Source organism: Pseudorhizobium halotolerans (assembly GCF_902153235.2).
In the GTDB taxonomy this organism is placed as follows: Bacteria; Pseudomonadota; Alphaproteobacteria; order Rhizobiales; family Rhizobiaceae; genus Neorhizobium; species Neorhizobium flavum.
This window is the reverse complement of the sequence record NZ_CABFWE030000005.1, coordinates 1389866-1437136: the sequence shown is the minus strand read 5'-3', so window position 1 is coordinate 1437136 and position 47271 is coordinate 1389866. Positions and strand designations below refer to the sequence as shown.

General features: G+C 63.3%; 39 protein-coding genes. 15 read left to right on the top strand and 24 right to left on the bottom strand.

Going from position 1 to position 47271, the window contains the following annotated elements; all coding sequences use genetic code 11:
• The 4 genes from FN060_RS11985 to mscL all read right to left on the bottom strand — a co-directional run.
• Positions 1 to 853 (bottom strand): FecR domain-containing protein (locus FN060_RS11985; protein ID WP_142588483.1); only part of this gene is annotated, 853 nt, incomplete at its 3' end.
• Between the two features lie 115 nt (positions 854 to 968).
• Positions 969 to 2003: a UDP-glucose 4-epimerase GalE gene (galE, locus tag FN060_RS11980; protein WP_142588215.1), complete on the bottom strand. Its 1035-nt coding sequence runs from the start codon at positions 2001 to 2003 to the stop codon at positions 969 to 971.
• A 155-nt stretch (positions 2004 to 2158) separates the two neighbouring features.
• Positions 2159 to 3328: a pyridoxal phosphate-dependent aminotransferase gene (locus tag FN060_RS11975; RefSeq protein ID WP_142588214.1), complete on the bottom strand. Its 1170-nt coding sequence runs from the start codon at positions 3326 to 3328 to the stop codon at positions 2159 to 2161.
• 95 nt (positions 3329 to 3423) lie between these two features.
• Positions 3424 to 3852 carry a large conductance mechanosensitive channel protein MscL gene (gene mscL, locus FN060_RS11970; protein WP_142588213.1) on the bottom strand — a complete coding sequence of 143 codons (429 nt, stop codon included), beginning with the start codon at positions 3850 to 3852 and terminating at the stop codon, positions 3424 to 3426.
• A gap of 183 nt (positions 3853 to 4035) precedes the next feature.
• Here mscL and FN060_RS11965 point away from each other — a divergent pair, with 183 nt between their 5' ends.
• Positions 4036 to 7545, top strand: a complete 3510-nt coding sequence (locus FN060_RS11965; protein ID WP_142588212.1) for a PAS domain-containing hybrid sensor histidine kinase/response regulator — start codon at positions 4036 to 4038, stop codon at positions 7543 to 7545.
• A 178-nt stretch (positions 7546 to 7723) separates the two neighbouring features.
• A complete protein-coding gene (locus FN060_RS11960; protein ID WP_142588211.1) occupies positions 7724 to 8932 on the top strand; it encodes an OpgC family protein in 1209 nt (402 codons plus the stop codon).
• 22 nt (positions 8933 to 8954) lie between these two features.
• Here the strand turns inward: FN060_RS11960 and FN060_RS11955 are convergent, their stop codons facing one another.
• Together FN060_RS11955 and FN060_RS11950 are read right to left on the bottom strand one after the other, a co-directional pair.
• Positions 8955 to 10487 (bottom strand): UxaA family hydrolase, encoded by a 1533-nt coding sequence (locus tag FN060_RS11955; RefSeq protein ID WP_142588210.1) that lies wholly within the window; start codon positions 10485 to 10487, stop codon positions 8955 to 8957.
• A gap of 49 nt (positions 10488 to 10536) precedes the next feature.
• Positions 10537 to 11238: a FadR/GntR family transcriptional regulator gene (locus tag FN060_RS11950; RefSeq protein ID WP_052636824.1), complete on the bottom strand. Its 702-nt coding sequence runs from the start codon at positions 11236 to 11238 to the stop codon at positions 10537 to 10539.
• A 244-nt stretch (positions 11239 to 11482) separates the two neighbouring features.
• Here FN060_RS11950 and FN060_RS11945 point away from each other — a divergent pair, with 244 nt between their 5' ends.
• The 3 genes from FN060_RS11945 (at position 11483) to FN060_RS11935 (ending at position 14636) form a co-directional block, all read left to right on the top strand.
• Positions 11483 to 12490, top strand: a complete 1008-nt coding sequence (locus FN060_RS11945) for a zinc-binding alcohol dehydrogenase family protein (RefSeq protein ID WP_142588209.1) — start codon at positions 11483 to 11485, stop codon at positions 12488 to 12490.
• Between the two features lie 107 nt (positions 12491 to 12597).
• Positions 12598 to 13332 (top strand): SDR family oxidoreductase, encoded by a 735-nt coding sequence (locus FN060_RS11940; RefSeq protein ID WP_142588208.1) that lies wholly within the window; start codon positions 12598 to 12600, stop codon positions 13330 to 13332.
• A gap of 26 nt (positions 13333 to 13358) precedes the next feature.
• Positions 13359 to 14636 (top strand): L-fuconate dehydratase, encoded by a 1278-nt coding sequence (locus FN060_RS11935; protein WP_142588207.1) that lies wholly within the window; start codon positions 13359 to 13361, stop codon positions 14634 to 14636.
• 108 nt (positions 14637 to 14744) lie between these two features.
• Here FN060_RS11935 and FN060_RS11930 read toward each other — a convergent pair whose 3' ends face one another.
• From FN060_RS11930 to FN060_RS11885, 10 genes are all read right to left on the bottom strand, one after another.
• Positions 14745 to 16163 carry a mannitol dehydrogenase family protein gene (locus FN060_RS11930; RefSeq protein WP_425312165.1) on the bottom strand — a complete coding sequence of 473 codons (1419 nt, stop codon included), beginning with the start codon at positions 16161 to 16163 and terminating at the stop codon, positions 14745 to 14747.
• Complete coding sequence (uxuA, locus tag FN060_RS11925) at positions 16163 to 17359, bottom strand: mannonate dehydratase (protein WP_142588205.1); 1197 nt, start codon at positions 17357 to 17359, stop codon at positions 16163 to 16165. Before uxuA ends, FN060_RS11930 begins: the two co-directional genes overlap by 1 nt.
• A 9-nt stretch (positions 17360 to 17368) precedes the next feature.
• On the bottom strand, positions 17369 to 18409 hold the full coding sequence (locus FN060_RS11920; RefSeq protein ID WP_142588204.1) for an L-idonate 5-dehydrogenase: 1041 nt from the start codon (positions 18407 to 18409) through the stop codon (positions 17369 to 17371).
• A gap of 12 nt (positions 18410 to 18421) precedes the next feature.
• On the bottom strand, positions 18422 to 19828 hold the full coding sequence (locus FN060_RS11915; RefSeq protein WP_142588203.1) for a TRAP transporter large permease: 1407 nt from the start codon (positions 19826 to 19828) through the stop codon (positions 18422 to 18424).
• A gap of 3 nt (positions 19829 to 19831) precedes the next feature.
• Entirely contained in the window at positions 19832 to 20404 is a 573-nt protein-coding gene (locus FN060_RS11910; RefSeq protein ID WP_077547536.1) for a TRAP transporter small permease, read from the bottom strand.
• A 69-nt stretch (positions 20405 to 20473) separates the two neighbouring features.
• Positions 20474 to 21451 carry a sialic acid TRAP transporter substrate-binding protein SiaP gene (locus FN060_RS11905; protein WP_142588202.1) on the bottom strand — a complete coding sequence of 326 codons (978 nt, stop codon included), beginning with the start codon at positions 21449 to 21451 and terminating at the stop codon, positions 20474 to 20476.
• A 31-nt stretch (positions 21452 to 21482) separates the two neighbouring features.
• On the bottom strand, positions 21483 to 22226 hold the full coding sequence (locus tag FN060_RS11900; protein WP_142588201.1) for a FadR/GntR family transcriptional regulator: 744 nt from the start codon (positions 22224 to 22226) through the stop codon (positions 21483 to 21485).
• A gap of 156 nt (positions 22227 to 22382) precedes the next feature.
• Positions 22383 to 23315: a hypothetical protein gene (locus tag FN060_RS11895; RefSeq protein WP_142588200.1), complete on the bottom strand. Its 933-nt coding sequence runs from the start codon at positions 23313 to 23315 to the stop codon at positions 22383 to 22385.
• Positions 23316 to 23383: 68 nt separating this feature from the next.
• Positions 23384 to 23788: a hypothetical protein gene (locus tag FN060_RS11890; protein ID WP_142588199.1), complete on the bottom strand. Its 405-nt coding sequence runs from the start codon at positions 23786 to 23788 to the stop codon at positions 23384 to 23386.
• A gap of 723 nt (positions 23789 to 24511) precedes the next feature.
• Positions 24512 to 25126, bottom strand: a complete 615-nt coding sequence (locus FN060_RS11885; protein ID WP_142588198.1) for an SOS response-associated peptidase — start codon at positions 25124 to 25126, stop codon at positions 24512 to 24514.
• Positions 25127 to 25631: 505 nt separating this feature from the next.
• Between FN060_RS11885 and FN060_RS11880 the strand changes: the two genes are divergently transcribed.
• A complete protein-coding gene (locus FN060_RS11880; protein WP_142588482.1) occupies positions 25632 to 25916 on the top strand; it encodes a GIY-YIG nuclease family protein in 285 nt (94 codons plus the stop codon).
• A gap of 191 nt (positions 25917 to 26107) precedes the next feature.
• Positions 26108 to 26860, top strand: coding sequence for a hypothetical protein (locus tag FN060_RS11875; protein ID WP_142588197.1), 753 nt, complete (start codon positions 26108 to 26110; stop codon positions 26858 to 26860).
• Positions 26861 to 26877: 17 nt separating this feature from the next.
• On the opposite strand, the gene FN060_RS11870 is transcribed toward FN060_RS11875, so the two are convergent.
• The 3 genes from FN060_RS11870 to FN060_RS11860 form a co-directional block, all read right to left on the bottom strand.
• Positions 26878 to 29094 (bottom strand): FAD-dependent oxidoreductase, encoded by a 2217-nt coding sequence (locus tag FN060_RS11870; protein ID WP_142588196.1) that lies wholly within the window; start codon positions 29092 to 29094, stop codon positions 26878 to 26880.
• A gap of 423 nt (positions 29095 to 29517) precedes the next feature.
• On the bottom strand, positions 29518 to 30726 hold the full coding sequence (locus FN060_RS11865) for an acetyl-CoA C-acetyltransferase (RefSeq protein ID WP_142588195.1): 1209 nt from the start codon (positions 30724 to 30726) through the stop codon (positions 29518 to 29520).
• 245 nt (positions 30727 to 30971) lie between these two features.
• Positions 30972 to 32765 carry an acyl-CoA dehydrogenase C-terminal domain-containing protein gene (locus tag FN060_RS11860; protein WP_142588194.1) on the bottom strand — a complete coding sequence of 598 codons (1794 nt, stop codon included), beginning with the start codon at positions 32763 to 32765 and terminating at the stop codon, positions 30972 to 30974.
• A gap of 314 nt (positions 32766 to 33079) precedes the next feature.
• Between FN060_RS11860 and FN060_RS11855 the strand changes: the two genes are divergently transcribed.
• From FN060_RS11855 to FN060_RS11845, 3 genes are all read left to right on the top strand, one after another.
• Positions 33080 to 36847 (top strand): peptidoglycan-binding protein, encoded by a 3768-nt coding sequence (locus FN060_RS11855; RefSeq protein ID WP_142588193.1) that lies wholly within the window; start codon positions 33080 to 33082, stop codon positions 36845 to 36847.
• Positions 36848 to 37074: 227 nt separating this feature from the next.
• Positions 37075 to 38001, top strand: coding sequence for a sulfite exporter TauE/SafE family protein (locus FN060_RS11850; protein ID WP_142588192.1), 927 nt, complete (start codon positions 37075 to 37077; stop codon positions 37999 to 38001).
• Positions 38001 to 38804: a TIGR02186 family protein gene (locus FN060_RS11845; protein WP_142588191.1), complete on the top strand. Its 804-nt coding sequence runs from the start codon at positions 38001 to 38003 to the stop codon at positions 38802 to 38804. Before FN060_RS11850 ends, FN060_RS11845 begins: the two co-directional genes overlap by 1 nt.
• Before the next feature lie 3 nt (positions 38805 to 38807).
• Here the strand turns inward: FN060_RS11845 and pdeM are convergent, their stop codons facing one another.
• A complete protein-coding gene (pdeM, locus tag FN060_RS11840) occupies positions 38808 to 39539 on the bottom strand; it encodes a ligase-associated DNA damage response endonuclease PdeM (protein WP_142588481.1) in 732 nt (243 codons plus the stop codon).
• 32 nt (positions 39540 to 39571) lie between these two features.
• Positions 39572 to 42169 carry a ligase-associated DNA damage response DEXH box helicase gene (locus FN060_RS11835; RefSeq protein WP_142588190.1) on the bottom strand — a complete coding sequence of 866 codons (2598 nt, stop codon included), beginning with the start codon at positions 42167 to 42169 and terminating at the stop codon, positions 39572 to 39574.
• Between the two features lie 31 nt (positions 42170 to 42200).
• Here FN060_RS11835 and FN060_RS11830 point away from each other — a divergent pair, with 31 nt between their 5' ends.
• Both FN060_RS11830 and FN060_RS11825 read left to right on the top strand, forming a co-directional pair.
• Positions 42201 to 42701, top strand: coding sequence for an RrF2 family transcriptional regulator (locus FN060_RS11830; protein ID WP_142588189.1), 501 nt, complete (start codon positions 42201 to 42203; stop codon positions 42699 to 42701).
• Positions 42702 to 42727: 26 nt separating this feature from the next.
• Positions 42728 to 43189 carry a carboxymuconolactone decarboxylase family protein gene (locus tag FN060_RS11825; RefSeq protein WP_142588188.1) on the top strand — a complete coding sequence of 154 codons (462 nt, stop codon included), beginning with the start codon at positions 42728 to 42730 and terminating at the stop codon, positions 43187 to 43189.
• 12 nt (positions 43190 to 43201) lie between these two features.
• On the opposite strand, the gene FN060_RS11820 is transcribed toward FN060_RS11825, so the two are convergent.
• From FN060_RS11820 to sppA, 3 genes are all read right to left on the bottom strand, one after another.
• Positions 43202 to 43549, bottom strand: a complete 348-nt coding sequence (locus FN060_RS11820) for a LapA family protein (RefSeq protein WP_142588187.1) — start codon at positions 43547 to 43549, stop codon at positions 43202 to 43204.
• A gap of 100 nt (positions 43550 to 43649) precedes the next feature.
• The gene (locus tag FN060_RS11815) at positions 43650 to 43949 is read right to left on the bottom strand and encodes an integration host factor subunit beta (RefSeq protein ID WP_052636772.1); all 300 of its coding nucleotides are present in this window, start codon (positions 43947 to 43949) and stop codon (positions 43650 to 43652) included.
• A gap of 24 nt (positions 43950 to 43973) precedes the next feature.
• Complete coding sequence (gene sppA / locus FN060_RS11810) at positions 43974 to 44927, bottom strand: signal peptide peptidase SppA (RefSeq protein ID WP_142588186.1); 954 nt, start codon at positions 44925 to 44927, stop codon at positions 43974 to 43976.
• 183 nt (positions 44928 to 45110) lie between these two features.
• Between sppA and lptC the strand changes: the two genes are divergently transcribed.
• The 3 genes from lptC to lptB are packed head-to-tail and all read left to right on the top strand — an operon-like array spanning position 45111 to position 47167.
• A complete protein-coding gene (gene lptC, locus FN060_RS11805) occupies positions 45111 to 45779 on the top strand; it encodes an LPS export ABC transporter periplasmic protein LptC (RefSeq protein ID WP_142588185.1) in 669 nt (222 codons plus the stop codon).
• A gap of 46 nt (positions 45780 to 45825) precedes the next feature.
• Complete coding sequence (locus tag FN060_RS11800; protein WP_244665799.1) at positions 45826 to 46347, top strand: LptA/OstA family protein; 522 nt, start codon at positions 45826 to 45828, stop codon at positions 46345 to 46347.
• Complete coding sequence (gene lptB / locus FN060_RS11795; protein WP_342345182.1) at positions 46229 to 47167, top strand: LPS export ABC transporter ATP-binding protein; 939 nt, start codon at positions 46229 to 46231, stop codon at positions 47165 to 47167. The genes FN060_RS11800 and lptB overlap by 119 nt, the downstream gene beginning before the upstream one ends.
• Positions 47168 to 47271 lie beyond the last annotated feature (104 nt).

Below are 47271 nucleotides of genomic sequence, written 5' to 3'. Positions count from 1 at the left end.
CGTTGTTGCCGTTGCCGCCACCGTTTCCGTTGCCGTTCCCGTTGCCGTTGTTGCCGTTCCCGTTGTTGCCGTTGCCGCCACCGTTCCCGTTGTTGCCGTTGCCGTTGCCGACCGCAAACATCTTGCCGCTGTTTCCGCTGCCGGAACCACCAGAGCTTTCAAAGCCTCCGGAGGGTCCACCGTTGTCGCCACCCCGGCCATTGCCGCGCGATTGATCCGCACCGATGGGGGTAGGCGCGCCAACGGCTGGTACGCTTGCCGCACTCGGCGATGCCGCGGTCACTGAGGGAGCGCCGGAGACACCCGCAACGCTCATCGATTGCGATTGGTCGACACGTGCGCTTTGGCCGGGACCGAGGTCGGTGGTCTGTCCGCCAGTGAAGGACGACACCTGGACCAGGCCACGCTCGACGCTAACAGAGGCGTCCTTCTCCGTGACCGTGACATCGAAGCTCGTTCCCTTCACCACAGCGGCGAGGAACGGCGTATGGACGTAGGTGTGCGGGCTGCTGCGCTTTTCGATATCGAGCGCCAGCTTGCCGTGCTGCTGCACGACCTCCGTCTTGCGGTTGAAAAGGCTCTCCGTCGTGATGATGGCCGCCAGGGTCTGCGGCTGCACCGCGATGGTTTCAACACCCCGGGTCAGCACCGCCCGACCTCGCGGGCCCGTGGAGATCCATGCCTTGTTGGGGATGTTCATCCCCGCCTTGACGGGCTGCCAGGTCTGCTTGTCGGTCGTGTACTGAACCTGCTGGTTCGCTTTCTCGACAAGCCATTCCTCGGCGAGTGCCGAGGTAACGCCGGTAAAGAAGATGGCCGCGAGGATGAGAAGGTTACGTATCAAGGTCGGCATGTGGAAATCCCCCATTCGCCAACACCACAGCACCGCCTAATTAAGAAATCCTTCAACTAGCAGCTACATTTGGAGACAAGCGGCGTATTTTCGCCATTTCCAAGCGAATTCCACATCAAAAGGCGGCGGTAGCCAGACGCTGCCGCAGTTCCCGAAGATCACCGATCTTCCGCTCCATCAGGTGTCGTTCCCAAGCCAGCGCCGTCTGGACGATTACGTCTAGGTCGTCGTGGCGAGGAGTCCAGTCGAGAAGACGTCGCGCCAGCGTGGCATTCGCGACCACGCTGGCCGCATCTCCGGGCCGCCGCGGCCCGTATCTGAGGTCGAACCTCTCGCCGCTCACCCGCATGACCGTTTGCAGCACTTCGAGCACGGAATAGCCCCGGCCGTAGCCGCAGTTGGCGATGAGCGCTTCTCCGCCGCGACGCAGATAGCTCAACGCCCGCAGATGCGCCTCCACCAGATCGCTGACGTGGATGTAGTCGCGGATACCGGTCCCGTCGGGAGTCGGGTAGTCGGTGCCGAAGATATCGACGCCGGATCTCTGGGCGAGAGCCGCCTCGACGGCGATCTTGATCAGGTGGGTAGCGCCTACCGTCGAGAGTCCCGTCCGGCCCTGCGGATCGGCGCCAGCGACGTTGAAGTAGCGCAACGCCACGAAACGGAAGTCATGGGCTGAGGCAGCGTCGCGCAGCATGATTTCCGCCATCAGCTTCGACTGCCCGTAGGGGTTCTTGGGCTGAAGAGGGGCGCTTTCCAGAACCGGCGTGTCGTCCGGCTGGTCGCCATATACGGCAGCGGTTGACGAGAACACGAAATGCTTGATCCCCGCAGCAATGGTCGCTTCGGCCAGGAGCCGGGTCTTGCTGGTGTTGTTGTCGTAGTACTCCAGCGGATGTGCAACCGATTGCGGGACAACGATCGAGCCGGCGAAATGCATCACGGCGTCGATGCGATTTTCGGCAAACACCTGCGCCAGCAGATCCTGGTTGCCGACATCGCCGAGGTAGAAGCGCGCAGCGGGAGGAACGGCCCAGCGGAAGCCGGTGGACAGGCGATCGAGAACCACGACCTCCTCCCCGGCATCCAGTAATGCCCACGCCATGTGACTGCCAATATATCCGGCACCACCGGTCACCAGAACGGCCATTTCGAGGCTCCCTGCCTTTGCTGTTGGCAGGAAGCGAAACACCGTCCGTCTTCAATATTGCTTACTTGTGGACCCCTGCGCCGGGTTTATCTCCACCCATGGCTAAGACTGTGCTGATCGTTTTCCTCAAACTTTATCGATCGCCCCTCACGGCATCAAAGCCCGAGGATGTAGTCCGCCAGCCGATCGGCCGCGACGCGCACCTGTCTCGGGTCCCGCAGGAAACAGGCTCTGAGGAACTCCGCGCCACCCGGCCCGAAGGCGGAGCCGGGGGCGAGCGCAACCTGGACCCGGTCGACAATGTCGAGCGCCGCTTGCCGGCTATCGGTGATGCCGTCGACCTTCAGAAAGGCATAGAGAGCCCCCTGCGGCTTCAAGGTCTCCACCCTGTTCGTTGCAATCAGCGTATCGCACAGGATATCGCGCGATTCCCTCGCCCGGACGAAGTTCTCCCTGAAGAAGTCGTCCCCTTGGTCGAGAGCCGCAACGCATCCGCGCTGCAGGAATTGCGCGACGCCCGAATTGGAATACTGGACGAGGTTCTCGATGACCTGGCCCATTTCCGGCGGAGCCACCAGCCAGCCCACGCGCCAGCCGGTCATCGACCAGTTCTTGGAGAAGGAGTTGGCGAAGATCACACGCTCACCCGGCTCCATGACATCCAGGAAGGACGGTGCGCGTGTTCCTTCCCCGTAGTGGTAGAGTGCATAGATCTCGTCGGCAATGATCCAGATGCCGTGCCGGCGGGCAATGGCGAGGATTGCCGCCAGTTCCTCCCGGCTTGCCGTCCAGCCTGTCGGGTTGGACGGCGTATTCACGAAAATTGCCCGGGTCTTTGGCGATACCAGGGATTCAAGCTTCTGGAGATCCAGCGACCAGGCTCCGTTCGCGAAGTCCAGTGGAAGAGCAACGGCCCTTGCCCCGCCAAGCTCGGTGGCGGCTACGATGTTCGGCCAGGCCGGAGAAAGATAGACAAGCTCGTCGCCCGGTGAGGTCAGCGCCTGCGCCGCCAGCATGATGGCATGCATCCCCGACCCGGTGACGTAGAAATGGTCGCTGGAAAGCGAAACCGAGAAATGCCGGGCGTAGTAGCGCGACAGGGCCTCCCGCAGTTCCGGTATCCCCCGCTGCCAGGTGTAGAAGGTTTCGCCGGCGAGGAGGGCGTCACTTGCCGCCCTGTTGATGAAATCCGGCGAGGGCAGGTCGCCCTCCCCCGCCCAGAGCGGAATGAGCCCCTCCTGGCCCCGCGCATAGGTGATGACCTCGACAATACCGCTTTCCGGCGCGGCAAGTGCGCGGGGGCTGAGACTTTCCAAGACCGACATACGATCCCTCTCCGTTTGTCGGTCCCTCATAGCGCAGCCGGCCGCAGGAATCCCATGACAATCGGTGAGGCTGAGATCGATTTGTGTGATGATTATCAGCGGGCCTTGAGCAGGTCGCGGATCTCCGCCAGCAGCAGCACATCGGCCGGCGGCGGGGCTGGAGCCTCTTCCACCGGTTTCTTTTCCTCGGCAAGGCGGATGCGATTCACGACCCTGACCATCAGGAAGATGATCCAGGCAAGGATCAGGAAATTCAGGATGACCGTGACGAAGCTGCCATAGGCGAAGACTGCCCCCTGCTCCCGTGCTGCCGCCAGCGTCGGAGCAGTTACGGTGGAGGAGAGTGGAATGAAGTAGTCGGAGAAGTCGATACCTCCGATGATTGCGCCGACGATGGGCATGATGATGTCGTTGACGAGCGAATTGACGATCCCCGTGAAGGCACCGCCGATGATGATCCCGACGGCGAGATCGATGACATTCCCCTTGGCGATAAAAGAGCGGAACTCAGAGACAACGGACATGACGACCCCTTCCTGTACCATTCAGGGCCAACCGAGGCACGATGCCCGGCAACAACCCTTGCGGAGGTGTTGTGTCGGCGATTGCCGACAAGTAGGACTTTATGCCAAGACCCGCGCGATTTCCAAGCATCCTGTTTTCACTTATCCTGCCCGACTTGAGCAAGCGTCCCGAGCGGAGGAGACATGCTTCCAGCCTGGCTGATCTTCCTGTCGGCATTCGTCTATATCCTGCTGCTTTTCGCGGTCGCGAGCTATGGTGATCGCCGGAGCCGGTTGATCGGCGTGCCCGCTCGCGGCCGTCCGGTGGTCTATGCGCTCAGCCTCGCCATCTACTGCACGTCCTGGACCTATTTCGGCGGCGTCGGGCTCGCCTCCCAGCGGGGTTTGGAATTCACCGGCATCTACATCGGCCCCATCCTCGCCTTCACGATTGGCATGCCGATCATCCGACGGATCGTCGAACTGGCGAAGGCGGAGAAGCTCACCTCAGTCGCCGACTTCATCGCTGCCCGCTACGGCAAGAACCCGGCGGTCGCCATGATCGTAGCTTTCATCTCGCTGATCGGAGCGATCCCCTATATCGCCCTGCAGTTGAAAGCCGTTTCCAGCTCCGTTGCCGCCATGGTGGACGCCTCTGCCTACGGCATTGGCAGCGGCAACCTCTATTTCATCGACCTCGCGCTGATCGTCACGATCCTGATGGCATGTTTCGCCGTGGTGTTCGGGACCCGCCACACGGATGCCACGGAACACCAGGACGGCCTGATCCTTGCAGTGGCGATGGAGTCCGTCGTCAAGCTGCTGGCCTTCGCCACGGTCGGTATTGCCGTTGTATTCTTCCTCTTCGACGGGCCGGCGGATCTGTGGCAGCGCTCCACGGAGAACCTGCTCGTCGCCTCGGCCATGTCCTATGAGACGCCCATCAGCCGCTGGATTCTGCTGATCGTGCTGTCGGCCTTCGCCATCATCATGCTGCCGCGGCAATTCCACGTCACGGTCGTCGAGAACCGCACCGAGCTGGAACTGAAGACAGCGGGCTACTTCCTGCCGCTCTACCTCGTGGCGATCAACCTCTTCGTGCTGCCGATCGCAATGGCAGGCCTCATCCAGTTCGGCGGCACGGGCAATGCCGACCTCTACGTACTGCTCCTGCCGCTCGCCAACGAAATGCCGGTCGTCTCGCTGATCGCCTTCATCGGTGGCTTCTCGGCCGCGACGGCGATGGTCATCGTCGCGTCCGTCGCGCTGTCGATCATGGTGTCGAACGACATCGTCATGCCGGTGCTTCTCCGCCGCAAGCTCATGCGGCGTTCGGTGCATCGGGCCGATTTCACCAAGACCCTGCTGCGGGTCCGGCGGACCTCGATCATCGCCGTCCTGATGCTCGGCTATGCCTATTATCGCGGCGCCGACAGCGAATCGGGGCTGGCATCCATCGGCCTCCTCGCCTTCGCTGCCATTGCCCAGATGGCCCCTAGCCTTTTCGGAGGCCTCATCTGGCGGCGTGCGAACGCCCGGGGCGCCATCCTCGGAATGACCCTGGGCTTCCTCGTCTGGGCCTACCTGCTCTTCGTGCCAAGCCTCGGCGGCCCGAACAATTCCCATGTGGCGACAGCCATCCTCGATTTCCTGCTGCCGGGTACAGGGCTCTTCTCCGGGGCCGAAACCGATGCCCTGGTGACGGTGACGCTGTTCAGCCTGATCATCAACACGGCCGCCTTCGTGCTCGGCTCGTTGTCGCGCAATCCGAGCCCGGTCGAACGCATCCAGTCCGGCATCTTCGTCCGCAGGCATCGCCGTACCCAGTTCGCGACCCGGGGCTGGAAGACGCGTGTCAGTGTCGGCGACCTGAAGACCACGATCGCCCGCTATCTCGGCGAAGAGCGGATGGAGCGCTCCTTCGCCAACTATGCGAATGCAGGCGGACGTCGGCTCGAGGACAGCCAGCCTGCGGACATGGCCCTGGTCCACTTCTCCGAGCAACTGCTCGGAAGCGCTATCGGCTCGTCATCGGCACGCCTTGTTCTCTCCCTCATTCTGCAGAAGGCCGAGGACACCAATTCGGATACGGCGTGGCTGCTCGACCAGGCAAGCGAGGCGCTCCAATACAATCAGGACATGCTGCAGACCGCGCTCTCGCAGATGGACGAGGGCATCGCGGTCTTCGACAGCTCCTATTGCCTGACGATCTGGAACCGCCGCTTCAGGAACCTCCTCGACCTGCCGGAGCAGGCCGGCCAGGTCGGCTATCCGCTCACCGACATCATCGCCTACCTGTCCAATCGGGGCGACATCCAGCCCGAGAACCGGGCGGAGGTGATCCGCCAGTTCCAGACCCTCGATGCGCCCTTCTCGCTCGTGGTGGCGGGCGGCACACGCATCATCGAAGTGCGGTCGAATGCCATGCCCGACAAGGGCATCGTCGCGACGCTGACAGACATTACCGAGCGGGTCGCCGCTGACCGCGCCCTCAAGCTCGCCAACGAGACGCTCGAGCAGCGGGTCGAGGAGCGGACTGCGGAGCTCACGAGGGTGAACCGGGAGCTTGCGGAAGCGCGTGCCGCGGCCGAGGAGGCCAATATCGGCAAGACGCGCTTCTTCGCAGCCGCGGGCCACGACATCCTTCAGCCGTTGAATGCCGCGCGCCTCTATTCCTCGGCGCTCGTCGAGCGGCTGGGAAAGTCCGAGAACAGCGCACTCGTCCGCAATATCGATTCGGCGCTGGAGTCAGTCGAGGCAATCCTGGGAGCCGTTCTGGACATCTCCCGTCTCGATACCGGTGCCATGAAGCCACGCGTTGCATCCGTGGCCCTCGACGAGCTCCTGAGGCGCATCGAGACCGATTTCGCGCCCATGGCCCGGGAAAAGAACCTGCGCTTCGTCGTGGTTCCGAGCTCGATCCGTGTCCGCTCGGACCCGAACCTCTTGCGACGCCTGGTCCAGAACCTCGTTTCGAACGCCATCAAGTACACGATTGACGGGAAGATCCTGGTCGGTGCGCGCCGGCGCGGGAACGAGGTGGTAATCGAGGTGCTCGATTCCGGCATCGGCATTCCATCCGCCAAGTTCCGGACCGTCTTCAAGGAGTTTGCCCGGCTGGACGAGGGAGCACGGACCGCATCGGGGCTAGGTCTCGGCCTTTCTATCGTCGATCGCATTTCGCGGGTCCTGAACCATCCGGTCGAACTTTCCTCCGTACCCGGCAAGGGCACCGTCTTCCGCGTCAGCATGCCGCGTGACCTGACGGTATCGCAATCAATGCGCAGCAGCGACCGACCGGAGCGGCGCCGGCGCACGCAGCCACTGACAGGCCTCAGGGTCCTGTGCATCGACAACGACCCGAAGATCCTCGAAGGCATGGCGCTGCTGATTTCCGGCTGGGGATGCACGGTCGGCCAGGCCGCCTCGCTCGCAGACGTCGAGGGTTTGATAGCAGGCCGTGAGCCACCTCCCGAGCTCATTGTCGCAGATTATCATCTTGGCGACGGAAACGGCGTCGAGGCAATTCTCCGTCTTAGGCAGGCGTACAAAGCCGATATTCCGGCACTGCTCGTGACGGCCGACCGTTCCCTCGAGGTGCGGGCGGAGGCGGAACGTCACGATATCGCGCTGCAACACAAGCCGGTGCGTCCGGCGGCCCTTCGGGCCTACCTGACACAGGTGGCCGGTATCAAGCGGATCGCCGCGGAATAGTACCGCTGTTCATCCGGCAGTCATCCACCCTCTCCTAGGAAGACGAGTGACTCGATTCGGCCGCGCGGAACTGACTGCGTGATTGCCGCGTTTGGGGCGCAGAAGATCCTGGCCCGCAGAGGCCTTACGTACCGGACGACCCAAGCGTCTTGGACCGGCAGAACGGAGACCGCGGCCGATGAAACGGTTCGATATTATTGATGGTATGCGAGGCTACTTCCTCGTCTTCATGCTGATCAACCACCTGATCTTCGCCGGCGGTTACTGGCTCGTGAAGGTGAACCACAACCAATTGGCCTTTGTCGAGGATGCACAGGGCTTCGTGTTCCTCTCCGGCCTTCTCATCGGCATGGTTTACGCTCGCAAGATGCTGAAGAACGGCTATGCCGCTGGTCGCCAGGCGATCTATTCACGCGCTTTCGAACTCTATCGCTACGCCATGGGGATCGTGATCGCCGTGCTCGCCGCGCAGATGATCCTGCCGGAAGCCTACACGGTCTGGTACAACTGGCTTGGCTACACGACCTTCGACGATCCGCTTCGTCTTACAGCGATTGCCACCTTCCTGTTCCAGCCTACATTCATGGACATCCTGCCGCAGTACATCGTCTACATGCTCTTTGCGCCGATGCTCGTGAAGCTCGTGCTCGAAGACAAGTGGCACTATGTGCTCGCCGCCTCCCTCGTCATGTGGATGGCCGCGCAGCTCGGCCTCCAGCGTATCGTTACGGAGCCCGTACATCAGCTGGTGATGGGCCCGGATGACCAGGGCATTCGCGCAAGCTTCAACATGCTCGGTTGGCAGATCGTCTTCTATTCAGGCCTGGTCCTGGGCGCCATGACCTCGGCCGGGAAGATCGACTGGGGCAGGATCCTGACGCCGGAGAACACGTTCATTCCGAAGATGGCGCTGATCGTCGTCCTGTTTTTCCTGCCGCTGCGGTTCATGACCGCAAACGGCCTGATGCCGGACTTCATGATCGGCAAGTTCGCCGCCATGGAAGTGCGCGCCGATTTCGGGCCGGTCTACCTCCTGAACTTCATCGCCGTCGCGGTGCTCGTCACGTGGCTGCTCGTCGCTGGCCCGAGGCATCCCTCACCCTTCGTCCAGAAGGCAGCCGGCGTGCTGACCTGGGTCTTCTCGCTGAAGTTCCTGCAGCTGATCGGTCGCCATTCGCTCTACGTCTACGTATGGCACGTCGCAATCGTCTACGCGGTCTACTACTTCGACGGCCGCTCGCCGGAACTCAGCCAGTTGACCAAGACTGCGATCGCCTTCGTAGGCATCGCCCTTCTGGCTCTGCCGGCGGTCTGGCGCGAGCGCGAGAAGTTCTTCGGCAGCGCCACGGCACCAGTCATGAAGGCGCAGACGAAGTCGGTTCGGTAAGATGAGGTTGGGGCGGTGACTGTCAGGTCACTGCCCCGATCTGCCAGGGCACGAATTCGTTGTCGCCGTAGTCGTAGATCTCGCTCAACGTCTTCTTGCCGGACGCCACCGCGATGATGTCCTCGAAAATCCGCTGCCCCGACTGCTCGATCGTTTCCTCGCCGGTGACGATGCCGCCGCAGTTGATGTCCATGTCTTCCTTCATGTGCTCGTACATTTCGGAGTTGGTGGCGATCTTGATGCAGGGGGACGGCTTGAAGCCGGAGACGGAGCCGCGGCCGGTGGTGAAACAGATGACATTGCATCCGCCGGCCACCTGTCCCGTCACCGCCACGGGATCATATCCGGGCGTGTCCATGAAGACGAAGCCCGGTTCCGTGACCGTTTCGGCGAACTCGTAGACGGCCTTCAGCGGCATGGACCCACCCTTGGCGACGGCGCCCAGCGATTTTTCGAGGATCGTCGTCAATCCTCCAAGCTTGTTGCCGTGCGAGGGGTTGTTGTTCAGCTCGTCGCCGTTGCGGGCGGTATAGTCCCGCCACCAGTCGATCCGTTGCAGGAGTTTTTCCGCCACTTCCGGCCTCACGGCACGCCGCGTCAGCAGATGCTCCGCACCGTAGATCTCCGGCGTTTCCGACAGCACCGTGGTGCCGCCGTTGCGAACGATGAGATCGGAGGCGTGACCAAGCGCCGGGTTTGCGGAGATGCCGGAATAGCCGTCCGAGCCGCCGCATTCCAGGGCAACCTTCAGCTTCGACAACGGCTGTGGCGTCCGCACTGCCGCGTTCACGCCCGGCAGCATCTCCTTGATGATCTCGATTGCAGCATCGATGGTCTTTTTCGTGCCACCATGCTGCTGGATCGTCATCGTTCGCAGCCGGTCGCCCTCTTCCATCTTGTAGTGCTCGAGGATCGGGCCGATCTGGTTCGTTTCACAGCCGAGGCCAATCATCAGGATGCCGCCGAAATTGGGGTGCTTTGCAAACCCCTGGATCGTGCGAATGAGGACGCGATAGCCTTCGGACTTGTTGTTGAGGGCACAGCCCCCGCCATGCGTCAGCGCCACGACGCCATCGACATTGTCGAACCCGTCGAGCCCGCCCATACGGTTGAAGTAGTCGGCGATGTAGCGGGAGACGGTGGCGGAACAGTTCACCGAAGAGATGATGCCGATATAGTTCCGGGTGCCGGCGCCACCGATGCCGCGGTCATAACCCATGAAGGTCCGCCGCTCGGTCTCCGGCAGCATGCCCTTCTCCTCGACATCGATGCTGAACTGGTGCTCGTGCTCGGAGGGCAGCATGGCGAGATTGTGCAGATGCACGTGGCTGCCCGGCTCGATATCCTGCGTCGCGACGCCGATGACCTGACCATACTTCTTCACCTCGGCGCCCTTGGGAATAGGCCGGATCGCCACCTTGTGGCCGCGACCGATCAGCTCACGGGCGATAAGTTCGCCATGGCCGACCGGATTTCCCGCCTGGACGGAACGACGTACGACACCGACATCGTCGGCCGGATTGAGAATGATGATGGGGGTTACAATGGCATCCATGGCTGCTTCCTCCTCCCGGGAGGTCTTCCTGTTTTTCTGATTGGGTTGTTCAGCGGGGTTCGTTTTCCATCCACCGGCGTTTGGACTGCTCCAGATGCGCATGCATCATCGCCTGGACGAGCAGCGGGTCGCGCGCCTGCAAAGCCGTGAGGATCGCCTCATGCTCGCGAAGCGCGAGATGCCAGGTCTCCGGCGTCTCGAAGCGCGTCCGCAACTGGGCCGAGATCGGACTATGGCGCTCATCGAACAGATCGCCGACGATCTGAGCCAGCACCGAATTGCCACCCTCCGCCGCGATGGTCAGGTGGAAAAGCCGATCCTGGTCGAGCGGCTTCCTGCCGGCTTCGATCTCGGCACGCATTGCGTCGAGCGTCTGGCGAAGCAGCGTCAGCCCTTCCTGGGAAATTCGTGCGGCAGCGGCAAGGGCCACCGTTCCCTCGACAGCGGCCCGCGCTTCCATGAGCTCGATCGGGCTCTCGCCCATCGAGCCCGTCTGCAGCGGACGGCGCTCTGTTTCCGCGGTGATATAGATCCCGGACCCCATGCGGATTTCCACACTGCCCTCGATCTCCAGCGCAATCAAAGCCTCACGAAGGGAAGGCCGGGAGACGCCGAGTTGCTGCGCAAGGTCCCGCTCCGCCGGCAGCCGATCGCCCGCGGCGAAATGACCGCCCTGGATCAGGCCGCGAATCTGGTCCGCAATCTGCTGATAGAGGCGCCTTGGTTCCGTCGCCTTGATGGGTGCGTTCATGTTGCTGCCGCTGCTCTAATCTGGCCTTACCATAGGAGTGCTTTGCGTCGGTAGCAAGGCTGGTCAGGCCACTGCCACCGCCACTCCCCGTTCATTTCGTTGATCCTGCCAGTCGCTCCCTGCAATTGGCTTGACCAATTCCCGGAAACATCGTTAGCTTCATCGTCGTTCCGACCCGCTTCGGATCCGAAGAAGATCACACATCCATCGTCGGCTGCAATAGCGGCTTACAGGCAAGGCTTTCATGCTTACGATTACCTGCGATTCCCCCGGCACTCTCTCCCGTTCGGAGCGCGCGAAGCCCTTTCCGGGCGAGGGCGAGGTGCTCGTGAAGATCCGGCGCGTCGGGGTCTGCGGGACCGACCTGCATATCTTCACGGGAAACCAGCCCTACCTCTCCTATCCGCGCGTCATGGGACATGAGCTCGCGGCAACGGTCGAGGAGGCACCGGCCGGAAGCTCTCTCCAGGCCGGCGACACCGTCTCCATCATCCCCTACATCTCCTGCGGCCAGTGCAATGCCTGCCGAAAGGGCAAGACCAATTGCTGCCGCAACATTGGCGTGCTTGGCGTTCATCGGGACGGCGGCATGACGGAATATCTCAGCCTGCCGGAGCAGTTCGTCCTCAAGGCGGAAGGCCTGACCCTCGACCAGGCGGCCATGGTTGAATTCCTGGCGATCGGCGCCCATGCCGTCGCACGCGCCACTGTTCAGCCTGGCCAGAAGGTGCTGGTGGTCGGCGCCGGTCCGATCGGCATGGCAGTGGCGATCTTCGCCCGGCTTGATGGCGCCGAGGTGACGTTCCTCGACGCCCGCGCCGATCGGCTGGCCTTCGCTGCCAAGCATCTCGGCGCCTCCCATACGGTCCAGCTTGGCGAAGCCGATCACGAAGCACTGTCGGACATCACCGGCGGCGACTTCTTCGACGTCGTGTTCGATGCCACGGGCAATCCGAAGGCAATGGAACGCGGCTTCGGCTTCGTGGGCCACGGCGGCGCCTATGTGCTGGTGTCGATCGTCGCCAGCGACATCACCTTCTCCGATCCGGAATTCCACAAGCGTGAGACCTCGCTGCTCGGCAGCCGCAACGCAACGGTGGCAGACTTCGAACGGGTCATGGAGGCGATGCGGGTCGGCGAAGTGCCGGAGGCGCTGGTCACGCACCGGATGACCCTTTCCGAGGTGCCAGAGCGTTTTGCGGCCCTTACAGATCCTGCCGCCGGCGTCGTGAAGGCGATGATCGAGGTGTGAGGACGGAGCCGCTACCCACGGGACTGCACAGGCCGTAGAAGATAACTGAGGGCGGGCGTGGAAAGTGCCGTCTACCGCCTTCACCGCCGCGACATTTGAGGAATGACATGACGAAGACGCTTCAAGAAAAGACCGTTCTCATCACCGCCGCCGGCCAGGGCATTGGCCGGGCCTCCGCGATTGCCTTTGCCGAGGCCGGAGCAGTGGTGCACGCCACAGACATCAATGAACAGGCCCTTGCCGAACTGCCAAAGCTCGAGAACCTCAAGGCATCCCGGCTCGACGTCCTCGACGAGGCCGCCGTGAAGGCCGCCGTTGAGAAGATCGGCCCGGTCGACATCCTTTTCAACTGTGCCGGTGTCGTGCATGGCGGCTCCATCCTGGAGATGAAGGACAGCGATCTCGACTTCGCCTTCGACCTCAACGTCAAGGCAATGATCCGCACCATCCGGGCGGTGCTGCCCGGCATGCTGGAGCGCAAGGACGGGGCGATCATCAACATGTCGTCGGTCGCCTCCAGCATTAAGGGCGTGCCGAACCGCTTCGCCTACGGCACCACCAAGGCCGCAGTCATCGGGCTCACCAAGCATGTCGCCGCCGACTACGTGACGCAGGGCATCCGCTGCAACTGCATCTGCCCCGGCACGGTGGAAAGCCCGTCGCTGCAGGAGCGCATGCGGGCGCAGGGCGACTACGAGACTGCTCGCGCGGCCTTCATCGCACGCCAGCCGATGGGCCGGCTCGGCTCGCCCGGAGAAATCGCGGACCTCGCCGTCTATATCGCCGGCGCCACCTACACGTCCGGCCAGGCCTTCTGCATCGACGGCGGCTGGACCATCTGACCCTTCATCTGACGACAGAGACTGCCATGACCCGCATTACCGATCTTCGCGTCTTCGACCTGCGCTTCCCGACCTCACAGAGCCTCGACGGCTCCGACGCGATGAACCCGGATCCCGATTACTCGGCCGCCTATGTCATCCTCGATACCGACAGCGAGGGCCTGTCGGGCCATGGCCTCACCTTCACCATCGGCCGCGGCAACGACATCTGCTGCATGGCAATCAAGGCCATGCGGCATCTCGTGGTGGGGCAGGAGCTCGACGCATTCCGTCAGCACCCCGGCAAGTTCTGGCGGCACCTGACGAGCGACAGCCAGCTGCGCTGGATCGGCCCGGACAAGGGTGCCATGCACCTTGCCACAGGGGCCGTCGTCAACGCCTTCTGGGATCTGCTTGCCAAGCAACAGGGCAAGCCGGTCTGGCAGCTGGTGTCCGAGCTCTCGGCGGACGAGATCGCCGACATCGTCGACTTCCGCTACCTCACCGATGTGCTGACGCGCGACGAGGCCGTCGCCATCCTGAAAAAGGCCGAGGCCGGCAAGGCGGAACGCGTCGCCACTCTCAAGCAGGAAGGCTATGCCTGCTACACGACGTCGGCCGGGTGGCTCGGCTATCCGGAGGAGAAGCTCCGCCGCCTCTGCCAGGAGGCTGTTGATGCCGGCTTCAACCACGTCAAGATGAAGGTCGGCCGCGATCTCGAGGACGACATCCGCCGCCTCACCATCGCCCGCGAGGTGATCGGCCCGGATCGTTACCTGATGATCGACGCCAACCAGGTCTGGGAGGTCGGCCAGGCGATCGACTGGGTGAAGAAGCTCGCCTTCGCCAATCCCTTCTTCATCGAAGAGCCCACGAGCCCGGACGACGTCGCCGGACACCGCAAGATCCGCCAGGCGATCGGTCCCGTGAAGGTCGCCACCGGCGAAATGTGCCAGAACCGCATCATGTTCAAGCAGTTCATTGCCGAGGGCGCGATCGACATCGTGCAGATCGATTCCTGCCGCATGGGGGGCCTGAACGAGGTGCTGGCGGTGCTGCTGATCGCCGCCAAGTACAACCTGCCGGTCTGGCCGCATGCGGGCGGCGTCGGCTTGTGCGAATATGTCCAGCACCTGTCAATGATCGACTATGTCGCCGTCTCGGGTACCAAGGAAGGCCGGGTAATCGAATATGTCGACCACCTGCACGAGCACTTCGTCGACCCTTGCGTCATCAAGAACGCCGCCTACATGCCTCCCTCACGGCCGGGCTTCTCTATCGAGATGAAGCCGGAGTCGATCGCGGAGTATACGTTCAGGGGGTAAGCCGGCGCCGTCGCTGACTGGCAGGAAGAGGAGGCCTCGTCCTCTCCTTCGTCATCCTCGGGCTTGACCCGAGGATCCAAACACAAACCTCGAGCGGGATCGGCGCGCCTAGAGCCGCCCCGCCTCGATCTCCGCCAGCTTCGCATTCACCAGGTTCCGCCAGCCACGATTGTCGATCAGCGCCTGCGGGAAGAGGCCGGGGAGCGCGAAGAAGGGTGCCGAGGCATCATCGCCCGCGGGCTCGGCTGCCGCGCGGCGCAGTTCCTCCCGCCGCGGATCGTCAATGTCCGGCGTCCGCTTGGCATAGGCGATCCAGAGTGCCGTCGCGAGTGCCGCCGTGTCGGCGTCCTCGCCTTCGGCAAGGGCCTCGGCCGTTCCCGCGAACAGCCGCTGCGGCAGCTTCTGGCTGCCGTCCATGGCAATCTGCTTCGTTCGGTGGGCGATCGTCGGGTTCTCGAAGCGCTCGATCAGCTGGTCGATGTATTTGTCGAGGTCGATGCCCGGCACCGGGTCCAGCGTCTTGCGGGCCGCCTGCATGTGCCGGCGTGCGAGGTCGCGACACTCCGGAACGGCCATGACGTCACGCACATACTCCAGCCCCTTCAGCTGGCCGAGGTAGGCGATCATGGAGTGGGCCCCGTTGAGGAGCCGCAGCTTCATCTTCTCGTAGGGCTCGACATCGTCGACGAAGAGCGCGCCGGCCTTGTCCCAGGCCGGATGACCGGCGATGAAGTGATCCTCGATCACCCACTGCATGAAAGGCTCGGTTTCGAGCGACAGCGCATCCTCGGCGCCCAGCAGACCGGCCGCCCGTGCCCGACCCTCGTCAGTCGCGGCCGGGACGATGCGATCGACCATGCTCGACGGAAAAGCGCCATGGCCGGAGATCCAGTTGGCAAGTGCCGGATCGCGAGCCCCGGCCATTTCGATCACCAGCCGGCGGACGATCCTGCCGTTGGTCGGCAGGTTGTCGCAGCAAAGAACGGTGTAAGGCTCCTGCCCGGCCGCATGACGGCGGGCAAGGCCCTCGACGATATAGCCGATGACGCCGACGGGCGCGGTCGGATTGGCGAGATCGGCCGCCACCGCCGGGTGGTTGCGATCCAGGCCGCCCGTTCTCGGGTCGAGCCCGTATGCTTTTTCCGTCACCGTGATCGTGACGATCTTGATCGCGGGATCGACGAGCAGCGCCAGAAGCTCCTCGCGGTCCTCCACCGCGGATATGCCTTTGACGATCGACCCGACCACCTGCACGCTTTCACCCGCACCGCTGCGGGTCACGACGGAATAGATATGGTCCTGCGCCTTGAGATCGCGAACGATATCGAGGGACCGTAGGCTGACGCCGACAATGGCCCAGTCACCCGGTTCCTTGGCCAGCGCCAGGTCGTTGTAAACCGCCTGGTGCGCGCGATGAAATGCACCGAGCCCGATATGCAGGATGCCGGGCTTCAGCGTCTTCGGATCGAAGGCGGGCTTGACGACGGATCCGGCGAGCGGCGTTGAGGCTGACAGTCTTTCCATGATCAGGACAATCCGTATCTGGAGTGGCTAAGCGCGCGTTCGATACCGCGCAGTTCGGCGAGGCCCTTCAGCCGGCCAATGGCAGGATAGCCGGGCTGGGCGCCGCGGGTGAGGTCGTCGAGAATTTCCTGGCCGTGGTCAGGACGCATCGGGATCTCGTGATCAGCGCGGCCTTCCGCCTGCCGGCGCTTTTCCTCCGCGAGCAGTTCGGCAACCACGGCCACCATATCGGTGTGGCCTTCGAGATGCTCGTCCTCGAAGAAGGAGCAAGGGGTAATCTCCTCGTCCCGGTGAACGTTGCGCAGGTGGACGAAGTGGATACGCGGGGCCAGCCGCTTCACCATCGCCGGCAGGTCGTTGTCTCCACGCGCCCCAAGCGAACCCGTGCAGAAGGTCACGCCGTTCGCGGGGCTGTCGACGGCTCGCAGCATGTGGAGGTAGTCTGACTCGGTGGAGAGGATACGCGGCAGGCCGAGCAGCGCCCATGGAGGATCGTCCGGATGGGCGCAGATGTTGATGCCGACCTTCTCGGCAACGGGCGTCACTTCCGACAGAAAGTCCACCAGATGCTGCTGCAGCTTTTCGCGGCTGATGCCGTCATAGGTCGCGAGATGGTCGCGCAGCTGCGGCAGCGTGTATCCGTCAGCCGAGCCCGGCAAGCCGGCTCCGACATTCTTCGAGAGCGCCTCCCGACGATCTTCCGGCATTTCTGCGAAGCGTCTTGCCGCTTGCTCGCGCAGGCCCTCATTATAATCCTCCGCCGCACCCGGACGCTCCAGCAGGTGGATGTCGAAGGCAACGAAGTCGATCAGGTCGAAACGCATCGCCCGTGCCCCATGGCGCGTCGGCCAGCGAAGATCGGTGCGGGTCCAGTCGAGCACCGGCATGAAATTGTAGCAGACGGTGCGGATGCCGCTGGCTGAGAGGCGGCGGAGCGTCTCCTGCCAGTTGGAAACATGCTCGCGCCAGTCGCCGGTCTGGGTCTTGATGCTTTCGGAAACCGGCACGCTCTCGACCACGTCCCAGAACAGGCCGCCCGCCTTGATCGCCTCATGGCGCTTGGCGATCTCCTCCACCGGCCAGACGTCCCCGGTCGGGATATGATGCAGAGCGCTGACGATGCCCTTGGCACCGGCCTGGGCCGCATCCTCCACGCTCACCTTGTCGACCGGGCCGAACCAACGCCACGTATGCCGCATGAAATATCCTCAGAAAAACGTCAGTTGAACCTTGCAGGCGGTGGCGCGATCGCCGGCCTGCTCGAACGCCTTTACCGCATCCGTGACGGGAAAGCTGTGGGAGATGATCGGCCGCACGTCGATTTCGCGGCGACCGATGAGGTCTGCTGCTCGGGCGAACTCCTGGTCGAACCGCTGCGTGCCGATCCAGTGCAGCTCCTTGCCGACCAGCGCATTCAGCGGCACCGTCACGTCGCCCGTCACGCCGACCTGGACGATGAGCCCACGCGGCCGGACAGTCGCAATCGCTGTGCGGATCGCAGGCGCCGCGGCGGAACATTCGAAGGCGACGTCGAACTGCCCCTTGTCCTGCTCGAAAGCAGAGAGGGCACCGGCATCCGTCGCCACGTTGATGGTCTGGCTGGCTCCCATTGCGGTCGCACGCTCCAGGGCGGCATCCGTCAGATCGGTCGCCACGATCTCGGCAGCACCCGCATGCCGCGCCGCAGCGATCGTCAGAACGCCGATCGGACCCGCACCAGTCACCAGCACCCGTTTGTCCTCGAGGTCACCGGCGCGCGCCACTGCATGCAGGCAGACCGCCAGCGGCTCGGCACAAGCCGCCTCACCCGCCGTCACCGTCTCGCCGACCGGCACGCACTGCATTGCCGGAACTACCAGCCAGTCACGGAACATGCCCTGGGCGTGCGGCAGCCGCATCGCGCTGCCCATGAACTGCATGTCGAGGCAATGGATCGGCAGGCCTTCGCGGCAGAAGCGGCAGTGCCCGCACGGCTGGCTCGGATTGACGGCGACGAGTTGGCCAACAGTCAGGCCAGAAACTCCCGATCCCAACGCCTCAACATAGCCCGCGGCCTCATGGCCTGGGATGATCGGCTCGCGCACCCGCACGGGGCCGAAACCGCCGTCCTGGTAGTAGTGCAGGTCCGAGCCGCAGATGCCGCCGGCCGCCATCTTGAGCAGTACCTGACCCTCGCCGGGTGCAGCGACGGACGCCTCCTCAACCTTGAGGTCCCGCTGGCCGTAGAGACGTGCGAACCGGGTCTGCATCGTGGAGGCTCCTTACCGCAGCAGACCAAGCTGGGTCGGCAGCCAGAGGGTGATTGCCGGTATGAAGGTGATCAGCAGCAGGGCGACGAAGAGCGGGATCATCCAAGGCAGGATCGCCATGGTGGTTCTCTCCACTGAAAGCTTAGATATTCGCGATAGCACGAAGAGCACCATGCCGACCGGCGGCGTCAGGAGACCGATCATCAGGTTCAGCGTGAAGATCAGGCCCATGTGCACCGGATCGATGCCGTAACGGGCAGCGATCGGCATGAGGATCGGCACGAGGATGCTGATCGCCGCGATGGTATCGAGGAAGGCGCCGACGATCAGCAGCAGGATGTTGACGATGATGAGGAAGGTCCACCAGCTGTCCGTCAGGGAGAACATGAAGTCGGAGAACAGCTGGGCCGCCTGACTGACCGTCAGGAGCCATGCGAAGATCGAGGCGGTGGTGACGATGAACAGCACGGAGGCCGTTGTCTCGATCGTGTCGAAGCTCGCCTTGGCGAGCGTTCGCAGCGTCATGGTGCGGTAGCGCACAAGGCCGAGGAAGAGCGACCACAGGACGGCGGCGACCGCGGCTTCCGTCGGCGTGAACCAGCCCATGGTCATGCCGCCGATCAAAAGAACGGGCGTCAGCAGCGCCATCACGGCGGAGAAATCGAAGTACCAGTCGAGCGCGACGAGCGCGACGAGCGCGATCAGCACGGCGATGTTGATGGAGAGACCCGCCAGCACCAGCAGGTAAACGGCGAGTGGGAAGCAGAAGACGATGACGATTTCAAGCGAGGCGGAGGCGAGCTTGCGCAGCTCGAACGGCGTATCGGAGCCCCAGCCCTTGCGGTAGGCAAAGATGAACACGGTCAGCATCATCAGCGCCGTCATGACGATACCCGGCAGGATGCCCGCCATGAACAGGGCTCCGATGGAGACATTCGCCATCATGCCGTAGATGACGAAGGGCAGCGACGGCGGGAAGATCGGACCGAGGGTTGCGGAGGCGGCAGTCACGCCGACGGCCGCCTCGACCGGGTAGCCGTGATCCTTCATCGCCTTGATCTCGATCGTCCCGATGCCGGCAGCATCCGCGAGCGCTGTACCCGACATGCCGGAGAAGACGACCGAGCCGATGATGTTGACCTGCGCCAGCCCGCCCTTCATCCAGCCGACCAGTGCCAGTGCAAAGGTGTAGATGCGGCCCGTGACGCCGGCGATGTTCATCAGGTTGCCGACAAGGATGAAGAAGGGCACGGCAATCAGCGGGAAGCTTTCGACGCCGGCGATCATCCGCTGCGCGGCAATGATGTCGGGCGCGACACCGTAAATGACGAGGTAAAGGAGAGAGGAGACACCGAGCGATACCGCAATCGGCGCGCCGACGATCATGAGGGCGAGAAAGGACCCGATGAGAAGCAGCACTGGTCAGACCCCCTGAATGCCGGTTTCGTTCGCCTTTTCGCGAACCGTCTTGTCGTTGATCATGTCCTTGACGAAGTTCTGCACCGCACGCGCCAGCATCAGCGCGAAGGCTGCGAATACCGTGTAGAAGACGTAGCCGCGCGGCAGGTTGACAGTCACCATGCGTTCATTGCCGACGATGGCGATATAGCGCCACATCAGCCAGGTCGTGTAGGCGAAGAAGCCGATGACGATGAGGTCGACCAGGAGCTCGAGCGCGCGGCCGGCCTTGTGTGGCAGGAAGCGGTAGAGAATGTCCACGGAGATGTGCCTGCACATGCGAACGCACATCACCGAGCCCAGAAAGACAAGGACGACGAGGCAGTTGGCGGCGATTTCCTCGGTCCATGCCAGGCTGTTGTTCAGGGCATAGCGGGTGAAGAACTGCAGGAAGACGGAGGCGGCCATGACCCAGAAGATGGCCATGTTGAACCAGTCCTCCAGTGCGTAAGGCGACAGGTCCACCGGACCCACCTCCTCCTCGAAGGCATGGGCCATTTCCTCGACGCTGATGGGAGCGTGCTTTTGTTCGTGCATCGGAGAACTCCGCCAATCTGGGATGCGGCGAGCGCCCGGCAGCGTGGCCGGGCGCTCCAGTTGCGTCGATTACTGGACTGCGCGGATGGCTTCCCAGTCGGCCTTGTCGTAGCCGAACTCCTCGAAGGTCACCTTTTCCATGACCGTCTTCTCGAAGTCGGACTTGTCGACTTCGGTCACCGTGATGCCGTCGGCCTTGAACTTCTCGACCAGCGCATTTTCACGCTCCTCGATGATCTTGGTGCTGCGCTCGGCGGCTTCCTGCATGACTTCGGTGAAGATCTGCTTGTCTTCGTCCGAGAGCTTCGACCACAGCATGCCGGAGACGACCGTGTTCAGGTGGTCGACGATATGGCCGGTGAGGACGATGTTCTTCTGGACTTCGTAGAACTTCTTCGCCTCGATCGTCGTCAGCGGGTTTTCCTGGGCCTCGACCGTGCCGTTCTGGAGAGCCAGGTAGACTTCCGCGAAGGCGATCGGGGTGGTGTTGGCGCCGCAGGCGCGCGGCATGGCGAGATAAGCCGGAACGTCAGGAACGCGGATCTTCAGGCCCTGCATGTCGGCGCACTTCTCGATCGGCTTGTTCGACGTCGTATGGCGTGTGCCGTAATAGGTGACGGCGGTGATGTGGTTGCCGCCGGATGCTTCCTCATACCCCTGAGCCAGCTTCTTGAAGACGTCGCTCTTGGTGTAGGCGATCAGGTGGCTCGGATCGCGGAAGATGTAGGGGAAGTAGGTGACGCCGATCGGCGGGTGCTCGCGCGACGCGAAGCTGGAGCCCGAGATGATGATATCGACGGTGCCGAGCTTGAGGCCCTGGTTGATATCGGCTTCCTTGCCGAGCTGCGAGGCCGGGAAGACGTCGATCTTGTAGCGGCCGTCGGTGCGCTTGGCGATCTCTTCCGCCGCCCAGACCGATTCCGTGTGGAACGGCTCGGAGGTCTCGTAGACATGCGCCCACTTGAGCGCAGTCTGGGCATGGGCTCCAAGCGCCGATACCAGGACCGCGGCAGTGGCGCCGAGGATGGTGGAGAGTTTCAATTTCATTTCATTTCCTCCCGGTTGAAGTCAAAGGTTGCTATTGGCCGCCCGCACGTCTCCATGCGGCGGGTATGACGCTGTCGGCCGGCTCCTCGCCGAAACTTTCCGACAGGCGGATCTGGGACTGGTCGAGATGGGCGCGCATGGCGGAACGCGCGGCTTGCGGGTCGCCGGCTGCGATAGCGTCGCGGATGGCGCGATGCTCTTCCATGGCCGCCTGCCAGGTCTTGGGGTTTTCGAAATAGCTCGCCAGCTTCTCGAAATAGGGCGTCAGGCGCAGGTCGTGGATGCTGCCGACGAAACGGTTGAGGGTGCCGTTGCCAATGATGCCGGCCACGGCGATGTGAAATTCGCGGTCGAGCTTCAGCGCCAGCGGGCGGTCGTCCAGGGCTGCGGCCATGGTGCCGAGGTTTTCGTCGAGAATCTCGATCTGGTCAGGCCGGGCCACGCGCGCCGCCTCCTCGGCAATGGCGCATTCGAGGATGGCGCGGGCGCGCAGCAGCTCGAAAGGACCTTCCGCTTCGCCGGCCGGATGGGGTTCGGCCGCCTGGCGAGGCGTGGCGACATAGACGCCGGAGCCCATACGGATATGGACGAAACCTTCGACCTCCAGCACGATCAGGGCTTCACGGACGGTGGGGCGGGAGACGGCAAGCAGTTCCGCGAGCTCGCGCTCGGCAGGCAGCTTGGAGCCGGGGGCGAACTTGCCCTGCTCGATCAGGCTGCGCATCTGGTCCGCGACCTGGCGATACAGCCGGCGCGATTCAATGACCGAAAACATCCATCCTCCCGACGCGCCCTCCTCGGCGCGTGACTGGTAAGCTGGCCTTACCAGTTGTGGAAGTCATATCTTGATGTCTGACAACCTGTCAATGGTATACCGTGGACGGAGCGGTGCGCAACGCAATTCCGGCTGGACCCGTACCAGGCACCCGCTCTACTCCGGCGCGAGGCGGGTGATGACGATGTGGGTGTCGCGGCGGAACGGGCCGGCGACAAGCCGGGCGTCGAAGGTGACCTCGCGCATCAGCCCCGGCGTCAGGTCGTAGATCGCCACGCCCCCTTCCAACGCCTCGACGCCCTGGGCCAGCGCTTCCGTGATCTGCCTGCCCAGATCCGCCTGCCCGGCACCCCTGGCGAGCGCGCGGCCAATCCCCTGGATCTCCCGGCCAAGGCTTTCCGACGCCGCCTTCGGATCGGAGGTGATCTTCCAGACGAACATCAGGTCTTCGGAACCTTCGAGACGGGCGCCATAGGATTGCAGCACGGCCCCCTTGACCGGATAGAAGGCGGGCAGGTCGAGGCCGGTAGCGGTGGTGGTCGAGCCGTCCCTGGCGAAGGCGCGCAGATAAGCGATGCCGGTGACCCAGAGCGGCCGCATCACTGCGGTGACGCCCTCCGGATCGAACATCGGCAGGATCTGCGGCATGGCCGCCGCCGTGCGGCCACCCAGGCCGGCGGAGCGTTCGCCGACGCGCTGCTTGATGCCGGCCCAGTCGACCACCACCGGCGGACCGGCCTCCAGCATCTGCAGATCGAAGCTCTCGCCCTCGATCGCGCTTGCGATCAGGTAATAGGGGTCCTCGGCCGAACCCTCTTGATCGACGACGTTGCGGAGGGTGAAGCGGCCCGCCAAAAGGTCCGGCGGCCGTTTGCCGGTAAGGCGGATGACCACTTCGTGCGACCAGCTGCGGCGGTCGGTCCGCCCGTCGAACACCTGCTCCTGCGAGAACTCGATCCGGTAGACGAGGTCTTCGCCGAGCGGCGGAAAGAAGCCGAGGCGCAATGTGTCCCCTGCCGCCGCCTGCGCGAAAGCTGCGCCGACCGATGCGACGAAAATGAAGAAGGCAATCAGCATTCGGCGCGACATGGGGCCACCTCACCTGCTTCCGCCCCGCAGCCTAGGGGAAGGACGGGTTTTCGGCAAGCAGGCGGCCGTCACGAGGCCTCCCCATCCCCCGCCGGCCGATTGGAGGCGCGGCCGTTGTATTTCGGGCCCTCATCCTCTTCCGGCGGGTAGCCGAGCGCGGCGGGAAAGGCGGCGAGCACTTCCGGCTGGCGGGCGCCGTTTGGGCCGACGCAGGGCGGGAAGGCATCGTGATAGTCCCGGTACTGCTTTTCCGACAGGAAACCGCGGCAGGCGCGGGCGCGGCGGCAGGCGGGGACGTCGCAGGTCTTCCAGTAGCCGAGATAGCTCGTGACGCGCTGGGTGAGCTTCTGCAATTCCCGCGACTTCTTTCGCGGAGGGAGCCTGTTGAACTCGCCGCGGGTATAGCCGGGCAGGTAGGGCTCGTTGTCGTACTCCCGCCAGAGGCGGAGCTTTTCTTCCTTGCTTTCGGCCATGGCCGATCCCCTTTCCGGGCACGGGTTCGCGTTCACGCGGGCTGCATGTTTTTTTTGATTGGTTGGAGAGCCCACACGGATGCGGAACCTCACTTTGGTTTTAGTCTGTGGCTCCGCATCCGCGTGGCCTTCGGCGTTCTTGTCGGGGTGTCCAGCCCCTACAGGTGATCGCCTCGTCTCTCTGCGTGGTTTTTGCTTCGCATGATCTTGTCCGAAAACCGCTTCACGCTTTTCGGGATCATGCGTTACTCCACCACTTGCACGGCTTTCCCGAACCGGACATGGCTGCCCGGGGGAGACTTGATAGGAGCGCGGCCTTGCCGGCCCGCTCCATGGCTTTCACCTCTTCCACCCTCCCCGCACGTTACGGCTTGAATGGAAGCGCCGGCCCCCGCCTGCCCGCGACCGTCTCGCGAAACACTCCGGCGACGGAGGCGGGGGTATTATGGGAGCGGGTCTTGGGGGCGGGGATGATGGTGCGAGAAATTTTTCCCTCACCTGCAAAATCTGGCACTTAGCCGTTGGCTAAGATGCTGATTTTGCTTCCTCTCCCACAAGGGGCGAGGAGGTGGTGGCACGATTTTTGGCGGCGGGGCGTTCACGTTGTTGGAGGGCGGAGCGGGCGCCTTCTCTCCCCTGGTGGGAGAGAAAGCAGTTTCGAAGCTTTAGCGCAGCTAAACTTCAGAAACTGCAAGTGAGGGGGTCCGTCGTTGGCCTCCCGCTTCAGTCACTCCCCGAGCGCACCTCTTCCACGGCGAGCGACCCGGCCGGCAGGGGGCGCAGCAACTCGGCTTCCGGTTTGGTGAGATGGAGCCAATGGCGCCAGTCCTCTGGCCGCAGCACCACCACCTGGCGGTCGTGGATGGGGGCGACGTCGGGGCCGGGGGCGGTGGTGAGCATGGTGAAGGCGGGAGGCTGGTTGCTCTTCTCCCCCTCGCCCGCAGCTTCACGCCAGAGCCCGGCGATGCAGAGGAAGGGGGCGTCCTTCAGCGTGAAGCGGTGCTTGGCCTTTGGGTATTTCTTGCCGGTGAACTCGAAGAAGGCGGAGGCCGGGATGAGGCAGCGGCGGCTTTGCGCAAAGCTGCGGCCTTCCGAGCGGAAGTTGAAAACCGGCCCGCCCTTTTTGCCCGGAGGTGGCGGAAAGCCGAAGCGCATGGGCGACAGCGCCACCACGCGCTGCCCTTCCGCCCGCATCCCCGGGGCGAGATCGCCGATGCGGATGTCATCCGCCCGGGGCAGGTCCGCGTCGCCCTGATGGGCGGGGGTGGCCAGGCCCTGCTCCTCCAGTGCGCGGAGATATTCGGCATAGCGGATGTGTTGTTCGTAGTCGTTGCACATGGGGGTGAGGTAGGGCGAAAGGTGGTGCGTGGGGAGAGGCGATGGCAGGAGGGACGACAAGGTGGTGGGCTTGTGTTTGGATCCTCGGGTCAAGCCCGAGGATGACGAAAGAGTAGGGGGTGCAAAGGGTGCCTCAAGAGAGAGCGGAGCAAGAGGTCGCAGAACGTGTAGCGTAAGGTGTCTGAGGCATGGCCTCGTGTTTGTCGGCCAGATACTCCGGAAGGGGATGGGCTGATCCGCGCGTTGCTAACGCGATCAGGAAGGAGAAGGTGCTGATGGGAGAAGGCGGCCGGTCGAAAGACCGGAGGTCCAACTCGTTGCTGACCCCTCAGGTGAGACGTGAGTGATCAGGTGAGACATGGGTGATCGTGCACCTCCACCGCAGACTTCTCTTGTGGCACCCTGGCCCTCACCCTCTTCGTTCGTCATCCTCGGGCTTGACCCGAGGATCCAAACCCAAGCCTGCCGCTTGACGAACACGCACCCGCCCGCTCATCCTGCACGCATGGCGGGATATGTCTACATCGTCACCAACCACAAGCACGGGACGCTCTATATCGGCGTCACCTCCGATCTCGCACGCCGCATCTACGAGCATCGCGAAGGACTGACGCCCGGCTTCACCTCCAAATACGGCCTGACGCAGCTTGTCTGGTACGAGGAGCACTGGGACATCCGCGACGCCATTCAGCGCGAGAAGACGATGAAGCAATGGTACCGCAAGTGGAAGATCGCGCTGATCGAGGAGCGGAACCCCGACTGGCGGGATCTGTATCTGGAGTTGTGGTGAGGGCTTGGGTTTGGATCCTTGGGTCAAGCCCGAGGATGACGAAGAGAGAGAGGAGCGAGGGGGCCCTTCCGGACTAAGAAGGAGTTGGAAGAGAAAGCAATCCAAATAGCTTATCAGTGCTGCGTAATCGTCTAGCTTGGCCGAGGATCCAACAGCCGCGTACATACCCTCTTTTCGATGAGGAACAAGCGATGCCACCTTATGTACTTTCCGCTACGGAATGGCTGAACAACAATCAGGGAATTTTAGCCCTCGCGCTATTTGCGATATCGGCAGCATATGGCTGGCTCAGCGGGATATTTTCTGGGCTCCGACGCAAGCCAAAGTTTCGCCTTCGAGTGATTGATGGTCCAACTTTTGTGACCGTCATGAGTACCCATGGGCAGCAAAACGGCTACGCCACACACAGGACAGCTATCTCAATTTATCTGAGGGTGACAAACATCGGGTCTGCACCTGCAGATATCGACAGTGTGTGCGTAGGATACCATTGGGCTCTGCGACCGTTTTCAAAACTCTGGCTAAAGTATTCACTCGGGTGGTTTTGGCTAGAGCAACAGGCAGTCGCCATCACCGACTTCCAGATACAGATTGGTACGAATACGAAATATTACCCGTTCCTAACTCAGGTCAGCGCTGTTTCCGGCGCTCGGTCTGAGACCTACCTAGACGTTGGGCGCTCGACGAACGGGGTCGTCTACTTCGAACAACCAGAAAGCTTCGGGGGCTGCTTTCCTCGTTCGGTTGGAGGAAAAGTGAGGCTAGCAATAAAGGTCACAGACAGCTTCGGTGGCCAGCATATCAAGAAGTTTTGGATTCCGCGCGTGACGCTGGCGGAAGCGCGGAAATTCAACCCGACCTTTGGTCTAACCTTGTCGACGCTCCGCGGAGATCGTGAACCCACGGAACCCGACACAGATAATCATGGCAACTTAATCCCGTAATAAAGAAGGAAGGCGGCCTAAGCCGCCCTCTCCACCTCCCCATACGGATCGAACCGTCCGTAGAAGGTCTCGCCCTTCGCCCCCATCTCCTTCAACAGCGGCGTCGGCTTGAAGTGGTCGCCGTAGTCGGCCGCGAGCTTTTCCGCCAGCGCAACAAAGGTCTTCACGCCCATGCCGTCGATGTAGGAGAGTGTGCCGCCGGTGTAAGGCGCAAAACCGAAGCCGAGGATGGAGCCGACATCGGCTTCACGCGGGTCCGTGACAATGCCTTCTTCCACCGTGCGGGCGGCTTCGAGCGCAATCGTCACCAGGAAGCGCTGCTTCAGGACGTTGACATTTACCTCCGAGGCCGGCTTCTGCGGGTAGAGGTCCTTCAGGCCCGGCCAGAGGAACTTCTTGGCAGGCTTGGCCGGATATTCGTAGAAGCCCTTGCCGTTCTTGCGGCCGCGGCGGTCGAGCACGTCGACCATCTTGTCGATGAGCGCCATGTGCTCCGGCTTCACCGAATTGGGGCCGAGATCGGCGATGGAGGCCTTCATGATCTTCTGGGAGAGATCGACGGCCACCTCGTCGTTGAGCGACAGCGGGCCGACCGGCATGCCGGCCATCTTGGCGGCATTCTCGATCATTGTCGCCGGCACGCCCTCGGCCAGCATGTCATAGGCCTCGTTGATGTAGCGGAAGACGCAGCGGTTGACGAAGAAGCCGCGGGTATCGTTGACGACGATCGGGGTCTTCTTGATCTTGCCGACGAAGTCCAGCGCCATGGCGAGCGCCTTGTCGCCCGACTTTTCGCCGAGAATGACTTCGGTCAGCATCATCTTTTCGACCGGCGAGAAGAAGTGGACGCCGATGAACTGCTCGGGACGCTTCGAATTCTCGGCAAGGCCGGTGATCGGCAGCGTCGAGGTGTTGGAGGCGAAGATCGCAGTTTCCGGGATGACGGCTTCCACCTGCTCGATGACGGCCTTCTTGACGGCGCGATCCTCGAAGACGGCCTCGACCACGAGGTCGACATCGGAGAGGGTTGCATAGTCAGGCGTCGGGGTGACGAGGGAGAGCAGCTTCTCGCCGTCTTCCTTCGTCATGCGGCCCTTGCCCACCTGGTCGGAGACCAGCTTCTCGGAATGCGCCTTGCCCTTGTTCGCGGCTTCCTGGTCGCGGTCGATGAGGACCACGGGGATGCCGGCGGCGGCCGTGACATAGGCGATCGATGCGCCCATGAAGCCCGCGCCGACGACGCCGACCTTCCTGATCTCCGTCTTCGGCACGCCAGCCGGGCGGCGGGCGCCCTTGCCGAGTTCCTGCATGGAGACGAAGAGCGAGCGGATCATCGAGAAGGCCTCGGTGGTCTGCAGGATCTGGGTGAAGTAGCGCTGCTCGACCTTCAAGGCGGTGTCGAAGGGCAGCTGCAGGCCCTCGTAGACGCATTTGAGGATGGCGAGCGCGCCCGGATAATTGCCGGCGGTCTCGCGGCGCAGGATGGCGGGTGCTGCCGGGAAGAGCTGGGCGGCTGCCGGCGTCCAGACGCCGCCGCCCGGCACCTTGAAGCCCTTCTCGTCCCAGGGGGCGACGGGCTTCAGGCCGTCCTTGATCATCTGCTTGGCGGCATTGATGAGTTCGGCAGGCTCGACCACCTGGTGGACGAGGCCCAGGGCCTTGGCGCGCTGGGCAGTCAAGGACTGGCCGGTGGTCATCATCTGCAGGGCGTCCTGGGCGTTGGCGAGGCGCGGCACGCGCTGGGTGCCGCCGGCACCCGGGAAAATGCCGACCTTGACCTCGGGAAGCGCGATCTTGACCGACTTGGCATTGGCGGCGACGCGGCCGTGGCAGGCGAGCGAGAGTTCAAATGCGCCGCCCATGCAGGTGCCGTTGATGGCCGAGACCCAGGGCTTGCCGTTGGTCTCGATCTTGCGCCACAGCCAGGACATGCGGCCGGCGGCATCGAAGAGCTTCTGGACAGCCGACTGCGGATCCTTCGCCTTTTCCTCGGCGAGCATGGAGAACATCGACTTGATCATGGTGAGATCGGCGCCGCCGGAGAAGGAGGATTTGCCGGAGGTGAAGACCACGCCCTTGACGGCCTCGTCGGCGACGGTCGCGTCGACGATCTTCTCGATCTCGTCCATCACCTCGACGGTGAAGACGTTCATGGATTTTTCCGGCATGTCCCAGGTGACGAGGGCGATGCCGTCTGCGTCGGTCTCGACGGTGAAGTTCGTGTATTGGGTCATTGCAACCTCCCTCAAACAACAATCATCGCACGCCATAGCGTACGGAAAAATGCAACCTGCCCCACAAGGCGTTCATAGTCATCTTGATGCCGAGGGTGCTGCCAACCTCGTTCAAGCATCTCGTCATATGCCTCACACCAGCCCCGATTGTACCACTCACTTAGAAACTGCTGATCGCGGCACCTGCCGCCTCTACAATCAGAGGCTCCCAAACGATACCACGCGTCCTCCCACCCTCTCTGGTAGGGTGATCTGTACTGCTTGGCATACCTATCGAAGAGAGCGTCTCGACTCCGGAAGATCATCTTAAGCTCTGAGGAACCGTCGGTGATCTCTCGGATCTCTCGTTCGCCTAGTCTCTTACCCTGTCTCTCTCGATACCAATCTCTTAGAGACTGCAGAATTCCTGCCATAGGAGGTGCGTCACACCCTCTCGATGATGGTGGCGGTGCCCATGCCGGCGCCGATGCAGAGCGTGACGAGCGCGGTGTTCAGGTCACGCCGCTCCAGTTCGTCGAGCACGGTGCCGAGGATCATGGCGCCGGTGGCGCCGAGCGGGTGGCCCATGGCAATCGCGCCGCCGTTGACGTTGATCTTGTCGTGGGGAATGTCGAAGGCCTGCATGTAGCGCAAAACGACGGCGGCGAAGGCCTCGTTCAGTTCGAAGAGGTCGATGTCGGCAAGCGACATGCCGGAGCGCTTCAGGAGCTTTTCCGTGACGTCGACCGGGCCGGTCAGCATCAGCGCCGGATCGGAACCGATATTGGTGAAGGCGCGGATGCGGGCGCGCGGCTTGACGCCGAGCGTTTCGCCGCCGGCCTTGGAGCCGAGGAGGACGGCTGCGGCGCCATCGACGATGCCCGACGAATTGCCGGCATGGTGGACATAGGTGATCTTCTCGACTTCCGGATGGGCCTGAACGCCGACGGCCTCGAAGCCGCCCATCTCGCCCGGCATCTGGAAGGAGGGGTTGAGGGAGGCCAGCGACTGCATGTCGGTCGACGGGCGCATGTGCTCGTCCCGGTCGAGGATGACGAGGCCGTTCTGGTCCTTCACCGGGATGACGGACTTGTTGAAGTAGCCCTTTTCCCAGGCATTCGCCGCGCGCTTCTGGCTCTCGACCGCGTAGCCATCGACGTCGTCGCGGGAGAAGCCGTACTTGGTGGCGATCAGGTCGGCCGAGACGCCCTGCGGCATGAAATAGGCCGGGAAGTTCACCGAGGGGTCCATGTACCAGGCACCGCCGGACATGCCCATGCCGACGCGCGACATGCTCTCCACGCCGCCGGCGATGACGATGTCATCGGAGCCTGCCGCGACCTTGCCGGCGGCGAAGTTGACGGCATCGAGGCCTGAGGCGCAGAAGCGGGAAATCTGCATGCCGGGGGCGGCGAAGGAATAGCCAGCCTCGAAGGCGGCAGCCTTGGGGATGACGGCGCCGGCATCCATGACCGGATCGACGCAGCCCATGATGATGTCGTCGACGGTGGACGTGTCGAGGCCGTTTCTGTCGCGGATCGCTTCCAGCGTCTTCGCCGCAAGGCGGACGGAGGGTACCTCGTGCAGCGATCCATCCTTCTTGCCGCGGCCGCGCGGCGTGCGGACGTGGTCGTAAATGAAGACTTCGGTCATGGTGTCATCTCCCTGGGTGGCAAGCTGCAAAGCACTCGCCGATCTAAACTCACGACCCCCTCACCAACAAAATCTAAGACTTAGCTGAAGCTAAGATCTTGATTTTGTAACCTCTCCCACAAGGGGAGAGGGCTGGGTGCCGAATTCGCCTCCTGGCATCTCTCCCCTTGTGGGAGAGAAAGCAATTTCGACATCTTAGCGCAGCTAAGTGTCAGAAATTGCAAGTGAGGGGGCTTGCATCTCTATTAGAACGCCTCCGCGGCCAGTTCCATCATGGTGTCGGCACCGGTTTCGATCCGGGCCTTGCGCAGCGCCGTTTCCGGCATGATGCGCTCCATGTAGAATTTAGCCGTGACAAGCTTGTTCTTCAGGTAGTCCTCGCGCGGATCGCCGGCGGCAAGTCCCGCCTGGGCGGCCTTTGCCATCTTCGCCCACATATAGCCGAGGGTGACGAGGCCGAAGAGGTGCATGTAGTCGGTCGAGCCGGCACCGGCATTGTCGGGCTTGGCCATGGCGTTCTGCATGAACCACATAGTCGAAGCCTGCAGGTCGTTAAGGCCCTTCTTGAGCGCCTTGGTGAACGGCGCCATCGCTTCGTCTGCGCGATTTTCCTCGCAGAAGTCGCCGATCTCCTTGAACATGGCCATGACGGCGCGACCGCCGTTCAGCGCCAGCTTGCGGCCAACGAGATCAAGCGCCTGGATGCCGTTGGCGCCCTCGTAGATCATCGCGATGCGGGCATCGCGGACATACTGGCTCATGCCCCATTCTTCGATATAGCCGTGGCCACCATAGACCTGCTGGGCCATGACCGCGTGGTCGAACCCCTTGTCGGTGAGCACGCCCTTCAGGATCGGCGTCGCGAGGCCGAGCAGGTCGTCGGCGTTCTGGCGTTCGGCAGCGTCTTCCGACCGGTGGGCGATGTCGGACTTCAGCGCCGTCCATAGCATGAAGGCTCGGCCCGCTTCGTTGAAGGCCTTGATGGTCATCAGCGTGCGGCGGATATCCGGATGGACGATGATCGGGTCGGCCTTCTTTTCCGGTGCCTTGGGGCCGGAAAGGGAGCGGCCCTGGATGCGCTCCCGTGCATAGGCGACGGCGTTCTGGTAGGCGGTCTCGGCGATCGACAGCCCCTGCAGGCCGACGCCGAGCCGGGCCTCGTTCATCATGACGAACATGGCCGCGAGACCCTTGTTCTCCGCGCCGATCAGATAGCCGGTCGCCTCGTCATAGTTCATCACGCAGGTGGAATTGCCGTGGATGCCCATCTTGTGCTCGATGGCGCCGCAGGTGACGGAGTTGCGTTCGCCGACGGAGCCGTCCTCGTTCACCATGAACTTCGGCACGATGAAGAGCGAGATACCCTTGGTGCCTTCCGGCGCGCCCTCGATGCGGGCGAGCACCAGATGGATGATATTGTCGGTCATGCCGTGTTCGCCGGCGGAGATGAAGATCTTCTGGCCGGAGATCTTGTAGCTGCCGTCGCCATTCGGGACGGCCTTGGTGCGCAGGAGCCCGAGGTCGGTGCCGCAATGGGGCTCGGTCAGGTTCATGGTGCCGGACCAGGTGCCCTCGACCATCTTCGGCAGGTAAGTCTGTTTCTGCGCGTCCGATCCGTGGACGAGGATTGCGGCAATCGCGCCCTGGGTGAGGCCCGGATACATCATCAGCGACATGTTGGCGGACGACATGTACTCGCCGACCGCGGCGTGCAGCGTGTAGGGCAGGCCTTGGCCGCCGAACTCTTCCGGCACAGCAAGCCCGATCCAGCCACCCTGGCAATACTGGTCATAGGCTTCCTTGAAACCCTTCGGCACAGTGACCGTACCATCGTCATGACGCGTGCAGCCTTCCTGGTCGCCGGAGAGGTTGAGCGGGAAGAGTGCTTCCTCCGCAACCTTCGCAGCTTCACCCAGGATCGCATCGACCATGTCGGGAGAGGCATCGGCGAAGCCCGGCAGGTTGCCGTAGCGCTCCAGGCCGAGAACGTCGTTCAGTACGAAAAGGGTATCGTTTACCGGAGCCTTGTAGACAGGCATGGTCGAGCTTCCTCCATAAACCTCGCACGGACATGAGGGTCCGCCATCATGTCTCCCACAAATAATTGACGTTTGCGTAAACGTCAAACAGCGCTCATCGGTTTTTTTTGATGCTCCGTCGCGCGGCCCTACACTGCCGGTCTTCCCGCGGCGAAGGCAAACGTAGCGCAAAGGTTAAAAAAGTCTGCCGGATTTAACGGCTTGTTTACCACGTTTGGCGAAATTGCACCTGGAGAAGGCCCGTTGGCAGCACCTGCGGCCGATCCATCAGAATTCCCGTCGCCAAGCCGGACAACCCTGGAACGAGCAGCGAAATGAACGGTTCACGATCGACACATCCCCTTCACGGAGACAGATCGTCGCTAGACGCGCTGAACAGGACCATTGAAGGGCTGGAGGCGCGGCTGGAAGGGCTCATGCAGACCCGGGACAAACCGCGTCAGTCGAGCGGCGACAAGGGCCATCCCGCCAGGGCGCCGCAGTTGCCGCAGACAACGGCCCATCGCGATCCCCTGCAGGAAATCCGCGAGCGGCAGCGAAGCCTTGCCGGAACGCGAATCCCGGAAAGTGACCGCCGCCCGGCACCGGAGCGCACATCACCGTCATTTCGCCCTCCGCTCGAGCCGCGCAGGCCCGCACCGCGACCGGGCGTAGCCGAAGCGGGCGCCACGCCGCGCTCCACCCCCATGCCCCAATCCGACGGTCATTCAGTGCATGAGGTGGTGGAAGCGATGGCCGCCCTCCGCAAGGAGATCAGGCAGGATGTCGCCCAGGAGATCGCGCGCGAGATCGGGGGGCTGCGATCGGAGATCGGCGGTCTTCGCACGAATTCCGGCCGCCCCCACATCGACGATGATGTCAGGGCGGACCTTGCGCGCCTCGCGGACGGAATAGACGCACTGGGTCACCGTGGCGGACCTGCGGCAGATGCGCTTCGTGACGAATACGAGCAGCTACTGGCGGCGGTCGATGGACTGGCGCGCGAGGAGACGGTGCGGCGGCTGGACAGCCGGTGGGACGGGCTGGAAGAGCGTCTCCTAGACCTCGACACCCACGCACTGCGCGAAGAACTCGTGGGCCTCGCCTATCGCATCGACGACATCAAGGGGCAGCTCGGCACCATGAGCGACAGCCCTGCGATCCGAGCGCTGGAGCAGAAGCTCGTCGCCGTAGCAACCGCAATGGAGCAACTCGGTTCGCGGATGCAGCCGAACGACGAGGCGTTGAACGAGCAGTTCGCCATTCTGGACGAGCGGCTGGACGAAATCAGCCGCGCAATTGCTGCAAGTGGCCGGGCCGCCTCCGCGCCGGCCATGGATCACGCGCTTCTCGAGCGGCTGGAAAACCGGCTCGGCTCACTGGCACAGCAGATCGACGCCATGGCCGTCGGTGCGAGACCCGATGCGACACGGCTCCTGTCCGAGCGGATCGAGGGACTGTCCGAACGGGTCGAACAACTGGCCGGCGATCAGGTCCTGCGCCTGGAGGAACGGCTGGACCAGCTTTCGCAGATGCTGACCCAGACTTCCAGGGGGCAGGATGCCGATCTGGCGGACTTCCTGGGCGAGATCTCGAGCAAGGTGGACCGTCTGGGGCAAGGGGTAGGAAGCCACGACCTTGTCGAGCGGCTGGACCGCCTGACGCAGCAGATCGAGGAGATCGACTACCACCGGGCGCATGGCCAGCACTCGCCAGATCCGGCGGCATTCGACCGGATCGAGGACAGGCTGAGCGGTATCGCCGCCAGACTGGACGAGGCGACGCTTGCGCCGGCTGGTGACAGCGCCGCGCTGCAAAACCTGGAGGCGCAAATCGCGCATCTGTCGACGCTGATCAGCCAGCCGGGAAGCCATGCGGGTGCGATGCCCGAGATGGACAATCGGGTGACCCAGCTCGAGAACTATCTGGCGACGAACGACGAATATATTCTCGAAGCAGCAAGGCAGGCCGCAGAAGCCGTGCTCGAGAGCTTTTCCCGGCAGGGCCATGGCCCGGCCAATCCCGTCGACATGAGTGCCGTGGCCGCCCTTGCCGAGGACCTTCGCCATCTGGAAGAACTGACCCGCAGCAGCGAGGAGCGCTCCCAGCACACGCTCAACGCGCTTCACAGCACCCTGGTGCAGATTGCCGACCGGCTCGATACGATGGAGGATCGCTTCGCGCAGCCTCTTCTGCAACACCCGGCAACAGAGAAATGGCAGCAAGAGCCGAATGCGGCGCCCCGCATGCAATTTGCGGCTCCCGAGGCGACATCCCGTGCAGAGGCGCCGCGCGAAGCGGACCGGTTTCACGCCGACCTGTTGAACTCGCTGGTCAGCAGCACGGCCCATACTGCCCCTGCCGCCTCCCGGCCGCCGGTCCTCGATGAAGACGCAGCGGCAGCCGACGCAAGGGTGGACGAGTCGACCATTTCCCCCGAGGCGCCCGTCGCCGTGAGAGAGCCGGGTGAGGTGGGAAAAGGCGGGCTCCTGAACAAGATCACCAAGCGGCTGCGGCCCGGCCAGAAGGCGGCTGCCGCGACCCCCGGACGGACCGTCGTCGATCCCACACCCCCGCTCGCGCCGGTAGACCTATTGCCGGCCGAACAGCAGAACGAGCCTCTGGAGCCAGGCTCCGGCGCGCCGGACGTCCGCAAGATCCTTGAGCGGGTTCGCGCCAGCCAGGCGGCAGCCGCCGGACGGGGTCCGGTGACGGAGTCGGATCGCGCCGATTTCATTGCTGCGGCCCGCCGTGCAGCCAAGGCTGCAGCCCTGGAGACCGACCCGGCCACGGGCGGCGCCGACAGGGTCTCGTCCTCCGGAAAGAGCGGGGCCGGCAAGGCCTCTGCAAGCGCACTGGCCCGGCATCGCCGGCCGATCATGATGGCGGTGGGCGCGGTCCTGCTGGTGCTGATGACCGTGCCGCTGGTCAGAACGTTGACCGGCGGGGGCGAGGTTCTCCCGCCGCCGCCCGCACCGATGGAAGCACCCGCCACCGACGCTGCGCCCGCAGCGACCGAGGGCGCGGCGGAGACGGCCGCTGTGGCCGAAGCAGAGCCGGAGCTGAACGCCGCCGCTGCCGTTCCGCTTGCTGCTGTTGAGGAACCGCCGGCCGAGGACGCGGCTGCTGACATGGGCACGGCCGCGGACACGACAGAGGAGGTAGCTTCCGATGCGGCCGCGGAACCAGAGGCGACCGCCACTGACCCGGTGGAGATTGTAGCGGCTGAAGAGGCAGCGCCTCGTATCGTGGTACCTGCCTCGATCGGCCCGAAGCCGCTGGCGGAGGCGGCCGAGTCGGGCGATCCGCTCGCCCTTTTCGAAATCGGCGCTCGCTACACCGATGGCCGCGGCGTCGCAACGGATCTCTCCGAGGCTGCGAACTGGTACAAGCTGGCGTCCGACAAGGGCTTTGCTCCGGCACAGTACCGGCTGGCAAACCTCTTCGAAAAAGGGACGGGCGTCACCCGCGACGTCGACAAGGCGATCACCTACTACCGGCAGGCAGCCGAGGCAGGCAATGCCAGCGCCATGCACAATCTTGCTGTTCTCCATGCCTCGGGCGCAACGGGCGAGCCTGACTATGTGAAGGCCGTGGACTGGTTCAAGAAGGCTGCCGACCTCGGCGTTTCCGATAGCCAGTTCAACCTTGCCATTCTTTATGCCCGTGGCAATGGCGCACCGCAGGATCTGGTCCAGTCCTACAAGTGGTTCGCGATAGCCGCGAAGGGCGGCGATCAGGATGCCGCCCAGAAGCGCGACGAGGTGGCCAAGGCGATGCGTCAGGACCAGGTCCAGGCCGCGCGTGCTGCTGCCGACAGCTGGAAGGCGCAGCCCCTGAAGGCGGAGGCCAACGAGGTTACGCTTCCCGACGGCTGGACCAACGGAACGCCGTTGACCACCGGCTCCGTCGATGTGGAAAAGGCGATCCTCAACATCCAGGCCATCCTCAACAAGAGCGGCTTCGACGCCGGGACGCCGGACGGCAAGATGGGGCCGAAGACGACGGAAGCGATCAAGGCATTCCAGACGTCCGTGGGACAGGAGCCGACGGGCAAGGTGAATGACGCGCTGGTGAAGGAACTTCTGAAGCGCAACGCATGAGCTGCCGGCGCTCCCCGCGCCGCCAGTGTTAATCACGATGCCACAAAAAGGCGGGAATGGCGGCATATCCCGGCCGCCTTCCGTTGACTAGGCAAGGTATCGGGCGCAAGACAGAAGCTTCCGGAACCTGCCGTCGAGCAGGGCCATTTCCCGGCACTGGCGCGGAATTGCATCCGTCTGGCGGAACCGCTCCCTTGCCGCGGCGCCATCGTGTTTGAGGTTCGGCCGTGACCGTCTATCTGCCGATCGCAGAGCTTTCTGTGAACATCTTCATCATCCTGGGGATGGGTGCGGCCGTCGGCTTCCTTTCGGGCATGTTCGGCGTCGGCGGCGGCTTCCTCATCACGCCGCTCTTGATCTTCTACAACATTCCGCCCGTGGTCGCGGTCGCGACCGGCGCCAACCAAGTCGTCGCATCTTCGATATCGGGCGCGATCACCCACTTCCGGCGAGGCACGCTGGACGTCAAGCTCGGCACCGTGCTGCTGGTGGGTGGCCTTGCCGGTGCAACGGTCGGCATATCCATCTTCTCGTGGCTCAGGCGCCTTGGCCAGCTGGACCTGTTCGTCTCGCTTCTCTACGTGATCCTGCTCGGCACCGTCGGAAGCCTGATGCTGAGCGAGAGCGTGCGCGCGATGCGGCGGACGGCGCGCAACGAGCCACCGCTCGCAAAGCGGCCCGGCCAGCACATCTGGGTGCATCGCCTGCCCTTCAAGATGCGCTTCAAGAAGTCGAAGATCTATCTCAGCGCCATCCCGGTGCTCGCGCTCGGCTTCGCGATCGGCGTACTGACCTCGATCATGGGTGTCGGCGGCGGCTTCATCATGGTGCCGGCGATGATCTATCTCCTGCGCATCCCGACCAGCGTAGTCGTCGGGACGTCGCTGTTCCAGATCATCTTCGTCACCGCCTTCACGACCATGGTACAGGCGGCGACGAACTATTCGGTCGACATCGTGCTCGCGACGATCCTGATGGTCGCAGGCGTCATAGGCGCCCAATACGGGGTGCGGGTCGGGCAGAAGCTGCGCGGCGAGCAATTGCGTGCCCTGCTTGCGCTCCTCGTGCTCGCCGTCGGCATCCGCCTGGCGATTGCCCTCGTCGTTCCGCCCGACGATGTGTACTCGGTCGCGGTCGGGAGCTTCGCCTACTGATGCTGACCTTCCTGCGCCTGATTGCCGTCTCCAGCCTGATCCTCGCCGCCGCGCCGGCCGTCGCGCAGGTTCCCTTCGGAGAGGCCTCCGCCGTCAAGGAGGGGCTGGAGATCGGGACGTCGACGAGCGAGATCGCCATCACCTCCGACTTCCGGGGAGCGGACCTGACCGTCTTCGGGGCGCTGACCAATGCCGACGAACTGTTCCTGGCGATCGGCCAGTACGACGTGATCGTCACGCTCGAAGGCCCGCGGGACTACGCCACGGTGCGAAGGAAGGAGCGCGTCCTCGGCATTTGGATGAACACCGATTCCATGACCTTCGAGCAGGTGCCGGAATCCTATTCCCTTGCCAGCACGCGCGAGATCGACGCGATCGACGAGGCGCCTTCGCTCAACAGCATCGGCGTGGGGATCAACCACCTGGCGCTGACGCCGACCGGCTATCTGGGCAACGCCGTCAATCTCTCCGAATTCCGCGAGGCCTACCGGCGGCTCAAGCTTTCCAGCGGCCTTTACCAGCGCGACACGAGCGGCGTGCGCTTCGTCAGTTCCAGCCTGTTCCGCGCCTCGTTGCGGTTGCCTGCCAACGTTCCGGATGGCGTCCACACCGTCCGGGCCTACCTCTTCAAGGGCGGCGAACTGATCTTCGATCGCGAACTGCCACTGCGGGTGGTCAAGACGGGCATCGAGCAGGCGATCACGGACGCGGCGCGCAATCGCCCGATCGCCTACGGTTTCCTCTGCGTGCTGATTGCTGTCATCACCGGCTGGGGCGCAAGCCTGATCTTCCGCAAGGAGTGAGGATCAGCCGAGAAGATTGGCATAGCGAACGGAGTAGATGCGGTCGCGGCCGAGCAGGTGGGCGACGAGCGCCTGGCGGTCGAACAGGCCGTGCATCGCTTTGTGGTTCAGATCGAGCCCGCCGGCCAATACACCGAAAGCAGGCATCAGCAGGCGCAGGCCATCGGTCGCGAAACAGGGGCGGCGGACGTATTTCTCGCGGCGACGGACGGTAGCCGACGGGTGCAGGTGGCCGGCGATCTCACCCCTGCCGGCGGTAAGGCTGGGTTCGTGGCGGAAGACGAGCCCGCCATAGAGTAGCTCGTCAACAGAGGTGCCCGGAAGACCGGTCGTGCCGCCCGGGTCGTGATTGCCGTTGATCCAGATCCAGTCCCGGCCTTGGGCCATCGCGCCGATCAGCCCCCTCAGATCGTCCGGAAGATGGGCCGATCCCTTGCGATCGTGAAAGTTGTCGCCGAGCGATATCACCGTCCTCGGATCATAGCGGGCGATCACGGCCGCGAGGATATTGAGCGTGGCGACCGTGTCGTAAGGCGGCAGCATCATGCCGCGGCGTGCGAAGGCCGCGCCCTTCTCGAGATGCAGGTCGGAGACCACCAGCGCGCCCACCTCCGGCAGGTAAAGCGCGCCCAGCGGATCGCAGACCGCTGCCACGCCATGGACTATGGTCTCTTCCGATCCGGCCCCTTGGCCCGTCAACGTTGCTGTGCGGGCGGCAAGCCCGAGGCGGTGCATCAAGCGTCTGTCTTTCCATGGCGCGAAGGGCATCAGGATAGCGCCTCCGCAATCAGTTCCTCGGCGGCCTCTGCCAGCACCGCATCCTGCGCCTCGCCCGGAACCGATTCCCGGCCGATCTCCAGCATGATGGGAACGGCGAGCGGCGAGACGTGATCAAGATCGCGGTGGGTGATGTGCCCCTTGATTCGCGCCAGCATATCGCCAAGGCGGCCGATATCCAAAAGACCGGATGCCGCATCCCGTCGCGTCGCTTCGAGCAGGATGTGATCCGGTTCATGGCTGCGCAGCACGTCGTAGATGAGGTCGGTCGATACCGTCACCTGCCGACCCGTCTTTTCCTTCCCCGGGTGGCGCCGCTCGATCAAGCCGGAAATCACGGCGCAATTGCGGAAGGTGCGCTTGAGCATGTAGCTCTCGTCGAGCCAGGCCTCCAGATCGTCGCCCAGCATGTCCTCGTCGAAGAGGTCCGTGAGGCTGATGCGCGCCTTGCCTCCCTTGGCGTCGATCATTCCGCCAATGTCGTTCAGCGCCCAGACCGCGAGCGAATAGTCGGTCGCGACAAACCCGAGGGGACGGGCGCCGAGGCGTTCCAGCCGGCGGGTGAGCAGCATGCCGAGCGTCTGGTGGGCAAGCCGTCCTTCGAAGCAGTAGGCGATCATGAAGAAGCGCTTGCCACGCGGAAAGGTCTCGATCAGCAGTTCGTGTTTGTTTGGCAGCATGGAGCGGTCCTGCTGGATCTCCAGCCACTCACGCACCTGGTCGGGCAGGACTTTCCAGCGTGCCGGATCGGCCAACATGCCGCGGACCTGGTCGGCAAGATAGGTGGAGAGCGGGAACTTGCCCCCGGCATAGGCGGGGATCTTCGGGTCCATGGAGAAGGCATTGGAGACGAGGCACTCGTTCTCGCGAATGCCCTCGAAACGGAGCACCTTGCCGGCGAAGAGGAAGGTATCTCCCTGTACGAGCTGCTCCAAGAAATACTCCTCGACCTTGCCGAGCGACAGGCCGCCGCGGCCGAGCGTGCCCTTGGCGTTGCGCTTCACCAGTCGGACATTGAGTTCGGTCGCTTCCACAATCGTGCCGAGGTTCAGTCGGTACTGCTGGGCGACCTGCGGATTGGAGACGCGCCAGCGGCCCTCCTTCGTCTTGCGGATCTTGGCGTAGCGTTCGTAGGAGCGGAGCGCGTAGCCACCGGTCGCGACGAAATCGACCGCGCGTTCGAACATTTCCCATGAGAGACTTGCGTAAGGCGAGGCGGAGGTGATCTCCTCGTAGAGCTCCAGCGGATCGAAGGGCTCGGCGCAGGCCATGCCGAGGATGTGCTGGGCGAGCACATCGAGCGCCCCCTCCCCCACCGGCGGCGTGTCCTGGGCGCCGAGATAATTGGCGTCCAGCGCGGCCTGGCACTCCATCACCTCGAAGCGGTTGGCAGGCACGAGGATTGCCTTGGACGGCTCGTCCATCCGGTGATTGGAGCGACCGATGCGCTGGGCAAGGCGGGACGCGCCCTTCGGGGCGCCGACATGGACGACAAGATCGACGTCACCCCAGTCGAGGCCGAGATCGAGGGTGGAGGTCGCCACCACGGCGCGCAACTTGTTGGCGGCCATGGCCGCTTCCACGCGCCGCCGCTGGCCGGCATCGAGCGAGCCGTGGTGCAGGGCGATCGGCAAGTTGTCCTCGTTGATTGTCCAGAGTTCCTGGAACAGAAGCTCGGCCTGGAATCGGGTGTTGACGAAGATCAGCGTCGTCTTGTGGCGCCTGATCTCCTCGTAGACCTCCGGAATGGCGTAGGTGGAGACGTGGCCGGACCAGGGGATACGCTTGTCGGTGTCGAGGATCGTGATGTCCGGGGCGGCACCACCCTGAACATGCACGAGACCGGCCGGCGGCGAAGGGCGCTCCCCCTGCGGCACCAGCCAGCGCTGCAGGTCCATGGGGTCGGCGACGGTCGCCGAAAGACCAATCGTCTGCATCTGCGGCGCATGCCGGCGGATGCGGGCGAGCCCGAGCGAAAGCAGGTGGCCGCGCTTCGACGTCACCAGCGAGTGCAGTTCGTCGAGAACGACGTATTTCAGGTCCTTGAAGAAGCGCTCCGCTTCCTTGTTGGCGAGCAGCAGCGCCACCTGTTCCGGCGTCGTCAGCAGGATATCCGGCGGCGTGAGCTTCTGGCGCTGACGCTTGGCCTGCGGCGTATCGCCGGTGCGGTTCTCGATGCTGACCGGCAGTCCCATCTCAGAGACGGGCTTCATCAGGTTCCGTTCAATATCGACCGCCAGCGCCTTCAGGGGCGAGATATAGAGCGTATGGATACCGGTGAAGGCGGAGCCGGGCGGGATCCTGCCCCGGTTCGTCAGATGGGTGAGCGAGGGCAGGAAGCCTGCGAGCGTCTTGCCGGCGCCGGTCGGGGCGATGAGCAGCATATTCTCGCCGGCCTGCGCCCTTGCCAGCAGCTCCAGCTGATGCGCACGCGGTGACCAGCCCTTTTCGGCGAACCATTTCAGGAAAGGCCGGGGCAGAGTTACGGCGTCACGGCCGGCGGATGGGGTTTCGACAAGGTCCACGGCGCTAGAAGATAAGCGCTGCCGCCGCGAAAAGAAGCCCCTTGACCACGACCAGAAGATCATGGATATAATTTATCCATGATTAGGAGTGAGCATGAAACTGAGTGACGGAGTCGAACAGGCAATTCATTGCGCGACGATGCTCTCCGGCCTTTCGGAAAGCGGGGTGCTCTCGGCCGCGGCGCTTGCCGAATTCCACGGGGTCTCGGTCAGCTATCTGCTGAAGCACATGCAGGCGCTGTCCGCCGCCCGAATCGTCGCAACCATGCCCGGCCCGAAGGGCGGTTACCGGCTGGCAAGACGACCGGAGGACGTAACCCTGCTCGACATCGTGCTGGCCGTGGAGGGACCGGCACCGGCTTTCCGCTGTGCCGAAATCCGCCAACGCGGGCCGAACCCCCTGCCGGGGCGCTATTTCCGAAAGCCATGCGGCATCAACGCCGCCATGCTGAGGGCGGAAAAGGCCTATCGCGCCGAACTCGCCAAGGTATCGATCGCCGACATCATGGCCGATCTGGAGGCGGGGGACGATGGGGGCATAGCCGCCCGCGGCTGTGCCTTCCTCGAACTGAACGAACGCAAACCGGCCCGCTGAATGCGGCCACACGGATGGAGATGACGATGAAGCCTCGCATGAACTTCGCCAAGGCCTCGCAGGAGGCATACAAGGCTGTGCTGGAACTCGAGAACTATGTCCAGAAATCCGGGCTCGAGCGCCACTTCATCCATCTGATCAAGCTTCGCGCTTCGATCATCAATCACTGCGCCTATTGCATCGACATGCACGTCAAGGAAAGCCGCCACGACGGGCTTTCCGAACAATGGATCAACCTGATGAGCGCCTGGGAGGAATCCCCGGTCTACGACGAGAAGGAGCGGGCCCTGCTGACCTGGGTGGACGCGGTGACACGAGTGGCTGACACCCATGTACCGGAAAGCGCCTATGACGCCGTCAAGGCCCATTTCACGGAGGAGGAAATGATGAAGATCACGGTGGCGATCGGCGCAATCAATGTCTGGAACCGGCTCTGCGTCGGCTTCCGGGCGATGCATCCACTCGACCAGCCAGCCAAGGCTGCGTAGCAGCTCCGCAGACTATCGGCGCGAAAGTGCGGATCCGGCAGGTGCAACCACGGTCGACTGCGTCTTCTGCCTGTCCGCCTCGTTGTGCCACTTGATGGCTTCCCGCGCCTCGATGCGAGCCTGCCGGCGATACTTGCCCTGGGTCCACCAGGTCGCGAGCGAGCCGATGAGCATGCCGAGGATCAGTGAAAGCATCAGAAAGAGAAAAAAGGGAGCCGTCAGCGACAGAACAGTGTCTTCAGGGCGGAACGGGTTCAGGGCGAGCGTGACGCTCTGACGATTGGCAACCGAAAGGACGATGAGCAGGACGCCGAGCGGCACCAGGATCACCAGCGTGACAATCTTCTTCAGCCTCGTCATGTCGTCCTGCCTCGTCTGTTTCTGATGGCTTGATGCCTCCGGAGGCAGAATAGGCGCCTTGCGGCGCCTTTCAAGTGCAATACCCGGAGCGAACGGCGCGTCAATCCGCCTCGTCGCCCATGCCCGGGTTGAGGCGCTCACGCAGTTCCTTGCCCGTCTTGAAGAAAGGCACCCATTTCTCCTCGACGAAAACGGATTCGCCGGTGCGCGGATTGCGGCCGGAGCGCGAGGGGCGGTTCTTGACGGAAAAGGCGCCGAAGCCGCGCAGTTCCACGCGGTTTCCGGCGGCCAGCGCGTCGGTGATTTCGTCGAGGACCGCGTTCACGATGTTCTCGACATCGCGATGGTAGAGGTGCGGGTTACGTGCCGCAACGATCTGGACCAGTTCCGACTTGATCACGTTTGCCCCCTGAAAAATCTAGATTTAATCGCGGCCAACCTGCCAAACGGAGACAAGACCGTCAAGGAACAACTTCTCACCCATCCAGGGACGCATGCTGTCCAGGCCCAGCATCCTTCCGAGCCCCGTCAGCCGGACGAACTCGCTCATCGCCTGGGCGAACCAGATGGAGGAACTGCTCCCGTCATCCTTCCACTCGACCATCGGCAGGTCTTCGCTGACGCCCTTGCCGGCGAGATAGGCGCGGATCTCATCCTCGCCGCCGAGCGTATCGATCAGCTTGGCCTGCAGCGCCTGCCGCCCGGTGAAGATCGAGCCGTCGGAGAGGCGCAATGCCTCGTCGCGCGGAAGGTTGCGGCGCTCCGCAACGAGATCAACGAACCAGTCGTAGCTGTCCATGATCATCGACCGGATCATCTGCCGCGCCTCCTCGCTCGGAGGATGGAAGGGCGAAGGTTCTGCCTTCAGCGGCGAGGACTTGATCTCCTCCAGCGAGATGCCGAGGTTGTCCATCATCTCGGCAATCTGCGGATACTGGAAGATGACGCCGATCGAGCCGGTGATCGAGCTTTCACCCGCAACGATCGTGTCGCCAGCGGTGGCGATCATGTAGCCGGCGGAGGCGGCAAGTGTCCGGATGTCGGAGACGACCGGCTTCTTTTCGGCCACCGCGCGGATCGCCTTGAAGATCCGCTCTCCGCCATAGGTCGTTCCGCCCGGCGACGAAATGGAAACCACCATTGCCTTGACGCTGTCACTTTCGGCGATCCTGTCCAGCCGCTCCAGGAGTTCCGTATCGTCCTGGATCATGCCGGTGATCTTGACCTGGGCAACGTGCGGCGTGGCACGGCCGCCCTCGCCCGCGCTCATGCGGTAGACCGCAAATCCGAGCCCGATGATGACCAGAAGAGTGAGGACCCGCCAGAAGGTGAGCTTCCGCCTTAGCCGCCGACGATCTGCAATTGCCGATTGATCCATTGGATTTCCCTGCTGCCGATGCACGCTCGATAGGTAAGCGCTGCGCCACCGACTATCACGATTTAATGTTGGCTGTTATTGTTTGTTGATCCATAAAAACCATATTGGCGCGAAATACGAAATCCGTGCTGGCCGCAAGCGCGATCCGAAAAACATGCGGAATGTGAGGAACAGACCCAGCCAATGCTGCAGAGAATGCTCAAAGCACCAGGACCGGCCAGCATGGGTCGGGCGGAGGTTGACGCCTACCAGGCGGCAGTCGCCCATTCCGCACGCGTGCGCAAGCTCCGCATCTGGCTTCCGATTGGCGCCGTGGTCATTTCGGCGATTTTCATCTCCGTCTCGGTGATCCGGGCCTACCTTCCCGAGAACCTCTCGGTCGAGAGCGCCCGCATCGAAGACGGCAAGATCGTCATGGAGCGACCGGCGATTGCGGGTCGCAACGATGACGGCATCAGCTATTCGATGACGGCGGTGCGGGCGCTGCAGGATATCGCCAACCCGAACATGATTACGCTCGAGGACGTGAAGGCCGCGGTTCCGTTGAACGTCAATACGATTGCGCGTGTCGTCGCGACGGAAGGCATCTTCGACCGCGGGACCGACCGCATGGAACTGACGGCCCCGTTCGACGTCAATCTCAGCAACGGGACCACGGCGAAGTTTCAGTCGGCGCAACTCGATGTTGTCGCGGGGACGCTGAACACCGACGATCCGGTGGCAATCGACACCGAGCAGGCGTCCATTGTTGCACAGTCCCTCAAGATAACGGATAAGGGGCGAACCATCACATTCGCGGGACAGGTTCGGGTCAACATCGAAGCCGCCGCCATCCGCAACCGAGGCAGTTAGAGCCGGCACCATGACCGTTCGTCGACGTTCCCAGACATCCGTTTCCATGATCGTGGGTAGCTTGCTTTTGCTTGCGGCCGTCTGTCCGGCCTTCGCCCAGGCGACGACCAGCCAGATGGATGGGATGCGGCTTTCCAATGACGAACCGATCCAGATCGAGAGCGACCAGCTCGAGATCAAGGAGCAGGAGAAGAAGGCCTACTTCACCGGCAATGTGAAGGTCGTCCAAGGGACAACGACGATGCGCGCCGGCAAGATGACCGTGCTCTACACCGGTGAAGGCGCCTCCATGACCGGAGGCAATGCGGACATCGAGAAGATCTATCTGGACAACAAGGTCCTGCTCAACTCCGGAACGCAGCAGGCGACCGCCGACAAGGGCGAGTTCGACATGCCGTCCCAGACGTTCATCCTGACGGGCGACCAGGTGGTGCTTTCCGAAGGCCCGAATGTCTTCAAGGGCTGCAAGCTTACCGTCTATATGGAAACCGGCGAAGCACGGCTGGATGCCTGCGGCGGACGCGTCGAGATCCTGCTCGATCCGAAGTCGCGGCAGCAGCAGCAGTAACGACGGAAGCAGTGTGAAACTTCCCCTCCTAAACAGACTGGCGGCGCGCAAGCCGTCCCCTCGCCAGCCGTTCGCGGTGAAGGACAAGACTCGCTACGAAGGCACGCTGGTCGCCCACGGGCTGTCCAAGACCTATGATACGCGCCGGGTCGTCAACGGAGTGTCGCTCGTGGTGCGGCGTGGCGAGGCCGTGGGGCTGCTGGGCCCGAACGGTGCCGGCAAGACGACATGCTTCTACATGATCACCGGCCTCGTGCCGGTCGACGAGGGCATGATCGCCATCGACGGCAACGAGGTGACCACGATGCCCATGTATCGGCGTGCGCGCCTGGGAGTCGGCTATCTGCCGCAGGAGGCGTCGATCTTCCGGGGCCTGACGGTCGAGCAGAACATCCGCGCGGTCCTTGAGGTTCACGAGCCGAGCAAGGAGAAGCGCGAGCGCAAGCTGGACGAGTTGCTGGAGGAATTCCATATCGGCCACCTCCGGAAATCGGCAGCCGTTGCGCTCTCCGGCGGCGAAAGACGGCGCCTCGAGATCGCACGGGCGCTTGCGACCGATCCAGCCTTCATGCTGCTGGACGAACCCTTCGCCGGCGTCGACCCGATTTCCGTGTCCGATATCCAGAACCTCGTTCGCCACCTGACCGCCCGCGGCATCGGGGTCCTGATCACCGACCACAACGTCCGGGAAACGCTGGGCCTCATCGACCGTGCCTATATCATCCATGCGGGCGAGGTGCTGACGCACGGCCGGGCCGAGGATATCGTCAACAATCCCGATGTCCGCCGCCTCTACCTGGGCGACAAGTTCACGCTCTGAGGCGCAATCTGTCGCGGTCGATCCGGACCGCTTGACCAAACCATTCAAAAAAGCAATTTTTGGGCCAAGTCGACATCCGGACGCCGGAATGTCGATCGGTAGGG

Coding starts and splice junctions, on each gene's coding strand:
- FN060_RS11880 (WP_142588482.1), top strand. CDS start 25,632: ATGGCGGGATATGTCTACATCGTCACCAACCACAAGCACGGGACGCTC.
- FN060_RS11905 (WP_142588202.1), bottom strand. CDS start 21,451: ATGAAATTGAAACTCTCCACCATCCTCGGCGCCACTGCCGCGGTCCTG.
- FN060_RS11865 (WP_142588195.1), bottom strand. CDS start 30,726: ATGACCGAAGTCTTCATTTACGACCACGTCCGCACGCCGCGCGGCCGC.
- FN060_RS11830 (WP_142588189.1), top strand. CDS start 42,201: ATGAAACTGAGTGACGGAGTCGAACAGGCAATTCATTGCGCGACGATG.
- FN060_RS11885 (WP_142588198.1), bottom strand. CDS start 25,126: ATGTGCAACGACTACGAACAACACATCCGCTATGCCGAATATCTCCGC.
- FN060_RS11900 (WP_142588201.1), bottom strand. CDS start 22,226: ATGTTTTCGGTCATTGAATCGCGCCGGCTGTATCGCCAGGTCGCGGAC.
- FN060_RS11825 (WP_142588188.1), top strand. CDS start 42,728: ATGAAGCCTCGCATGAACTTCGCCAAGGCCTCGCAGGAGGCATACAAG.
- FN060_RS11855 (WP_142588193.1), top strand. CDS start 33,080: ATGAACGGTTCACGATCGACACATCCCCTTCACGGAGACAGATCGTCG.
- FN060_RS11910 (WP_077547536.1), bottom strand. CDS start 20,404: ATGCACGAACAAAAGCACGCTCCCATCAGCGTCGAGGAAATGGCCCAT.
- FN060_RS11835 (WP_142588190.1), bottom strand. CDS start 42,169: ATGATCTTCTGGTCGTGGTCAAGGGGCTTCTTTTCGCGGCGGCAGCGC.
- FN060_RS11960 (WP_142588211.1), top strand. CDS start 7,724: ATGAAACGGTTCGATATTATTGATGGTATGCGAGGCTACTTCCTCGTC.
- FN060_RS11845 (WP_142588191.1), top strand. CDS start 38,001: ATGCTGACCTTCCTGCGCCTGATTGCCGTCTCCAGCCTGATCCTCGCC.
- FN060_RS11890 (WP_142588199.1), bottom strand. CDS start 23,788: ATGGCCGAAAGCAAGGAAGAAAAGCTCCGCCTCTGGCGGGAGTACGAC.
- galE (WP_142588215.1), bottom strand. CDS start 2,003: ATGGCCGTTCTGGTGACCGGTGGTGCCGGATATATTGGCAGTCACATG.
- FN060_RS11800 (WP_244665799.1), top strand. CDS start 45,826: ATGATCGTGGGTAGCTTGCTTTTGCTTGCGGCCGTCTGTCCGGCCTTC.
- lptC (WP_142588185.1), top strand. CDS start 45,111: ATGCTGCAGAGAATGCTCAAAGCACCAGGACCGGCCAGCATGGGTCGG.
- FN060_RS11820 (WP_142588187.1), bottom strand. CDS start 43,549: ATGACGAGGCTGAAGAAGATTGTCACGCTGGTGATCCTGGTGCCGCTC.
- pdeM (WP_142588481.1), bottom strand. CDS start 39,539: ATGCACCGCCTCGGGCTTGCCGCCCGCACAGCAACGTTGACGGGCCAA.
- FN060_RS11920 (WP_142588204.1), bottom strand. CDS start 18,409: ATGCAGACCCGGTTCGCACGTCTCTACGGCCAGCGGGACCTCAAGGTT.
- uxuA (WP_142588205.1), bottom strand. CDS start 17,359: ATGCGGCATACGTGGCGTTGGTTCGGCCCGGTCGACAAGGTGAGCGTG.
- FN060_RS11875 (WP_142588197.1), top strand. CDS start 26,108: ATGCCACCTTATGTACTTTCCGCTACGGAATGGCTGAACAACAATCAG.
- FN060_RS11935 (WP_142588207.1), top strand. CDS start 13,359: ATGACCCGCATTACCGATCTTCGCGTCTTCGACCTGCGCTTCCCGACC.
- FN060_RS11940 (WP_142588208.1), top strand. CDS start 12,598: ATGACGAAGACGCTTCAAGAAAAGACCGTTCTCATCACCGCCGCCGGC.
- FN060_RS11975 (WP_142588214.1), bottom strand. CDS start 3,328: ATGTCGGTCTTGGAAAGTCTCAGCCCCCGCGCACTTGCCGCGCCGGAA.
- FN060_RS11860 (WP_142588194.1), bottom strand. CDS start 32,765: ATGCCTGTCTACAAGGCTCCGGTAAACGATACCCTTTTCGTACTGAAC.
- FN060_RS11870 (WP_142588196.1), bottom strand. CDS start 29,094: ATGACCCAATACACGAACTTCACCGTCGAGACCGACGCAGACGGCATC.
- FN060_RS11965 (WP_142588212.1), top strand. CDS start 4,036: ATGCTTCCAGCCTGGCTGATCTTCCTGTCGGCATTCGTCTATATCCTG.
- lptB (WP_342345182.1), top strand. CDS start 46,229: ATGTCTTCAAGGGCTGCAAGCTTACCGTCTATATGGAAACCGGCGAAG.
- FN060_RS11950 (WP_052636824.1), bottom strand. CDS start 11,238: ATGAACGCACCCATCAAGGCGACGGAACCAAGGCGCCTCTATCAGCAG.
- FN060_RS11945 (WP_142588209.1), top strand. CDS start 11,483: ATGCTTACGATTACCTGCGATTCCCCCGGCACTCTCTCCCGTTCGGAG.
- FN060_RS11955 (WP_142588210.1), bottom strand. CDS start 10,487: ATGGATGCCATTGTAACCCCCATCATCATTCTCAATCCGGCCGACGAT.
- FN060_RS11895 (WP_142588200.1), bottom strand. CDS start 23,315: ATGTCGCGCCGAATGCTGATTGCCTTCTTCATTTTCGTCGCATCGGTC.
- sppA (WP_142588186.1), bottom strand. CDS start 44,927: ATGGATCAATCGGCAATTGCAGATCGTCGGCGGCTAAGGCGGAAGCTC.
- mscL (WP_142588213.1), bottom strand. CDS start 3,852: ATGTCCGTTGTCTCTGAGTTCCGCTCTTTTATCGCCAAGGGGAATGTC.